Below are 57,671 nucleotides of genomic sequence, written 5' to 3'. Positions count from 1 at the left end.
CGTCAGCTTAATTCGCTCGGTCGCTTTGCCCTTGCTGCCATTAGGTTTATTGTTGCTCTGGCGCAGCGATAACCCGCACCGTTGGCGGCAGATGCTTGGTTTGCTGGCGGCAACCTTGTTAACTATCGCGCCATGGACAATTCGCAATGCCCTGAGTTATGGCGGCTTCATTTTGATCGATACGACTGGTCAGGAAAATCTCTGGCTGGATAACGATCCACGTGGCCGTGATCTGGTCAAAGCTGAATTGTATGGGTTGGGCGATGCGCGGATCGAGCGTAGCCAATTGGCTGCGCAGCAAGGGATTGCGGCAATTACCGAGCATCCTGATTGGTTTTTGGCCAAGTTTGGCCGCGAATTTTGGCATAGCTGGGGCTTGGAGCATAGCGACGATTTGCTGGCGCGGCGCGCGATTTGGCAACCAGCCAGCGAAGTGTGGCTACGCTTGATTTTTGGCGATGGCTGGTGGCTGTTGCTGATTGGCTTGGGTTTCGCTGGTTTGTGGTCGTTGCCCTGCGAGCGCAATCTCAAATTGTTGTTGGTAATTTGGGTTGGCTACACCGTGTTTACGTCGTGTTTATTTCATGTTGAATATCGTTATCGTTTGCCCTTGCTGCCTGTGCTATTGCCCGCAGCGGCGTGGCAAATTCGCCAATTGCGTTGGGCTTGGCCGCAGCCGCGGCAGTGGTTGGCGCTGGCAACGGGTGTAAGCGTGCTGGCCTTGAGTTTGAGCTATGCCAATTATCCGCAAGAGGCTTGGCGCTTAGGCCAAAAACATTGGTATTTGTGGCAGGCCGAACGCTATTTAGCTGATGCCAACGGCTTGCCTGCAACCATGAACCAACAAGCAAGCTCAGGTGTGGCAGTATTCGAGGCCCAATCGTCAGCCAGCAATGCCTTGCGCTTTGACCAAGAATCGGCACTGGCGCGAGTGTTGTTGGCGCGAGTTGCCTTTATCAGCGATCAGCCTGTTACTGGCGAGCAACAATTGCGGGCAGCAATCGCTGCTTTGCCAGCCCATGCCTATGCCCATTTGTTGCTTGGTGATTATTTGCGCCAGCAAGGCAATTTGGCCGCAGCGCGCAGCGAATTGGCCTATGAAACGAGTTCGACCGAAGATTTGCAAGCGTGGTCGCGCCAACGCATGCAGTTTCTGCCCATCACCAACACGCTCGATTTGGGTTCTGGCCTCGATTTGGGCCTAATTGACGATTGGTATGCTGCCGAAGCTGATAGCCGTTGGTTTGGCGCGCAGGCTACAGTGTGGCTGCATGCACCAGCAGATGCCACAATGCTGCGCTTGCGAATTGCCAGCGAACGGCCTGTTAGCCTTGCTGCCCCCACCTTGAATTTGTGGGCAAATAACCAATTAATCGCCGAAATCGCCGTCGATTCAACATGGACGGTGCATGAAATTGCTTTGCCAAATAGTTTGCGCAACATACCATTGGCAATAGAATTGCGTAGCAGTAGCACCTTCGTGCCGCATGATCTTGAGCCGACCAATCCCGATGGGCGCGATTTAGGCCTGCGCGTCGATTGGATTCTGGTGGAATAGGCTTTTGAATTGGTTAAGATTCTGCTATAGTCGCTATCAACGCTTCCTCGTTTTTTGAAATTTGATTTAAGTAACAAATACTAATTTGGCGCTGGATGTGCTTTAAGGGTGCAGGGGATTAAAGCCCTACAAGGGATGGTGGCATGGAGCATTCCCTCACCCCCCAGCCCCCTCTCCCACTGGACGTGGGCGAGGGGGAGTCGACCATGGCTTCCCAGCGATCTGGGTGAAAAAGCCCCTCGCCCGCGCACGGGAGAGGGGTTGGGGTGAGGGGATCTTAACACCTATCCTTGGAAGAGCTCCCGCTCCCACTGAACCGCAGGCGAGGGGGAGCCAACCATGGTTTCCCAGCGATCTGGGTGAAAAAGCCCCTCGCCCGCGCACGGGAGAGGGGATGGGGTGAGGGGATCTTAAAACCGAATCCTTGTAAGGAAGATCGAGGGAACGTATTGATTTAGTAGCTGAGGGCAACATTCCAATGAAGTTGATTGATTTACCCTATAGCTCACGGCGCTTGCCAGCAATTGCGCGGCGCTCAATGGTGGCGACCAGTCAACCACAGGCGGTTTTGGCAGGCTTATCGATGCTTGAACGAGGTGGCAACGCGGTTGATGCAGCGATTGCTGCGGCTGCAATGCTCACCGTTGTCGAACCAACCTCGAACGGGATTGGTAGCGATGCCTTTGCGTTGGTGTGGGATGGTCGGAGCTTGCATGGGCTGAATGGTTCTGGGCGTGCGCCGCAAGCCATCAGCCTTGAAACAATGCTCCAAGCAGGCCATCAAACAATGCCAGCCTATGGTTGGCCCAGCGTTACCGTGCCTGGTGCGCCGCGTGCATGGCGCGATCTGCATCAACGCTTTGGCCGCTTGGATTTTGAAGAAGTCTTGATGCCAGCGATTAGTGCAGCTGAAGATGGGTTTGCGGTTACGCCAATCGTTTCGCACTATTGGAACAGTGCTTTGCGCCGCTACGAAGCCATGACTGACCCCGCGACTAGCGCTTGGCTCAACACCTTTTCGTATCGTGGGCGTGCGCCAAGCACTGGCGATATGTGGCGTTCGCGTCGCCAAGCCCGCACCTTGCGCCGTATCGCCCAAACCGGAGCCGATGATTTTTATCAAGGCGAGTTGGCAGCGCAGATTGTCGAATGGGCGCAGAAAACTGGCGGTTTTATCAGCGCGAACGATTTAGCCCAGCACACCAGCACATGGGTCGAGCCAATCAAAACGAGCTATCGCGGCTACCAAGTGTGGGAGATTCCGCCGAATGGCCAAGGCTTGGCGGCGCTGATGGCCTTGAACATTTTAGAAGGCTTTGATATGAGCCACTCTGCCCGCGACACGATTCAATCGTATCATTTGCAAATCGAGGCCATGAAATTGGCCTTTGCTGATGCCCATCGCTACATTGCCGACCCCGCGCATGTCGAGGTGCCAACCAATGCCTTGCTTTCCAAACGCTACGCAGCTAGCCGCCGCAGCCTGATTGGCGACTACGCGATCGAGCCGCAGCATGGTGAATTACCCCAAGGTGGCACAGTCTATCTGTGTGCAGTTGATGGCGATGGCATGATGGTCAGCTTTATTCAATCCAATTACATGGGTTTTGGCTCCGGCGTGGTTGTGCCCGAAACCGGAATTGCGTTGCAAAATCGCGGGGCAAATTTTTCGCTTGACCCCCAACATCCCAACGTTTTGGCCCCCAATAAACGTCCATTCCACACGATTATTCCCTCGTTTTTGACCCGCGATGGCGAGGCGGTTGGGCCATTTGGCGTGATGGGCGGCGCGATGCAACCCCAAGGCCATGCCCAAATGATTCTTAACCGGGTTGATTGGCAGCTTAATCCGCAAGCCAGCCTTGATGCCCCGCGTTGGCAAGTTGGCGCTGGGCGCAAAGTGTTTCTTGAGTATGGCGTGCCCCAGTTTATTGCTGAAGGCCTGCGCGCAATGGGCCACGAGGTCGAAATTCATGCAGAAGGTGGCATGTTTGGGCGTGGCCAAATTATCTGGCGCTTACCCAATGGCTCATTGATGGGCGGCAGTGATATGCGCGCCGATGGCTGTGCCTTAGGCTTTTAATTGGCATGTTCACCACAAATTAAGCATGAAAAGTCAGGGGAGCTACAACTCCCCTACATCCCGCTCCAGCAGAGGCACCGCAGCAATCTCACCAACTAAAACACCATTTCAATCGCACCTAGAACTAGCCATGGATAGGACTAAATAGCATTGACGTGGGGCTAGGCTGCGTGGCAAGATCGCAGATGACCCTTCCGTTCTCGCCACATATGGTTCTTGCTGAGGAGTATTGGTATGCAATTGCGCTCATTGCGGTCGTTATTGACTGTAGATCGTGCCCGAATTGGCTCATTGTTAAGTGTTTTCTTGGTCGGCTTGATGGCATGGATGCTGCCACAGGCAGGCGCTCAGCCAGCCTTCGCCGCCTCAAATGGCGTGGTGATTAGCCAAGTTTATGGCGGTGGTGGTAACACTGGTGCTACCTATACCCATGATTTTGTAGAACTATTCAATCGGGGTTCAGTGGCAGCTTCGCTGAATGGCTGGTCGATCCAATATACATCAGCGAGTGGTACAGGGAATTTCAGCACTAATGTTATGACACTGCCTAATGTATCAATTCAGCCTGGCGAGTACTTTTTAGTACGATTGGCTAGCGGAGGTGCGGTTGGTGCTGCGCTCCCGACTGCTGATGCTTCAGCAAGCAATATTAATATGTCTGGTACAGCTGGGAAAGTTATTATTGCTAATACTACAGCCGGTTTAGCTTGTAATGGTGGTTCTACACCTTGTGATGCTGCCCAACAAGCACAGATTATCGATTTAATTGGTTTTGGTACCACTGCAAATTACTTTGAGGGGAGCGGGCCAACGCCTGCCCCAAGCGCAACCACCAGCGTTATTCGCACCAATCCATGTGTTGATGCAGATAATAATGCTGGCGAATTTACTGCGGTTGCCCCAAACCCACGCAATAGTGCTAGCCCAACCTTGAGTTGTTCAGTAGCAACCAATACCCCAACCAACACCGCTACCAACACCCCTACTAATACACCAACCAATACACCAACCAACACGCCAACGAATACTGCAACCAATACTGCTACAGCAACTGAACTGCCGACCGCAACCAGTACGCCAGTGCTTGGTGGCGATAACAATATTTTGTGGGATTATCTCTATCACAGTGCAACGAGCGCAAATCCCCAAACCGAGCTTGTGCCCGGCGAAAGCTACAGCTTTGTGCACGGCGTTGCTGGCACAATCAATGAAACCACTGCGGTGACGATTTCTGCATTAACCGATGCGCTCGATGTGCAAAATGCCAGTCTCCGCTATTGGGATGGAGCGAATTCAACCACTATTCCAATGACGCGCAGCAAATCGCTGACTGCAAGTTTTCGCAATCAATCAAGCCATAGCTACGATTTGTGGCAGGCCAGCATTCCCGCCCAAGCAGCTGGCACAACGATTTACTACCGTGTAATGGTACAAGATGGCGGATCAGCAGCCTATTTGAAACAAACAAATGGTCAATATGTGAATCCGCTTGGCCAGCACGTTCGAGGCTTTAACAACGATCCCGATGATTATACTTATACCGTGTTGGCTGCAAACCCAACCGCTACGCCAACGAATACGCCTACAAACACGCCAACCGAAACACCAACTAATACGGTTGTTGTGCCAACCGCAACCGATACGGCTACGCCAAGTCAAACGGCGACCAACGAACCAACCGCCACCGCCACGGTAGCGCCAACGGCGACCGATACGGTGACACCAAGTCCAACCGCCACCGCCACGGTAGCGCCAACGGCGACCGATACGGTGGTGACACCAAGTCCAACCGCAACTAACGAACCAACCGAAACCGCCACGGTAGCACCAACGGCGACCGACGAACCAACCGCAACTGCCACGGTAGCACCAACGGCGACCGATACGGTGACACCAAGCCCAACGGCGACCGACGAACCAACCGCAACCGCCACGGTAGCGCCAACGGCGACCGATACGGTGACACCAAGCCCAACGGCAACCGATGAACCAACGGCGACCCAAACGGCAACCCCAACCATTACGGTGACGGTGACGGTTACGCCTGCTTCGCCAACCGCAACGCAGACCCAAACCGCTACCCCAACCATTACAGTGACGGTGACGGTTACGCCTGCTTCGCCAACTGCAACCAATACGCCAACCAGCACTGCGACCCAAACGCCAACCAATACTCCAACCGCGACCTTGGTTCCAACAGCAACCAATACCGCGATTCCAACACAATACAAAGTCTACTTGCCTTGGACCACCAAATAAGGCTCGGTTAATTAACTGAGGTTCTCAATGCGAGCAAGGGCATACAAATACCCCTTGCTCGCCTGCTTAGCAGCTGGCGAGAGGCACGAATCAAATCCATAGAGCGGGAAGAAGCAAAAACGAGGCGAGAACGGTGTATAATCTGCGGTACACAAATTGAGCGTTGGCTGGTCGCTTACTATTTTTTCGCTTACTATTTGCTATACTTTGGGTTGATGGCTAGCGCTTTATCCACCAAGCTTGATCTCAAAGGCAAGCTTATGCCGTTCGGCTACAAGCTGAATCGTTGACAGCAAATAGGCAAAATCAATCGGTTTTTCAACATAGGCATCGCAACCAACCGCCATGCAGCGTTCACGGTCACCAGCTAAGTTGTAGGCAGTAATGGCAATAACCGGAATCGAGCGGGTTTGCGGTGAGGCTTTGAGTTGAGCGGTCGCACCCCACCCATGCAGTTCGGGCATCGACATATCCATCAAAATTAAATCAGGCTTTAATTGCAAAGCCAGCATCAAGCCTTCAATGCCTGTTTTCGCGGTATTAATCTTAAAACCCCGTCGTTGCAAGCGGGTTGTGAGGATGGTGCGGTTGTCTTGGTCGTCATCGACAATTAAAATGTGCATAGCTTGCTCCTACTATCAATCAAGCGCATTCAAGAAACGCGCTGCCAAGGATTGATACTCTTGATCTTGTTGTATACCATAAAGTCCTAGCTGTAAATAGTTACTTTCGGGTGATATTGCTCACCACAACCGTGGCTTTAATCAGCTGTATAGTTGGTTGGATGAGGCTCAATCTTCTGCGTAGCACAGCTTTTTCGTTTCAGCTTGCAGCATAACCAATACTGGTATAAGGACATTCAACGATGAAATTAGCCTATCAACAGTATGTGCATAAAAGTGTACGTGGCAAAATTAGCCTTGCCTTATTAGGCATTATGCTGATTGTGGTGCTGATTTTGTTGATTCCGCTACGCTATATTGTCAATAGTTCGAGCCTGTTCGCTGAACAACAGGAAATGCAAAACCACCTCGAACGGGTTCGGCGCGCGATTAACGCTGAGCTAACCCAAATCGATGCGCTGGTTTTGTCGATGGCAACGTGGGACGAATCGTATAATTTTATCAATCAACGCACCCCAAGCTATATCGCCGAAAATACCAATGATGATGTTTTTCAGTTGTATAACATTCAAGCAATCCTCTACACCGATCAAAATGGCACGATCGTTTTTGCCAAAACCTATGATCCCCAGCAAGCCAAGCCAGTTGCTGTGCCGTTTGAGTTTTTTGATATTAATAATTTCTATCCGCAATTGCTCCAACATCCCCGCCTTGATCAAGGCAAGACCAGCGTAGTACGAGCTGGCACCAAATTATGGCTTTTAGCTGCCCGCCCAATTATCACCAACGAAGGCCAAGGCCCAGCTCGTGGCACATTAATTTATGGGCGTTTGGTTGATCAACAGGTCGTTGATCGGATTAATTATCAAACGCTCTTACCAGTTCAATTGAACGATTATCGCTTATTAGCGCCCAACCGTCAGCAGCTGGTGAGCGAGCTAGCTAACGATCAGCGCTTGGTTTCGCGGGCCTTCAACGAGAATACGCTCGAAGGCTTTGTGGTCTTTCCTGCGATCGATAATCAGCCATTGTTGGTTGCAACCTTGGCGTTGCCACGCACGATTTACATTCAAGGCCAACGCACCTTTTGGCTGATTGCCAGCGCAGTGGGGATTGCAGGTTGTTTGGGCTTGCTCAGCCTATTTTGGGCATTGCGACGCTTTATTTTCCACCCATTAACCTCAATTGTTGGCGATTTGCGCCAGATCGATCCTAGCCAGCCCAATCAGCAACACATTAATTTTGCCAGCCCCGATGAATTAGGCCTCTTGGCCAAAACTGTTAACCAAGCGCTTGATTCCTTGGCTGTGGCGCAGCGCGAACAATTGGCCGCCGAAGCCAAGCGCAGCACCTTGCAAGCAGAAATGCTCGACAATCAACAAAGCCAATTGCAAACTCAAGCAGCCTTGCTCGAACTGCAAGAGCAAACCTTGGCTGAACAAGCCTTGCCATTAATTCCGGTTTCCCGCGAGGTATTGGCCATGCCGTTAATTGGCCAAATTGATCTGGCGCGGGCCGAGCGTTTGCAAACCACAATTTTGCAAGGCATTGAAACCCATCGCGCGCGGAGCGTTATCCTCGATGTAACTGGCGTTTCGCAGCTTGAGCAACAAGCAGCAATTGCGCTTGGCCAAACGGCTCAGGCAGTGCAATTATTGGGTGCACGCTTGTTGCTAACAGGGGCCAACCCGGCGATTGCCGAAGAAATTGTGGCTGCCAATATCGATTTTGGCCAGATTGCCATCTATCAAACGTTGGCCGCAGGCATGCAAGCAGCATTGCGCTAAATCCCTGCGCATTAATCAAGCTTCTTCGGCCTGCCGCATCCAAATCCCGCTTCTGTCCCACGAACGAGGGGTGAATTTTGCCATGATTTGGGTCAATAACAGGGCTAGGGTGAGGAAATTCGTCCAATGCTTCCCCCAAAATAGCAGCATTCGGTTAAGCTTTTGCCGCTGTTAGCCGAAGTTAGCCAGAATATGCTAAAATGTACAAGCCTGCATAACCCATCTTTCAGCGCGTTGTCGAATGCGGGGGCGTATTGTGTCCCTCGTGCAGGGATTGATCCGCTAGCTCTATCACCCCAAATGGTGGGAACGCATCTTAAAAGTAGGAGTCGATGGCTATGACTGAACTCGTTCGCGCTCAACCGGCATTTAAAGTTGATTTTGTCCCATCACTTGGGTTGGATCTGCTTTCGACAATGGGTCTGATTGGGATTGTTCATGATTTTGAGGGCTTGGATGCTTGGCTGGTTGAAGCTGCTGCGAGTGTGCCCCCACGCTTACGCCACGATATTCAGCTTGCAATGCGCTTGGGCGTTTATCCCTATGTTGTGGTTGAAACGGTGGCTGGTCAACTTTTAGCCCCAGGTGCTGCTGGCCACGACGATTTTAATGGCTTGATCGACGATCTCAAGGCGCTTTCGGCCCAAGAATGTGCAGCAATTGTGCATAAAATTGTGCAACGTACCGCCGCCAATGCTGATGTAGAATTATTGCACACGCCAGCAGAAATTATTGCCGATCAAGAGCAATTAGAAGAATTATTGGCTAAAATGCAGTTTCCGGTTGATACCGAAGAATTGATCGAATTGTTGCAACAGCCAACCGAATGGCGCGATTTATTGGTTTCAACAATTCAGCGCTTCTGGGATCGCATTTATCGCGAGCAATATGAATTACAACAAGCCCGTCGCGAACGTAATGCTCATTATCATCGCACCCATCAATATAGCGTTAACTTTCGCGATTTATTTGCTGGCGTAACTGGGCGGCGCTTGCCAGACCATATTCATGAACGACTTGGCACAATTAGTACCGTGCGTTTTGTTCCATCACAATATATCGGGCCATATTTGTCATTTCTCTTCAATAATTCACTATTAACTGTGTTTTATAATAGCAGTACTACGCCTGCAGAAGGCGACGAGCAAACCGAACGGACTCAAAGCCTCTATCAACCATTAGCGGCCTTGGCCGATAAAACTCGCCTGCAAATTATGACCTTGTTGCATGGGCGTGAATTATATGCCCAAGAAATTGTCAACTTGCTCGATATTCATCAATCGGCGGTTTCGCGCCATTTGAAGCTGATGGAAACATCTGGTGTGCTGAATGTTCGGCGCGATAAAGGCGCAAAATATTATTCAATCAATCGCCAACGGATTGAGGAGATTTCAGCTCGCTTACGTGAATTTGTCTAAGCATTCGCGCCAACGCTCCGTAGTTGCGGGGCGTTTTGCATTTAAAGGAGCGTTTCATGTCAATGCTTGACCAAGTTGATTTATCGCTGCATTTGGGCAAAAAATCCTACGAGCGCCAACTTACCGAATTGCAATTTAAAATGTTGCGCTTGCAACGTGCCGTAACCCAAATTGGCCATCGCATGGTGTTGGTTTTTGAAGGTTGGGATGCGAGTGGCAAAGGCGGTGCAATCAAACGCCTGACCGAAGCGCTCGATCCACGCGGTTTTGTGGTGCATCCAATTGCTGCGCCCACGCCAGAAGAACGCGCCCACAACTATCTTTGGCGCTTCTGGAACCGTATGCCGCGCGATGGCCAGATGGTGTTATTTGATCGCTCATGGTATGGCCGCGTGCTGGTCGAGCGGGTTGAGGGCTTTGCAACGATGCGCGAATGGAGCCAAGCCTATGGCGAAATCAACGATTTCGAACGAATTTTACATAACGATCGAACCTCGATTTTGAAATTTTTCCTGCATATTTCCAGCGAGGAGCAAGAAAAACGTTTTCGTGACCGCGAACAAGATCCGCTTAAAACCTGGAAATTAACCGAGGAAGATTGGCGCAATCGCGAAAAATGGCCAGAATATGCGATTGCCACCGATGAGATGTTGGCGCGCACCTCAAGCGAAAACGCCCCATGGCAGGTCGTCGCCGCCAACGACAAACGCTGGGCACGCATTGCGATTCTCAAAGCGGTGGTCGAAATGCTGGTTGCTGATATGCCGTTCGAGTTTGACGACGATAACGTGTTGGTGCTCGATCGTTCGGGAGCTTACGCCTTGGTTGATGCTGGGAAGCTCGATGCCAAAGCAGTCGAGGCTGTGATTGCCGAAGAAGAAAAAGTGCGTAAATTGCTCAAAAAGCAACGCAAAGCCGACTAATGAACGGATTCGCGCCGAGCTTAAGCCACAATCTTGCCTAAATAGTTGGCTAGCCCGTACAATACAGCCCGACACATCAGATTAAGGAAGTTAACAATGCACAATTTAGCAATTTATGGCTTTGGTGGAGTCGGGCGGGCGGTGCTGGCCCAAGCATTGCCCCATTTTAACCTTGCCTTGGTGGCCGATCGTTCTGGCTATGTAATTGGGCCGTTGAGCAACGAACGTTGGTTAGCGGTCGCCGCAGCCAAAGCCCAAGGCGCAACTTTAGCCAGCTTACCAGAAGGAACCAGCGGCGATTGGCGGGCTGCCTTGCCTGCTGGTTGTTTGGTGGCCGATACCACTGCCGAAGCCAATGCCGCCCAATTGGTCGAATTAGTTGCCAGCGGCCAGCGTTTGGCTTTGGCCAACAAAAAACCATTGTGTGAAGATTTGGCTTTGTTTCAAGCCTTGGTGGCTGAACGGCGCACCCGCTACGAAGCCACGGTTGGCGCAGGCCTGCCGATTGTCGTTACCACCAATTTGCTGCGCGACACTGGCGACCAGGTGCAACGGATCGAAGGTTGTTTGAGCGGCACCTTGGGCTTTTTGCTCTCGTCAATTGAACAAGGCCAAAGCTATTCGAGCTCCGTTCGCGAAGCCAAAGCCTTGGGCTGGACCGAACCAGACCCGCGCGACGACTTGGGCGGGGTTGATGTTGCCCGCAAAGCCCTGATTTTGGGGCGAACCTTGGGCTATCAATGGAACTTGAGCGATATTGCGATTGAGCCACTGTATCCTGCTGAGTTTGCAGATTTAAGCATTGCTGAATTTATGGCCCAACTTGAGCAACTTGATGCTGGCTATGCCCAACGTCAAGCAGATGCCGTTGCTCAAGGCCAAACGTTGCGCTATGTTGCTTCGATTACGCCTGCTGGCGCGCGCGTTGGATTGCAAGCAGTTGCCAACAATAGCCCGCTAGGTTCGCTCAAAGGCCCCGATAATATGGTGGCTTGGACAACCAAGCGCTATCAAGAACGACCGCTCGTGGTGCGCGGGCCTGGCGCAGGGGTCGAGGTAACCGCCTCGGCAGTGCTGTTTGATTTGTTGGCCTTGCGCTAAAAAAAGACCGTGGTCAACGAAGACCACGGCCCAAACCCTCTTTGAGAGCTAAAATCTATTGTCCTGCCATATCCCGCCGTTGAAACAGCAGCAAGCCAATAATAATTGAGCCAAAGATATAGGCTCCCACTACCATAAGGCTGGTTGTTAGCGAAACTTGGGTGCCAAAGAAACCTGTAACCAAATCTAATTGGTCTGTTTTTTCTTCTCCATCAAATAACCAATGCGCTTCAAGATTGCTGATATGTAGATTTGGGAGGATTTTAGCAGCTAATTTGGAAAGACTTGCAGCAACGTTAAAGATGGTATTCCCAACAATCCCAAACACAATCCCCATAATCGTTGAGCGGCTAGCCATGGTTACCAACAGCGTAATTGACGAAAAGACAATCAACTGCAAAAAGATTGGCACCAACGATTTGAAGAGTCCTGATGCTGAAAATTGCTCCATATTGCTAATATCGCCACCAACGATCAAATTAGCGAGCACCCCTAAGAGCGCAGCAAAAATCAGCGAAGTAGCAATCAATAGGGTCATAAACAATAAACAGATTATGACTTTGATAATGATAAAATCGCTGCGCCGTGCGCGCCGTGGCAGTAGCACTTTCCAAGTATCATTGGTATATTCAGCGCCAATGCTGTTGCTCATAAAGACAATTGCTAAAATTGAACCAAGTTGGCTCAGCACAATTAATGGTACTTGTAAGCTTGTAGGAAACAAGGTTAGTTGGCGAATTTGGTCTGCAAATTGGCTATCCATACCTTCGTAGAACGATATGCCTACCATCCCAACAAAAGCAAGCAATAGAATGCCTAAGGTAACGAGAAACAAGCCAATATTGGCTGGGCGTTTATAGGTTTTTGTCCATTCAGCACGAAATAAATTCCACATTATTAGCGACCCCCTACCACAACTTCAGCCAATGGTTGTGGCGCAGCTGCGCCACCAGTTCCCGTAATTTCCAAGAACAACGATTCGAGCGAGCGTTGGCGTACCACCACTTGGAACACATCAACATCTGCTTGCACCAATTTGCGCATTACTTGCGGCACATCTTGCGGCTCGGCGTTGATATTAATCCAGTGTTGGTCAAAGCTGGTAGCTTTTAATTGGGGGATTTCTTGCAAAATGGCCATGGCCTTTTCAAATGGCGCAGCCTCGATTGCATAGCCTGGGCCACCTTCAGCAGCCAGCAAGTCGCGCACCCGACCTTCTTTGATCGTCACGCCTTTTTGAATAATTGCTACATTCGAGCAAACTTGTTCAACTTCAAACAACAAGTGGCTTGAAAGGAAGACCGTGCGGCCTTCTTGGCCCATGCGCAAAATCAAATTGCGCATTTCGACCGTGCCAGCAGGGTCAAGCCCGTTGGTTGGCTCATCGAGAAACACCAGTTTGGGGTCGTTGAGCAGGGTTGCTGCCACGCCAAGCCGTTGTTTCATACCCAACGAATAGGTTTTAACTTTATCTTTTTCGCGGCCACGCAAGCCGACAAATTCAATTAATTCATCGTAGCGGGCTTGGGGTAAATCGTGACCACCGGAGCGGGCCAAGAGGCGCAAATTTTCTAAGCCCGACATAAATGTATAAAATGCTGGTGATTCAACAATTGCCCCAACATACGGTGCAATGTGTTGACGAGCATGTAAAATATCATGGCCAAAAACTGTTGCTTTGCCCGATGTTGGTCGGATAAGCCCCAATAGCATGCGGATGGTGGTGGTTTTGCCCGCACCGTTTGGGCCTAAGAAGCCATAAATCGTGCCTTCTGGAATATGTAAACTTAAATTGTTGACTGCTGGGACATTTTTATAGACTTTCGTCAATCCTTCAGCGGTGATTGCGATTCCACTCATAGAATGCTCCTCTATAGGCTGCGATGCTAATACAACGTTAACATTGAGCTAAATGTTGCATTATATTATTTATTTTGTTCATCATCAAGCGGCACAAGCCGCTCACGTAAGGCCATTATTGCTGCTTGAGTTCGATCTTGCAGATGTAACTTGGATAAAATATTGCTGACGTGGGTTTTAACCGTGCGTTCGCCGATGACTAAATGATCGGCAATTTCAGCATTGCTCATGCCACGCGCAATACAGGTCAACACTTCGCGTTCACGTTCGGTCAGCGTATCCAAGGGCGAGCGCCGCGAGCTAGTGAGTTCAGTCATCAAGCGCGAGGCAACCATCGGGTGCAAGGTTGCTTCACCGCGTCGGGCTGCGCGAATTGCCGCCACCAAGGCATCAGGCCCAACATCTTTAAGCAAATACGAGAGCGCCCCAGCTTTAATCGCCGGAAAAATTCGTTCATCTTCGCTATACGATGTTAGCACAATCACTTGGGTCGATGGCGAGGCTCCGCGCACTTGACGGGTTGCTTCCACGCCGTCGATGCCAGGCATCAGCAAATCCATCAGCACCACGTCGGGCAACACGTTGCTGACAACTTGCACGCCTTCTTCGCCAGAAGCGGCCTCGCCCACAATTTCAATATCTGGCTGGGTATCCAAAAAGGCGCGCAATCCAACCCGTACCACGACATGATCATCAACTAAAACAACCCGAATTTGCTCGTGCATGCTCCGTCCCTTCGTACTATTAACGCGGCTCCACCAGAAGCCCGGTTTGGCTGCGTGGTACAACGATGCGCAGGCTTGTACCTTGGCCCGGAGCGGCGGTTACTTCGACTGTGCCGCCAACTGCATTGGCACGCTCCTGAATGCTAATTAAGCCCAACGAGTGCGAGTTGCGTGGCTGCTGCATATCAAAGCCACGGCCACGATCGCTGACTTCTAAAATGGTGCGCTGGGCCTCGTATTCGAGGTTGACGCTGGCACTATTAACCCCGCTATGCTTGGTAATATTGGCTAACGCTTCTTGACAGATGCGATATAACGTTTGCTCGTGATCTAAGGGAATGCGCCGTTCGCCGTTGATGTTGAGCTGAATTTGCAAGCCTTGACGACGGGCTGCCTCTTCACCAAGTTGACGTAAGGCTGGAACTAATCCTTGATCACCAAGTGCTGCTGGCCGCAAGGCAAAGATCAAGCCTCTGGTTTCGTGCAAGGCGCGTTGGGCCATCTGGCTCAACTGTTCAACTTGACTGCGCGCTTTATCTGGCTGGGCTGGTAGCAGATTACGGGCGGCGGCGGCAAGCATGGTGACGCTAAATAGCTCTTGGCTGACACTATCGTGCAAATCGCGAGCAAGCCGATTGCGCTCCTCGACAATTGCCAATTGGCCTGCTTGCTCAACCAAAGCCGCATTACGATCAGCAAGTTGCCGTAACATTTTGACGTTCGATTCAAGCTCTTGAGCCATGCTATCGAAACGCCGCGCCAATTGGCCAATTTCGTCGCTGGCACTATCGTTGACGCGCACGCTCAAATTGCCTGCGGCCAAGCTATCGGTGGCTTTGGTGAGCTGCACCAAGCGGCGCACAAAATTACGTGCTACAAACCAGCCATACACCATCCCAATAATTGCGTTGGCAATGATTGAAGCAACCGAACTAATCATAAAAATAATAACCATCAACAACGCAACAATCACTTGATTTTGGCTTAGTGGTCGCGAACGAATATACAATGCGCCAATGACTTGGTTAGCTTGGTCGCGAATCGGCGTTGCAGTCACTAAGTACTGTTCATGCGTCCACGTCAGTTGATTAATATCGTCGCTGCCAGCCAGCGCTGCTTGCACAACCCGCCGATCATTGCCAATCACCGTATCGTTCCATGGTTGGCCAGCAGGGCTATAGCTGGGAAACGTGCCGCCAAGCACTGTTCCCTTGGCATCAAGCAGCAGCAAATGGTAACTTTGGCTGAAATCATTGGTTGCCTCAGGCGTAAATGCCTCGGTGGGCATCAAAATAATTTCTTGCGAAAGATCGCTGGGCGTATTATTGACCGTATTGCTAATTGCCAATTCAAGATTATTTTGCAAAAACTGGCCGCGCAACGAACCAAAACGATAGCGTAATATTTGCTGGATTGTGCGCGCATCGCTTGGTTCTTGCAGCACTGCGCTAAATTCGGCGGCATGATTTTGCGCTGCGCTAAGCAGCGTGGGCGCATTCAGCGGTGGCGCAGCCCCCATAACTACGCCAAAAGCTAAGGTGTTAATCAAAAGCGTCAGCGCTACGCTGATCCACACATATGACCATGTGAGTTTCCAGCGTAGCGTGCCAAAGCGTTGGCGCAAGCGGTGGCGCAACGTTAATTTACGATGCTGCTGCTGCACTCGCCGCCTCACGTCGCCATGTCGTTATTGCAAATAACAAACAGCCAAGCTGCAAATCAAACGGCTGTGAGTCATGAAAATTGGCAATCATCGCCCGATTCCAAAAACCTTCGGTTTTAACTTCGCCAACAATCTGATGATTCAAAGAGACCTGATAGGTATTTTTCCAGGCTGATGGCCGCTCAAAGCGTAACGGTTGATTGGCATAATGGCCTTCGAGAATTGGTTTCCAAAACCCAATCCGCGCAACCCGCATTAATTCTTGTCCATTGATTGTGATTGTAATTGGGTAGCCCTTGCCTTTCGGATTCTCAAGGCTATAGACATTAGCGCCAATTTGCCATTGGACAGTGCCGCGCCAGCCCTTAAATTCAACCTCGAAAGGGGCATGATAGGGACTGTGAATTTCAAGTTTTCGCCCAGTCCAAGAACTATATCGAGCTTGAAGCATTGGATTCTCCAATCAGCACACTGCTTAATCACTACTATAAATCAGACATTTGGATTGTACATCCGAATCAGGGGCGAACTGGAGCTGTAAAATCTGCAACGCGCCCTCGTCCTTTAGTACGAGCCTTGGCATGAGCAGGTTGCGCTCCACGAGTTGCCCGCCAGAGCACACGCAATTCACATGGCCAAAGTTTGGGTATAATGCGCAAGAATAACTACACCATGGAGTCGACTAATGGCCTATTATGTTGAAGAGCGCCCTGGTGGGCCAGCGCTTGCACCTCGTCGCCCTACAATTAATGAATTTTTTCTCTCGACCTATCAAGTTGGTCCATATGTGGGCTGCGAATTTGGGTGCGCCTATTGCGATGGCTGGTCGTTCAGTCAGCGGCCATTCAACGAGGTTATCCGCGCCAACGTTGATTTGCCTGACCGCTTTGCCGAGCAATTGAGCACGATTTCGCGCGGCGATCTGGTGGCATTTAGCCTTGGCGATGCCTATCAACCAGCAGAAAAAACCTATCGTCTCACCCGCCAGATGTTGCAGGCTTGCCAAGTTGCCAAACAGCCAGTGCTGATTTTGACCAAAAGTTTGGCCGTGATGGATGATCTGACCCTTTTACAACGCATGAATGAGCAGGGTTTGGCGATTGTGGTGATGAGCATTCCCACCATCGATCCTTTGCTTTCTGAAAAATTAGAGGGCAAAGTGGCCCCACCTTCTGCGCGTTTGGAAGCCCTAAATACGCTCAAACGGGCAGGGATTCCGACGGGCGTGGCAATGTTGCCGGTCATTCCCTATCTGACTGATACTGATCGCCAATTGCCGATGACCTTGAACGCGATTGCCAATGTGCAGCCCGATTTTGTGCTTTGGGAATATTTGTGGCAACCAAACGAACGTCATCGCCAACGCATGACCGACTTGCTTTCGCGCTTGGGCAATTATCCAGCTTCCTATTATCGCGAATTGTATGGCAAGGAGATGCAGCCCAGCCTTGAGTATCGCCGCGAGATGCACCGCGATATTTTGGGGCGTTTTGAAGAGCTAAATTTGAACCCACGTGCGCCATTAGAGCTGTATCGCAACCACTTGGCTCCGAACAATGTCGCAGCCTTGATGCTCAAACACCAAGCCTTTATCGACCAAATCAAGGGCCGTGAATTGTTGGCCAGCCGCCATTCCAATTTGGCCGAAGCGGTGTTTAATGGCAAAGCCGATGAACCGGCGCTCGCGGTTAGCCCGTTGTGGCCAATGCTGCGCGAAGTGCTGAAAATTAGCGATAGTCGCGAACGGCTCGACCAAATTCTCGACAAAGTGCGTAACCCCGATTCCCCTGTTCCTCCCAGTAACGAGTGAACCATGAAGGGGCAATTGGAGTGCATATGGTGAGCAAAAAAACCGCCTGTAGAAGTTGCAAAACTCCTACTCGACAAAGCTACGAACTCAGGTAGGATGTAATTCTCTGAGTTCCCAATGTCTAAATTTGCCCTGACCGCAGGTTTAGGCTGATTCACGCAGGTGTCATGAGTGTTCAAACTCCCACCATCCGATTGCCCGATTCGACTGTCCAAGCGGCCTTCTTGCCAACCGAATTGATCTTAATCGGCCTCGTATGCTGGTTGGGGGTTTGGGTTTGCTGGCGTTGGCTGCGTCGTCGCACTGCGCTACAAATTAGCACCCAATTGAGCTTATGGCACTGGCCGCAAAGTCAACAAACCCTGATCATCGATCAACATTCCACAATTATTTCAATTAGCCCAACGCTGAACCAACAGCTTGGTTACGCCGATTTATCACTCAATGGCACAGCATTCGCCCAACTCCTGCACCCCGATTCGTACCACCATATGCGGCAAGCACTGGCCAATGCAACCAGCCACATGCAATGGCAACCCTTGGGCTATCGCCATGCCGATGGCTCGTGGCAAACTTTAGAATCTTGTTGGCATCAAGTTGGCCGCTATTGGATTATCAGTTGCCGTGAACTTGAAACAGTCGCGCTTGATCGAACGCCACCAACGATTGATTGGTTGACTGGCTTGCCCAATCGCCAAAGCTTGGTTGGCCAGCTGCAACGCCTGATTGCTCAGCGCCAGCTTGATCAACACCAGTTTGCGGTGTTGTTCGTCGAGGTCGATCGATTTAGTGCGGTCAATGATGCCTTGGGCTACGATGTGGGCGATCAGGCGCTGCAAACCATTGCCCAACGCCTACAAGCGACGCTTGGTCCAGCCGATTTGGCGGCACGTTTGGGCGGCGATGAATTTGTCGTGGTGCTTGCTCAGGTGCAGCATTCCCAGCAAGCGTTGGAGCATGCCCACCGCATTCAAGAGCAATTTAGCCAGCCCATGCTGTTGGCCGATAAACCAATTTATACCTCGTTGGGCATTGGGGTAACCCTTGGCGATGGTCAAGCTCAGGCCGAAACCTTGTTGCGCGAAGCAGATACAGCGATGTATCAGGCCAAAACTGCTGGCATTGGCCAAATCTTTTTGTTTGATCGGGCTTTGCATGCGGCGCTGACCGAGCGTTGGCAACTGGAAATTGATTTGCGCGGAGCCTTAGAGCGCCACGAGTTAATTTTGCATTATCAGCCAATTACGGCCTTGCCAACTGGCCAGATGGTTGGCGTTGAGGCGTTGTTGCGTTGGCATCATCCCCAGCGCGGCATGATTTTGCCCAACGAATTTATTCCCTTGGCCGAGGAAAGCGGCTTAATTGTGCCGATTGGCTTTTGGGCGCTCGAAACTGCTTGTCAGCAATTTTTGGCTTGGCAAGCAGATCATTCACGCTCTGGCTTGCAGGTACTTTCGGTCAATCTTTCGGCGCGCCAGTTGGCCAGCCCAGCCCTGATTCAAACGCTTGGCGAGATTATTCAACGCACGGGGATTGCGCCAGCCCAGTTGGAGCTAGAAATTACCGAAAGCATGGTGATTCATGGCTTGGAATCGGCGCGCGCACAATTGGGAGCCATCAAAAATTTAGGCGTAAAGTTAGCGATTGATGATTTTGGCACTGGCTATTCGTCATTGAGCTATTTACACCATTTCCCCTTAGATACGCTCAAAGTTGATCGTTCATTTGTTAATGCTATGAGTGGTGGCAGCCGCAACATTGAAATTGTGCGCGCGATTATCATGCTTTCGCAGCAATTGGCCATGAATGTAATTGCCGAAGGCATCGAAACTATCGAAGAAGCGGCAACTTTGCGCGATTTGGGCTGCGATTATGGCCAAGGCTATCATTTTAGCCGCCCGCTGACCGCGCCAGATATTAGTTCGTGGCTGCATAGCCAACCCCTGAGCCTGTGAAAATTTGCAACACTGATGAAATTGGTTCGTAGAATGTTCGGCTGTAACATGTTGATTAAGCGGGAGCAATGAATGGTAGTTTCAAAACAGACCCAGCTGCTTTTTCTAATTACAGCAGCCATTAGCTGGATCATCAGTTTGATGGCTGCTTTTAGGGCAGAAGATGGTTGGTTTCAAGCAGGTCAATTCTTCTTTTTTGGGATATTTTTTCTAGTGTTAGGCTTCCAAGTCGAGCAAAAATATCCTCGCTACAAAATGCTATCGTGGGCTGTGCTTGCGATAAGTATGATCTTTGCCGTATTACATTTAATGAACTAGCTAAACCAAGGCCCTGCTGAGTTGGCACACTCGGCAGGGCGTTTTTGTATTTCTGAATCGCTAGAATTTTACATGCCAAACAAACGATTGCCCGGCAAGCGCACAATCCCAACCACGATCAACACTAAGACTGCAATCGTGCCGAGCGCCATCAAGCGATAGCGGGCCGCTGGAATTTCACCGCGTTTGACTTTGGTATTAACCACATGGGCCAATCCCAAGGCCAGCACCATCACTGTTGGGTGCTCAAAGCGCACAGTCGCAGGATTGAGTTGGCTCCACGATTTGTTGACAACATACAAGGCTAAGCCAAGCAGCAACTGAATATCAATCGCAATCGTGGTGAAGAGCATAATTTTGCGCGCGGTGTCGTTCCATGATTGTTTGGTTAGCCAACCCCACAAACCATAGCCAACGGCAACCAAAATCGCTAACATAACAATCCAACGCCAACCAGAGTGAGCGTTTAGCAGAAAACTGGACATGAGTCGGTGATCCTCCAAAACACAAGAAATTCGAAAGCACTGTGCTGAATGCTATCATAGCATAGCCTAGCTGCGTCAAGCATTCAATCGTTGCCATTTGTGAACAACAAAAAACCGCCCTTGGTGCGAAGCACCAAGGGCGGCTGAGTGGTAAGCAATTAGATTTTGTTGTTGCGAATCAACCACACGCCTGCAACGACCAAGCCAACTGGAATCAGCACTGGAGCGATGTCGACCAAGATGCTGCTCAGGAACAAAGCACCACCGATGACCAAGGCGCTCTTGAGCCACAAGTTGCGGCGAGCTTTGATCACATCTGGGCTAACCGTGGCAACTGGCGTTGAAAGGTTGCTGACCGGAATGCTTTGACCAACTGGTTGACCGGTTACTGGGTCGAAGCGATATGGTTCAGCTTTGATTGCTTGGCCAGTCATTGGGTCGAAACGAGCATTGACGCTTGGTTGAACGCCGACGCTTTGCGCAACTTGATAGTTGACTGGTTGTTGGACAACTTGGCCTGATTGCGCCAAGTAGCTCACTGCGCCGCGAGGCATAATGAACCACAACAATGGGTAGAGCAAAATGCTAATCCCAGTCCAAACTAAGAAGACGAAGGTCAGGCGAACCCAGATTGAATCGATGGCTAAGTATTCTGCAATCCCACCACAAACGCCAGCAAAACGGCGGTCGGTAGCGCTGCGGGTCAAACGGTTTGAAACTTGCGTAGTCATTGGTGTAGCTCCTTCAAAAGCACTTGATTGATTATCTGGTAGCTAGGACGCTGGGCTATTTTGAATTGTTGCAGCGAGATTCCAACCAGTTTCATCATTCTTGCAGTGAAGCTGATGCTGTGGTATAATCCCGCCTGTTGGCGACATAGCCAAGTGGTAAGGCAGTGGTCTGCAAAACCGCGATCCATGGGTTCGAATCCCATTGTCGCCTCCAAATGATCAAACGCTGGTTGAATACATCAACCAGCGTTTGGTGTTTTAGCTGCTTTAAATAGTTCGGTTTGAGGGCGAAGCGCCGCTATAATACAAGCAATCAGATAGCCTTGTAGGATAGGAGCACCGCTATGCTAGCAACGACGATTCGAACGATCAGCGCTGAAGCGATTAATTTGCCCTTGACCGAGCCTTTTGCCATTGCCAGCGGCAGCCAAGCAGTTGCTGCCAATGTGTTAATCAAAATCGAATTAGCCGATGGCACGCTGGGCTTAGGCGAGGCAGCTCCTTTTCCGGCGGTCAGCGGCGAAACCCAAGCCAGCACTATTGTTGCCGTGCAGGCCTTGCAACAAAGCTTGCTTGGCGCAGATGTGCGGGCATGGCGTAAGTTGGCGTTGTTGCTCAATCAGCTCGATCACGAGGCGGCTGCTGCCCGTTGTGGCCTCGAAATGGCCATGCTTGATGCTTTAACCCGCCATTACAATGTTCCGCTGCACATCTTTTTTGGGGGTATGGGCCAGCAGCTCGAAACTGATATGACGATTACCGCTGGCGATGAAGCTCATGCCGCAGTTTCGGCCAAAGCGATTGTTGCTCGTGGCATTAATGTGATTAAAGTTAAAACTGCTGGCGAGAATGTTGACTATGATCTGGCGCGAGTGCGGGCAATTCATCAGGCTGCGCCGCGGGCACCATTAATTGTTGATGGCAATTGTGGCTATGATGTTCAACGGGCCTTAGCTTTTTGCGCTGCCTGCCAAGCAGAGGCGATTCCGCTGACGCTTTTTGAGCAACCACTGCCGCGTGAGGATTGGGCTGGTATGGCCCAACTTAGCGCTCAAGCGGGCATTGCAATTGCCGCCGACGAATCGGCGCGCTCGGCAAGCGATGTGCTGCGGATTGCCCGCGAAGGCACTGCCAACGTAATTAACATTAAATTGATGAAGGCTGGCGTGGCTGAAGCCTTGAACATGATTGCGATTGCTGAGGCAGCAGGCTTAGGCTTGATGATTGGTGGTATGGTCGAAAGCATTTTGGCCATGAGCTTCTCGGCCAACCTAGCTGCTGGCAATGGTAATTTCCACTTTGTCGATTTGGATACGCCGCTGTTTATTGCTGAACACCCTTTTGTTGGTGGCTTTGAACAGACTGGCGGGCGCTTAACCTTACCCAATACCGCTGGCCATGGCGTGAATTTGGCCTAAATCAAACCCCCACAACCACCCAATGCTCAGCATTTGCCCATTTTTGGGCTAGCTTTTTACAATTAGTTGCACTAGACTTGCTGTAACGAAACCAAGTGAATGGCGTAGATAAATTGCTCATTCTAATGGGCTGAAATGCTATTTTTGCTTAACAAAACCATAACATTGTAGCATTCTTGATCTTTGGATAGAACGGAGTTGTTATGCGTAAGGCATGGGTGGTTGCCGTAGGCTTTTTTATAATTTGTGCATTCGTCGTTGGGGCTGTCAGCAACGGGTGGCTGGATTCATCAGCGCCGTTGGCAATTTTACCAACCAGAATGCCGAGCACGCCCGACCCAAGTCAGGCAATTAAGCTCCAAGTGGTCTATAGCAGTGAAAAAGATATTTGGCTCAAGCAAACGGTTAATACATGGCTCGCGACCAAGCCCACGGTTGATGGCAAGCCAATTCAGGTCGAATTGATTGCGCGTGGTTCGCAAGAAATTGTGAGCCAATTGCAGGCTGGGAGTTTGCGCCCAACCGCAATTAGCCCAGCAAGTAGCCTGCAAATTACCCAAATTAATGCAGCCCAAATTGATGGCAAAACGAATTTGGCTGCTGATACCCAACCGTTGCTGATTTCGCCGCTGGTGCTGGTGGCCTACGAAGGCTCGCCTGCATCAAAGCTAGTTAAATCGCAAGATGCCCAATTTTGGCAAGCACTGCATGATGGTGTATTGCTGCCCCAGCGCAGCCAGAAAATTCTCTTGGGCCAAACCAGCCCAACAACCTCGAATAGCGGGTTTCAAGCCTGGGTTTTGATGGCCTATGCCTATCATAATAAAGCCAACGGCTTAACCGCTGCGGATATTAGCGATCCCAAATTTGTTGAATGGCTACAAGGCTACGCCAAAAATGTCGAACAATTTGCCGAAAGCACTGGCTCGTTGATGCTCAAAATGGTTCAAGTTGGCCCAAGCACCTATGGCGCAGCCGTGGTGTATGAGAGCACCGCCTTGGAATATTTGCCCAAGGCTCAGGGTCGCTTTGGCAAATTGATGTTGCTGTATCCACCCCAAAATTTATATAGCGACCATCCCTTGGCCATTTTGGATGCCTCGTGGAGCAGCGTCGATCAACGCGAAGCCGCTGGCTTGCTCCGTGAATTTCTTTTGGAAAAAGACCAACAAACCATGGCTGTGCAGCAAGGCTTTCGCCCAGTCGACCCGGATGTCGCAATTGATACAGCCGATTCGCCATTTGTAAAATACCAAAGTGCTGGCGTGCAACTGAGCATTGCCAATCTTGCAGCTGAGCCAGATGCGGCCACGATCAAGGCGGTGCTCGATTTGTGGAATTCGATCGAACCAAGTGTTAAACGTTAATCAGCGAATCAATTTTTCTAGAGATTGGACGTAGCCTTATGAATTCACGGCATCCTTTACGTGTTGCGGCCACCAAGCCCCTGCCCTTAGTTGTCTTGGCAGTTGGGATTGTCATGTCGCTGACGATTTATCCTTGGTTGATTGTGGTTGCAATTATTGCCTATGGCTTGATGCTCTGGGCTTTGGCCAGCGACCCCAATATTTTGCAGCAAAAGCCCGAATCGCCAAAATTGGCCAAAATTACCAGCCGTACCTTTCAATCGCATTTAGATACGATTGACCACACCCGCCGCGAGATTACGCGCTCGACCAATGTAACTGCTGGGCCGTTGCAACGTCTGTTGCAGCCAATTGCCGAGCAGGCCAACGAACTGTATCAACAGGCCCATGGCTTAGCTGATAAAGGCCAACTGATCGAGCAATATTTGTATACCTCGCCACCGCATGGCCTGCAACCGCAAATCGATAATCTTGATCAGCGGATTGCGATGACCAAAGACAGCTATACGGTTGATCAATTGAAGGAAACCCGCGCCGCCTTGATTGATCGGCAGCAAAATGCCCAAGCCTTGGCAACCTACTATGATCGGATTACGGCACAATTGCAAAATATTGCTGCCAATCTTGATAATGTATTGGCTGAAACCGTGCGTTTGCGCGCATCCGAGGCTTCGAGCGCTACCCAAACCTCGCAAGAAGTTGCCGAGCGGTTGAGTAATTTGAACGCCGATATGGATGCGTTTCAGCATGTTTTGGAAGGCGCAATGTCGCAAAGTGGCGTTGCCTAAACGTTTACCTGGGAGAATTGTATGGTTATAGGGATTTATCTGGTGCTTTGGCTGGCGATTGCGCTTGGCATTTGGCTGGCGAAGCGCAACAAAAGCTCAATCGAACGCATGAAACATTTGTTGGGCATTGTCGTGATTGAGCCGATTGTAACGATCATCATGCTGCTGGCGGTTTATCCAGTGCTGCTACGATGGGCCTGGAACAATAACCTCATTAGCGTTGAGCAGTATCAGTTGGTGAACACCAATGCTGCATTGCAAAATCTGCTGCCCATTGTGTCAGTTGTGATTGGCTTGCTTCCATTTTTATTGCTGTTTGATGAGCAAGCAGTTGTGCGCAAGGTTGCTTGGCAAGCAGGTTTGATGGTGCTTGGGCGTTGGCTCTACCTGCTTATGGTGCGAATTCTGGTGGCGAAAGATTTTAATCCATGGCTCGATATGTTGTTAATTGTCAGCTATTTGGTTTTGCTGGCGATAACCATCTATATTGGCAATGCCTTATTAGTTGGGCGTTTAGACCGATTAATCAAGCCAGTGCCGGTTGAAACCGAGCCATTATTTCAAGGCCAACCAATTGTCTATGCCGACCCAAGTCAGCAACCAATGATCTATATTGATGCGCCCAAGGATCAGGAGCGCTGATGGTGTTATACTAGCAAGCATTCGAGAATATCGACTCAACGACGCTGCGGTATACTAGCTGCACGTCGTTGTTGCGTTTTAGAGGATACTTCATGTCGCCCAACTATCGTTTATTAGCGCTTGATCTTGATGGAACTTTGCTTGATGCAAGCTTAGAGCCAAGCGCCGCCACCAAAGCAGCGATTGCCGATGCTCAAGCTGCTGGCGTGCATGTCACTATTGCAACTGGTCGGATGATTCGCACTGCTCAGCCATTTGCTGATATGCTCAACATCACCACGCCATTAATTACCTACCAAGGTGCGCACGTGCAAACTGCCGATGGCACCGTGCTTTACGATAATCCTTTGCCGCCAGATTTGGCTGCCGAAGTGGTTGAATTGGCCTTAGCTGAGGGCTTGTATATTCAGGCCTATATTGACGATCAATTGTGGATTGTCGAGCGCAGCCCAGAGGTTGAAGAATATTTGAGCTTTTCGCTGGTGGATATTCCGGTTAATGTTGTGCCAAACTTGGTTGAAATTGTGCAGCAAAAGCCCGTTACCAAGCTGGTTTGGATTACCAACCCAACTGAATTAGAGCGCACGATGCAAGAATGGGGCGCACGTTGGCAAGGCCGCTTGGAGATTTTTCGTTCGCACGACCATTTTGGCGAGGCTTCGGCGATTGGCAGCTCCAAAGGTGTTGGCTTAGCAGTTTTGGCCGAACATCTTGGCATCGCGCAAGCAGAAGTTGCCGCCATTGGCGACCGCGAGAACGATGCTTCGATGTTGGCTTGGGCGGGCTTTGGCATGGCGATGGGCAATGCTGATCGTTTTGCCTTAGCTGCGGCGAATCATACGCTGCCAACCTTGGCCGAAGATGGCGCTGCCTATGGCATTCGGCGCTTTGTTTTGGGCGAAGAATAAGCGAGGGGCCAGCAGTCAGGGATTAGGTTAGGGATGCGATGGAAGGGTAGAAAATAAACATATCTAGGGGATGTGGCTATAGGCTTTTGGCTATGGGTTACGATTTTTATTCTTTTAAAAATATCTTCACTAGCCCATAGCTATAATGGTACATCACGTTAACCAATGTCTGATCCCCTCACCCCAACCCCTCTCCCGTGCGCGGGCGAGGGGCTTTAACACGCTCGTTCTGCGCAATGTGTCGGGGAAAACGCATGTGCTCCCCTCGCCCGCGTGCGGTGGGAGAGGGGCTGGGGGTGAGGGCATGTTCCTCATTGCCAATCCAATGAACTATTAGCTGCTAGCTTAGCGCCCAAAGCTATGGATCTCTAGTGCTCTGGGTAAATCTGTCCTTCTCATCCTTCATCCTTCATCCTTTGCTCTCAGCCTAATTGCCTAGGAATTTCCGCCTGATGGCTGATGTCGGGCGATGCTAGAGCGTTTATAGTGAGCCTATCACCGAAATTAGTAGATCGAATAGGAAAGGAACGAGCACCATGCGACGGCTACTCACCAATCCACAACCAAAACGCCAGCCTATCACACATTACTCGCCGATAGCCCACAATTGTGGCTCATTGCGTAATGTAGATTTAGGCTACGGTTTTGCAGGCGAGATGAGTTTGACGAAGGATGGATGGCGACCGCTAGTGTGACGCGTACTGACACACGCTAATGCTAAGGTCGTCACAGCAGTGGCGACTATTTTGTTTTAGCGAGAGGTTTGCTCATGACGCTCGAAGATCCCACCCGCATTGATATTGTTGCGGGTTCGCTCGACCCCGCCCGCCCTGGGTTGGATTTATGGGTCGTAGACACTGGTTCAATCAGTGATGACAGCCTTCGCTATCGCTTGCTGATTGCCAAAGTGTTGATCTACGCAAATTATATTGCCAGCCCCATGTTTACGGTGCAACATCCCAAAATTAAGCGTGCTGATGTGTTGGTTCGGGTCGTGTGCTTAACGCCCCCAACCAAACTTATGCGCGATGTAACTGGAATTGTTTCGTGGTTTGACCAAAGCTTGCGTGTGCCTGTGGTGGTGGAAGATGCCGCCAAGGTTGCCAAGCACTTGGATACCTGCCACGGCGAAGTGCGCAGCTATGTGCGTAAAGTGTTGGAATTGGCGCAAATTGAGACAGCGCCCGAGCCAACAACCTCATGGCGCTTGCCATGGCGCGGCAAAGCCAAAAAAACCGCTTGAGGGAGAGAACGAGCGGAGCAGGAATTGACTTTAGTGCAAGGAATCGCTAGCCAATGTTTGATCACAAAATCAATGGCGTAGCGCTTGTGGGAGAGAATCAACGAGCTGGCGAGGTGTGGTATTTTCACTCTAGTTTGCTTCCTCGCCAGCTTGTGGGAGACAAGTGAGAGTTTGCTGAGGTGCTTGTGGGACATACTTCGCTCATTCCGAAGTTCCACGCCTCTTCCTCAGCAGCCTTACGCTCAGCATACCGTTTGAAGGAGTCGTATGCAGCTACCAGAGGGACCGTGCAATGTTAACTTGGCGAATGCGGGCTTTAATCAGCCGCTTCTTAGAACCATTGTAACCATAAGTTAGTCTCAATTGAGATGATCCACGAAGGCTGGAACCGCGAAGAACGCGAAGATCGCGTAGAACAGGCTCTGGGCTTTTGGCTACTGGAATAATGTGCGGGTTGGCGTATGGGTGGAGGGTTTGCACAAATACCCGATCCCCAGCCCCTGAACCCCGATCCCTCAGCTCTTGGCTATGGGCTGCTGGAACAATTTGTGGGTTGGAGCATGGGCAGTGGGATTGTCCAAATACCCGATCCCCAGCCCCTGAACCCCGATCCCTCAGCTCTTGGCTATTGGCTAGCGGAACAATTTGTGGGTTGGCGTATGGGTGGTGGGTTTGTCCAAATGACTGATCCCCAGCCCCTGACAACTGATCCCTAACACGCTTGGGGTTTGATTTCATCCCTCATCCTTAAATTTGGAGCCTATAGCTCAGTTGGTAGAGCAAAGACTTCTACGTCCACTTCCTCGTTCGCGAGGTGATAGTAGGAATTGCTTCGGGCGCAGGTTCGAGTCCTGCTAGGCTCCCCTATTGTGGCCCCATGGCCAAGTCGAATTTGATGTGATGTAGTTGCCCAAACCAAGTCACAGCGTTTGATTCGCAAGCGTGATTCGGCTTTGGCCATGGTTTTTTCCGAGAGAAGTGGTGTTTCCTTCCTTATAATCTGGAGGTGGTCATGAACGTTGTTCGCCGCCTGTTTGCACACGCCCCTGCCGATGCTAACGGGCTTAATTACCATGGCTTGCCAACCTATCAACGCAGTTTGGCTGAACATTATGTGCAAATGTTGTTGACCAATACACTTGGCTCGACGTTTTATGCCTCTAAAGGTACCAATTATGCCTTGACGCTGGATTTGCACCAAGCAATGTTAGCCCAGAACCCTCTTTTTGCTGCGCAAGCCTTGGTCTATGCCCGCGAACAAGGAACCATGCGCCTTCAGCCAATTATTGGGTTGGTCGTTTTATCAACTGTCGATTTGGGCTTGTTTCGCCAAATTTTTAACCGAATTATTCTTACACCTGGCGATTTGCAGGATTTTGTGCAAATTGTGCGTTCGCACCAGATTCGGCCTGGCATGGGTCGCGCGATCAAGCAAACCATCAATGCTTGGTTGCTTAATCTGAGCGAATATCACGCGATTAAATATGGTGGCACGAACGCTGGCAGCATGACCTTGCGCGATGTGCTGCGGCTCACGCGCCCACAACCGGTCGATGATCGCACCAGTGCCTTATTCAGCTATCTGATTGATCGCGAACGCTGGCGCGAAACTTGGGCCGAGCAAGCGCCCACGCTCTTGCCACAAATCGCTGTGCTGGAGCAACTGAAGCGCACGACTGAACCGAACGAACAGCGAGCCTTGGTTGAAAGTGGGCGCTTGCCCTACGAAATTGTGACTGGTGCCATTAAGCCAGATCGCGAGTTGTGGCGAGTGTTGATGGAGCAAATGCCCTACTTTGCCTTGCTGCGCCATTTGGTAGCTTTGCAACGCGCTGGCGTGTTTCACGATCAAGCAATGATTGACTATGTGGTTGGCCGTTTGAGCGACCTTGAAGCCTTGCGGCGGGCCAAGATTTTGCCTTTTCGGCTGCATGCTGCTTGGATGGCCTTCCTACCAATGAACGAGCAAGAAGGCCTGATTCGCCAAACCCTTGCGCAGATGCTCGAAATGGCCTTTGAGAATATGCCCGCAATTCCTGGCCGCGTGGTAATTGCACCGGATATTTCTGGCTCGATGCGCGGCACGCTCAATCCCAAATCACACGTTCGCTATGTCGATATTGCTGGGATTTTCGCAGGCTCGCTCTATCGCAGTAATCCTACGGCGCAACTGCTGCCATTTGATACGACTATTCGGCAGCTGGATTTTTCGCGTCACACCAAACTGATGCACATTATCCAGCAAATTGGCACAAAATTTGGTGGTGGTACGGCGGTTTCGGCCCCAATTTCCTATTTGTATGCCCGCCGCGAGGTGGTTGATGTGGTCATTGCAATTACCGACAACGAGGAATGGGCAAGCGATAGCTGGGGTGGTACAAGTTTCGTAAAGGTTTGGCGCAAGTATCTGGCCGAGGTCAACCCCAACGCCCAAGCATTTTTGATCACGATTGCGCCGTATCCGCACGCAGTTGCGCCGCCCGATGAGCCAAATGTAAGCTTCATTTTTGGTTGGGCCGAGCATGTGCCCGCCTATATTGCCCAAAGCTTGCTCGGTTATGCCGACCAGCTGAGCGCAATTGAGCAAATCACGCTTTGAGTTGATACAGGTACTATTGAAAGATAGTACCTGTATTGTTGTAACCTAGGACTATCGTTGGCGTACCGTATCACGAGCACAACGCCCTGTTGTGTTGAGTGAAAGGGACTAATCGGCTATGTTAAAGCGAATGCGTGTTGCTCTCGTGGCATTATTGGTGATGGTGACGAGTTTATCAGCAGCAGCTGCTGAACGCGTTGATAGCTTACCAGCAGTTAAAGCCCAAACAAGTGGTCGCAGTGAATTATTGATGCAAATCAATAGCGAGCCATTGATGGTAGCCAAGGTCGAGCAAGAAAACCCCAATCGGGCCTATATGGTCATTCGCCCAGTTGGTTTCTTATCGGATATCGACTTGGTTGAAATGGTGCTCTACGATGGAACGCTCTACAGCCGCACTGGGGTTGAAACCCAATGGTATATTGAAGCAACTGGTTTGCCCGAAGCTGCGCCAATTGAAGATTTGCCCGAAACACCAACCGGCGATGTGCCAGTAACCCATATGGGTGCAATGCCAATTGCTGGTGCACCAACCGAGCAATATCAAATTTGGCTTAATAGCGATGCTGCTGGCACAAGCTACCTCAAATTTGATTTGTGGGTTGGGGTTGAAGCCAACTATCTGCATCAAATGCAATTAGGCATGTATAGCAACGACCCTGATTTTGGTAGTTTGTCGCTCGAAGTTGTGCAACGCTCATACGATTTTGATAGCAGCATCAAGGTCTATGCACCAGCCAATGCAATTGAGCGCCAAGTCGATTATGGCTTGGTTGGCGTATCGTATGCAACGCCAGAAGCCAATTTGTTGCTTGCACCATTTACCACCAACGCTGCCCGCACATGGCTTGCCGACAATCGCTAATCTCGATTAATTAGCCGCAATCCCCGTGGAGATTTCTACGGGGATTGTTGTGTAATTACGAAGGCCTGAGACCACGCAGGTTTTTTGCCACGAATTCCACGAATTGCACGCATGATTATTTTGGCCATAGATTTGTTAGATTTATTTCCCAATAGCCTCGTTTTAGCCACAGATGTTTAGGATTATGGTTTCAATAAACCAACGCCCATAGCCTATAGCGGTATTGGTACATTGGATTAACAACAAGCAGCATGCCCTCACCCCCCAGCCCCCTCTCCCACTGGACGCGGGCGAGGGGGAGCAGCGCGGTTTCACCACGATTTCGGCGAAAACCACCAAACCAAAAAGCCCCTCGCCCGCGCACGGGAGAGGGGTTGGGGTGAAGGGATCAGGTTGTAGTTAACATGATGAACCACTACAAATAGCCTATAGCCTCTCCATCCCTCGCGACTGACACCCGATCCCCAACCCCAATAATCCTAGCGATGCTAGTGCGTTTAAGCCAAATTTTCGTGTATGATTAACCAATGCAACGGCTCATCAATCGGGCTATGCACGACAACTCACCATGCAATGACGCATGGCCGCTATCATTGTTGATGGCTTTAGCAGAAACCAATTGGTGTGTATATGCAGACAGAACATTCCGATCTCCTTCCACGGTATACCACTGCGCTCATTGGGCGTGATGCTGAAACTGCTGAAATTGGGACATTTCTGACCCAAGGACAGCGCTTAATTAGTTTAGTTGGCGCAAGTGGCGCAGGCAAAACGCGCTTGGCCGTCGATTGTGCTCGATTCTATGCAGACCACTTTGCTGGCGGTAGTTTTTTTGTTTCATTGGTGCCGATTCGGGCTGCTGGCTTGGTATTGGCCACAATTGCCGAAAGCCTAGGCATTGCGCCAACCACCGATCAGCCATTAATCGCGACGATTGCTCACTATTTTTCGCCCCAACCAAGCCTCTTAATTCTCGATAATATCGATCATGTGATTGAATCTGCTTCTGATGTGCAAGCTTTGGTGGCAGCTGTGCCCCAATTAACTGTTTTGGTAACGAGCCAAGTCGCTTTGAATGTGGCTGCTGAAACGATCTATCGCGTGCCATTATTGAGTGTTCCGGCGGCAGATGCCCATTTGAGCGCTAGCGAAATTATGCAATATGGTGCGGTGCAATTATTTAGCGAACGCTTGCGCCGCTTGCAACCAATGCTCAAATTTGACCAAACCCAAGCCCAAGCAATTGCCGAAATGTGTCGTTTGGTGCAAGGCTTGCCCTTGGCAGTCGAATTGGTTGCCAGCCATAGCCGCAGCTTGCCGCCTTCGGATTTAGTGCGGATGGTGCGCCATCATTTGCGCTTAGGCGCTGCCATGATTGATAAAAATAGCACCATGCAACGCAAAGAAATTTTGTGGCCAGTGCTTGATTGGTGCTATCGGCTGCTTTCACCGACGCTGCAAATTTTGTTTATTCGCTTGGGGATTTTTCGCGGCAGCTGGACGCTGGAATCGGCTGAGGCAATTTGCGCTGGGATTCCCGATGTGCCAATCAATGTGGTCGAAGGCTTGCAAACCTTAGTCGATAAATCGTTGGTGCAGCTCGAAACCTTGCCCAATGGCGAGCAGCGTTATCTGATGCTCGATGCTGTGCACTCGTATGCTGAAGGGCGTTTGCAACGGCGGCGTGAAGCGAACCATTTGCAACGCTTGTACAGCTCCTATTTTACTCACTTGGCCGAAAGCGCCGAGAAACCATTGCTCGGAGCCGAACAACCGCTCTGGATGGCGCGCTTGCAAAGCGATATTTACAACTTGCGTTCGGTGCTCGATTGGGCCGTTGAGCAGCATCCAGCTACAGCCTTGCGGATCGCTGGCTCGCTATGGTTATTTTGGTTTACCAAAGGCTATGCCCAAGAAGCTCGCAATTGGATTGGCCAAGCCTGGCTGCGTGAGCACGAAGTCGAGCCAGCGGTGCGCGCCAAAGCAGCGATTGCAGCAGGTATTTGCGCCCAATATTTCGCCGATCACGCTGATGCTACGCTGTGGTATGAGCGCGGCCAAGCCTTGTTTAAGCAAGTTGGCGATAGCTTTGGCGAAATTCGCGCCTTGCACAACCTAGCATCATTAGCCTATCAACAACGCTCCTATCAAAAAGCAGTTGAACTTGGCGAGGATGTTGTGGCGCATTGGCGGACGATTAGCGATAGTTCGGGCGAGGCAGCAGCGCTCGGCAATTTGGCAAGTGCCTACATTGGTTTGGGCCGTTTTGATGATGCTGAACGTTGCTATCAAGAAAGTTTGCAGATTAACCGCACAATTGGCCATCAAGTTGGCATTATTCTCTGCCAGAGTTCGCGCGGCATTTTGGCTTGTGCGATTGATAATTTGGCCTTGGCCGAACAAGTACTTGATGAATCTCTGAATTTGGCTTTGCAAAACGATGCCCGCAACTTGATTCCTGGGGTGCAAGGCTCGTTGGCACGAGTTTGGTATAAATATGGCCAACAGCAACGTGCTTTTCAGCTGTTGCGGCCTGTCTTTGACCTTCAGGCCCAAATTCAAAACTTGGCGCAATCGGGCGATGAAATGTTAACCCTAGCAGCGATTTTGGCCGAGCAGTATCCCAACTTGGCCAACCAAGCCTTGGCTTTTGCTGAACAGATGCAAGACCCATACAATCAGGAGTATCAGCCTGATCCTGCCTCGTTGCGTGAGTTTGAACGCATTGCCGAGCGGGTTGGCAGGTTTGCTGGTGAACCAACCCCGCAAGCGCATTTGCCGACAATTAGTGAATTTCTTGATCTGGTTGACCAAACTGTCGATCCACGGGTGTTGGGCTAGGGCTTCACCAAGAGGATTATTGATGGTTCTCTTACTGCAGATTTTGCTTGCAAGTGTGGGTTTTTAATACTTGGTCTGATGTAGAACAAGCCCCTCGCCCACTAGATGCGGGCGAAGGAAAGCCTTTGGTATTTACCACAACTATACAAGAACCATGGAGTTAAAGCCCCTCGCCCGCGCACGGGAGAGGGGTTGGGGTGAGGGGATCTTAACGCCTATCTTTGAATGGCCCAGTTGCCATTCAGCGGCAGCTGGGCTTCTCTATGGTGCTGGTTTAAATAACTTCGATTATGTGTTGCTCAATAATCTCGCCAATACGCCAAAGTGAATCGCCTGCTTGGGCAAATTGCTGTTCGAGCGCAACCGCATGCTCAGCAGCAACCGCAATCAATAATCCCCCAGAGGTCTGTGGATCGTATAACAAGGCTTGATGCGCTGGATCAACCGCTTCGGCGTAATTAACTTGAATCTGTTGCTCGACATAAGCGCGATTGGTGTGTAAACCACCGGGCATGATGCCTGCTTGGGCGTAGCGATAGGCTCCTTGCAGCAGAGGCAATGCTTGGCTGTTGATGCGTAGCCCAACCTTGCTATTGCGCGCCAACTCCAAGCCATGACCAAGCAAGCCAAAGCCAGTAATATCGGTGGCACTGCGAATGCTGCCGAGCGCTGCGATATGTTCTGCTGCCCTTCGATTTAGTTTAATCATGCTCTCGATGGCCAGTTCAAGATCTGCTGGATCGCCAACTTGGCGCTTGCTGGCGGTGCTGATTACGCCTGTGCCAAGCGCTTTGCTCAAATAGAGTTGGTCGCCTGCTTGAGCTTGGGCTTTGCGGGTAATCAGCGCCGGATCGACCAAGCCAGTTACACACAGGCCATACTTTGGTTCATTATCAATAATGGTGTGGCCGCCAGCCAGCACTGCGCCAGCTTCGGCAACTTTATCTGCGCCGCCTTGCATAATCGCCTGAATAATGGTTGGCGGTAGATCGCGTGGAAAGCCAGCAATTGCCAAAGCCAAAATTGGCTTGCCGCCCATTGCATAGACATCGCTCAGCGCATTGGCAGCAGCAATCGCCCCAAAACTATAGGGATCGTCAACAATCGGCGGAAAGAAATCCACCGTTTGGACTAAAGCTTGCTGCGGATTCAGTTGATAAACCGCCGCATCATCGCTGACATCGAGGCCAACCAACAGCTGTGGACTGGTTGGTAAGCGCAAGCTACTAATTAAATTGCTGAGAGCACCTGCCCCCATTTTGGCCGCTCAGCCAGCGCAAGAAGCCAGCTCGGTCAGCCGAATCTGTTCACGATCTGCCATAGCAATATCCGCCAAATCCTATAGAGTAACAACTGAGGCATGCCGAATCATTAATATTATACACATATTAAGAATCGCGTATAATAGGCCATCTCCAAAGGCGGCCCCTATTTTCTCCGATGGTCCTACAGTGAGGTTCTGGCATGCACACACACAATGGACGTTGGTCGCGTTCGTTAGCGGTTGGTTTTGCAGTGGTGGCGGCGTTTGTGTTAGCGCCAATTGCTTCGATTTCGGCGCATAGCAACCATGATCATAAGATCTATGTTGCGCCGTTTGGCAGAGATGAAGGTGATTGTTCGAAGATTTGGCAGCCCTGTTTAACCATCGAATATGCGATTAATCGCGGGACTGGTAAGGGCGATGAGATTCGGGTTGCTGCTGGCGATTATCAATTTGATGCGCGCTCGGTTGGTTTATTGCTGAGTCGCCAAATTCCGGTGCGCGGTGGCTATAGCGCCCGCGATAATTTTAGTCAGCAAGATACCAATTCCAACCCAACCTATGTGGCAGGGATTCCAACGCGCTACCGTGAAAAGTTGGCAGCGATTGGTTTTGCGCGGGTTGAAGATCGCGATGGGCTTAGTTCAGCAGCGCTTGATCGGATTCAAATTCCAACCGAGTTGGAGACCCCAAGTGCTGCCCAACCATGTGTCAATGGCATGGCTGGCAATTTTGAATGCCGTGGCATCGACTTCTTGGGCAGTGTTCCGCTCTCAAGCTTTCGGGTTAATAATGTTGGGGCGACCGATGGCAGCAATTTGTGGGGCCACGTCGATCTCAACACCAATCGCGAATATGCGGTTATTGGGGTCAACAATGGCACAGGCGTAGTTGACGTAACTGATCCAACCAATCCAGTTGTGATTGGCACCGTGCCAGGCAATAACTCACAATGGCGCGAAGTGAAGGTTTATCAATATTTCAACACAACCCAAAATCGTTGGAATGCCTATGCCTACCTTTCGACCGAAAATCGCAGCCAAGGCTTGCAGATCGTTGATCTGAACCACTTGAGCGATCCCAATCCTTCGGTGAGTTTGGCGGCAACCTATACCGCTGATTTTGGCTCATCGCACACCGTCTACATCAAAAACGTCGATTACAGCACCAATGTGGCCTTGCCCGGCAAAACTGCTGCGCTCTACATGAACGGCGTGGGCAAAAACGGCAGCCGCTTGAGTTCGGGCGTGTTTCGTGCGTTTGATATTAGCAATCCACTTACGCCGCAAATTATTGATAGTGGCGTGCCAGATACGAATGTGAGCTACACCCACGACGATACCAGCATGATTATTACTGATTCGCGAACCTCGGCATGTGCGCCTGGCCACCAAGCCTCGTGCGAAATCATGTTCGATTTCAGCGAATCGTCGGTCGAAATTTGGGATATTACCGATTCGGCCAATCCATTCCACATTAGCTCACGGCCTTATTCGGGCAGTGGCTACACCCACTCTGGCTGGTATAGCGACGATAAAATGTATCTTTTCATCCAAGATGAATTGGATGAACAAAATCAAGGTCACAACACCCGCGTGCGCACGATGGATATTCACGACTTGGATAACCCAACCATCAGCGCAGTTTGGGATGGCCCAACCAAAGCAATCGACCACAACGGCTATACCATCGACAATGACTACTATATGTCGAATTACTTGCGTGGTTTGACGATTTTGGATGTTACCAACCCCAATAGCATCCAAGAAGCCGCCTTCATCGATACCTATCCTGGTAGCAATTCTGCTAACTTTGATGGCGCTTGGGGCGTTTATCCCTACTTGCCAAGCGGTACGTTGCTGATTAGCGATATTTCACGCGGCTTGATTATGGTGCGCAAATCGGCACCACCAGCCCAAGCAGTTGCTGGCTTGGCAGTGAGCAACGATGGCCCAACGGTTGTTGGCCAAACTACCAATTTCGATGCAACGATTACTGCTGGCACGAATGTCAGTTATGTTTGGAATTTTGGTGATGGTTCAACGGCTGTGACAACCACAACCACCAGCTTGAGCCATCGCTATGCGAATGTTGGCAACTATACGGTTACCGTAACCGCCAGCAACACCACCAACTCGCTTTCGGCAAGCACAACCGTCGTGGTTGAAGCGCCAGCCCAAGTGCAGTGGTCGGTCTGGGTTCCTTACGCAATTCGCGCTGAATAACGTTATGCCTTTGGAGATCACAAAAGCGGGGCATGCGCCCCGCTTTTGTTGTTTAAGATTTAGAGTGCTGTGCGTGGTTGCTGTTTGTGCCAAACCCGCTTGCCAAGTGCTGAAAGCGCAATTTCAACCGCAACCGTTGCCGTGCGATTGCGATCGTCAAGGATCGGATTGACCTCAACAATGTCCAGCCCAATCATGCGGCCTGATTCGGCGATTAACTCCGCTGCTAAGTGGGCTTCGCGGTAGGTTAAGCCGCCAGGGACTGGTGTGCCAACGCCTGGCGCAACCGCCGGATCAAGCACATCAAGGTCGAAGCTCACATAGAAGCCATCGCGGCCTTGATTGGCAACGCTGATGGCCCGCACCATGGTTTCATACATGCCATAGCGATCAATATATTCGGTGGCAAACACCTGCACCCCAGCCTCGGTTAAGAGTTGGCGTTCCTCAGGGTCGAGATCGCGCACCGCGACTAAGGCCACGTGATGCGGATTGATCATCGAATTGGCTAGACGCTGGCCGCTCAAGTGGATTAAGCGTTCGTCGCCATAGCCACACAGCGCTGCCAACGGCATGCCATGAATATTGCCCGATGGCGAGGTGCTGGGAATATTAAAATCACCATGGGCATCGATCCAGAGCACCCCAATATCGCGATTGTGGGCAGCGCCGCTGACCGAGCCTAAGCCAATGCTATGGTCGCCGCCGAGCACAACCGGCACATGGCCTTGGCTACACGATTGGTCAACTTCGTTGGCTAATTGCACTAAGGTATCGCGAATTGGCTCGAAATAGCGCAGGGTAAGGTCGCCCACGGGGAGCGTTTCGGCAATACTGGTCGTCAGGTTGCCTCGATCAATGACGGTATGACCAAGCTCCTCTAATTGTGGACGTAAGCCTGCATAACGAATTGCGCTTGGTCCCATGTCCACGCCACGCCGCCCTTGACCCAAATCGAGCGGGACACCGATAAGATCGATTAGCACAAGAACCTCCTAGTGAATGTCACTTTCATGCAGCATCGAATGAAAGTCTGTTGCTATTCTAGCGCATGGCGTGGGCTTTCGGCTAAATTGCCCACAAAATTGGCCAGCACAGGCTTAATTCTTAAAAAACCGTGCGCACAAAAAACCAACCATATGCTGTAATAGAGTTACTTGATATGCAGATGCTGTGATAATAATCGGCTTGAACAGCGCTTGAGTGTGTGGATGTGCTGTAATGGGCCGAAAAGGTTAAATAGATTTAACTTTTATCACCCATGCTTCACCCATAAGGTGGAGTGTGGCTCCTCACAGAAATAGCGCCTGAGTATAGGCCATAATTCCCACGACAAGCATGCTGCTATGCGCTATAGTTCACAAACAGAGGACGAGTTATGAGCGTTATGCCATCTGGTGTATGGCTTCAATTGTTAAGATGTCACCACATTCCCGTACAACGTGACCTGTCGCTTGACATGCCTCGCTGATCTCGGCACGATCATAGGCGTAGCACCAGCAAGAATTTGGCATAGCAGGTTGATCTGCGCTCGCTCATGTTCTCGAAAGGATTTGTGATGATCAAACGACAGTTTCATGCCCGTGTGGTTGTGATGATAGTGCTCTTCAGTCTGTTGACTGGGGGGTGGTTGCTGCAACCAGCGACTCATGATGCCGCCGCTCAAACGCGCTCGACGATTCAATATAGTTATAATGCTGAGCGCCAACATGTACATTCTGGCAGCATTAGTTTTTTTCGCCAAACAATTTTCAATTCCAGCTCTGCATTAACTGGTGCTTCGCTCTTCGATAGCCCAACCGGCATGGTGTTTGGCCCCGATGGGCGCTTGTATGTCAGCCAATTTAATGGACGGATTTTTGCAATTACGCTCAATCCAACCACCCATCAAGCAACTGCTGTTCAAGTTATCGAAACAATTTACAATTATCCCAATACCAATGAAGATGGCTCGCCTGCAACCGGCGTGAATGGCCGTCAACTGATTGGGGTTTTGTTCGATCCAGCATCAACACCAGCGAACATGATTTTGTATGTTTCGCATAGCGACCCACGCTATGGCTACAACAGCGATACAACCTCGCAGAAAATCAACACCCGCTCGGGCACGATTAGCAAATTGGTTAGCACCAATAATTTTGCTACGTCAACCGACATCATCAAAGGCTTGCCTCGTTCACGCGAAAACCACAGCACCAACAGCATTGTTTGGGGCCCAGACGGCTGGATGTATATTTCGTCGTCGAGCAACACCAACAATGGTGCGCCAAGCGCTCACTTCAGCAATTTGGCCGAATATTATCTTTCGGCGGCAATTTTGCGGGCGAATGTACGCAGCGCAGGATTTCCAAGCGCTGGCATTGATGTTAAAAACGTCAATAGTGCCTCGGCCTTAACGCCATTTGCTGGCCAGTTTGAAATTTATGCAACTGGCTATCGCAATGTCTATGATTTTATTTGGCTGAACAATAAATTTTATGCCAATGTCAACGGCGGTAACGATGGCTATGGCGATACGCCAAGCGCAGCTCAATGCCCTGGTGGCGTTGAAATCAACCCCCGTTATTTGCCCGATACGCTCAAAATCGTGACCCAAGGCTCGTATGGCGGGCATCCTAACCCAGCCCGTGGCGAATGTGTGCTCAACAATGGCAATGCCCAAGGTTTGCCAACGCCGCCAAACTACAATCCGCCAGCCTTGACCTACGATTTCCGCCCATCAACCAACGGCATCACGGCCTACATTAGCAATGCATTTGGTGGCGCGTTGCAAGGCAATTTGATTGTGGCAACCTATGGCCAAAATCAAGATGTTAGCCGCGTGCAGCTCGATGCAACTGGCAAACCAACCAGCATTCAGACCTTGGCCAAGTTCAATCAACCGCTCGATGTGGTAACCGATGCCAAGGGCGTAATTTACGTAGCCGAATTTGGCAGCGATGCAATTACCATCCTTGAGCCAGAAGATTTGCCCAATTGTCCGCCACCGCCGCCCTATTCGAGCGCGGTCGATAGCGATAACGACGGCTACTCCGATTTTGATGAAGATCAAAATGGCACCAACCTGTGTAGCCGTGCCAGCGTGCCCAACGATTTCGATGGCGATATGATCTCCGATTTGACCGATCCTGATGATGACAACGATGGAATTCTCGATGTCAACGACCAGTTGTATTTTGATGCTGCTAACGGCACGAATACCAAATTGCCAGTTGAATTCAATTGGAATCCTGGCGATGCGCCATTGGGCAAAGTTGCCAATACTGGCTTTACTGGGGTGCAAATTACCAACGGCGTAACCCGCACCGCCGAAGCCAAGATTGCGGTTGGCGCTGCTGGTGGCTTTACCAATATCATCACCACCGAAGGCACCAATGCTGGCGCGATCAACACCCAAGCTAATGCCTTGCAACTTGGCTTTGATCCCCATCGCAACTTCCGTGTCGAAACCCGAATTACTGAAATGTTCCTTGGGCGCACGCCTGAGGGCAATCAAGCGGCGGGCCTGTTCTTTGGCCCCAACCAAGATAACTACGTGAAGTTGGTGGCGACAGCCAATTTGAATGGCGATGGCACAAGTGGCGACACTGGTTTGCAATTTGCCATGGAAGTTGCAGGAAACCTGCAAATCAATCCAACCAACAATAACCCAAGCATGGTTTTGCCTGGTGCAAGCAATATTGACCTGCGCTTAGACGGAAATCCAGCTGCGCAGACCATGACGGCCTACTATAAAACCACAGGCAACACATGGATAGCAATTGGCACAATCAACGTTCCATTGTGGTTCTTCAATACAGGAACCCCAACTGGAATTTTGGCAACCAATCATGGCACACCAAACACGATCTCATTTATTTTCGATTTCTTCCGTTTGAGTTATCGCGATATTGTAGCGCGAATCAACAGCGGCGATCGTGATTGGACGACCAACGACGGCGCACTGTGGAGTCCTGATACGAATGCCAGCCGTCCATATTCAACTGGCGGCGGCACGTATGTCTTGATTCCCGGGGTTTCGTGCCCGCAAATTTACAATGTGACTCGCGACTTTGATCGGTTGTACTGTTCCGAGCGCAATACAGGCGGTTCGCCGGTGCAATACACGATTCCGGTCAGCAGCACTGGGACATATGCGGTGCGCTTGCACTTTGCTGAACTCTATTGGGGAACCAATGGGCGGCCAGGGTCAAACCAGCGTAAATTCAATGTGCAAATTGAAGGCACAACCGTGTTGACCAATTTCGATATTTTCAGCGAAACTGGTGCGACGTTCCGACCAATTACCAAAACCTTCAGCACCAATATTAGCGATGGCGCGGTGAATATTAGCTTACCAAGTGGCCAGCCGGGCAATGTTGATCAAGGCAAAATTTCGGCGATTGAGGTTTGGGGGCCAATTCTGAACATTGCTAATGTTACGCCAACGGTCACACCATCGCCGACGGCAACCAATACCCCATCGCCGACCGTGACCAACACGCCAACCAATACGCCAACCGTGACGGCCAGCAACACGCCAACCAATACCAATACGCCGTCGCCAACAGCGACTGGCACGCTGACACCAACCAATACGCCGACCGTGACGCTTACGCCAAGCAATACGCCGACCAACACGCCAACCCAAACGGAAACGCCAAGCGTAACCGTGACCGTTGACCAACCGACGTATCGCATTTGGCTGCCATACACGCTCAAAAACTAAGCACGATGGCGTGGAGTCGTCACTGGTTGATGGCTCCACGCTCGACTAAACCGATCGTTGCTGCGTCATGACGTGAATTCCTTAAAAATGTTTTTAAAAACATTAAAATAGTACCAAAAAGCATTAAAATTCATGCAAATTTTGGCCAAGCAAACCAAAATACGCACTGTAAAGATTGACAAAATTAGTACCATTGTATATAACAATACCGTACTTTTAGTTAATCTCAACTGATATACTGATCGATAACGATGGCCCGTAGCAAACGCACTTTTTTTGATCGATCGTGATTGATTCGGTTTTTTGCGCGTTAAACGCTTAAAACCACAACTCGCTACGGGTCACAAGCTGTTCCAGGAGGGGTCATGACCATGAAGCGGTCTATCGTTCGTTGGTTGCATGGGGTGCTCGCAGCATTCTTGTTTAGCAACCTTTGGCTTGTGGGCGCACCGCCAACTCAGGTGGCGGCGGCGGTTCCGGCGCAACAGCGCCAACCACTCACGCCAGTTCAAGCTAAAGCCCTACTAGAGGCTCCACGGGTAACCGACACCTTGCCACTCAATGGCTCGACCTCGGTCAACCGTGATATTTTCATCGCAGCAAACGTCTATATTCCTAATGGTGGGCTTGACCCCCAAACCTTGACAGCAGCGTCTGTCAAATTGATTCGGGTGGTCGATAGTTTTGAAATTGCAGCGCGACTGACCACATCAGCAGCGGGCGATGTGATTATTCTCAATCCCAACGAATATCTTGATCCATTTACCCAATATCGTTTTCGGGTTAATGTTGGGGTAGCAAGCCAGAGTTTGCTGCGCGATATTGCTGGCGAACCGTTTGAAGCCTATGAATCAGTCTTTACGACTGGGAGTGCTGGTGGCCCTTCGGCAACTGGCAATATTCGCTTTAACAAGGTTGCGACCGGCATTACCATGCCAAACGATGAAGGCTATACCTCATTGGCAATCGGCCCTGATGGCAAGCTCTACGCTGCCACCGTCAAAGGCCAAATTGTGCGTTACACGATTAACGCCGATGGTAGCTTAAATACCGCCAATAGTTTGGCCATTCAAACGGTACGCACCTACACCGGCACAACCCAAGATCGCATGATCATTGGTTTGGTGTTTGACCCTGCTGCAACTGCAGCCAACCCAATTTTGTGGATCACCCATAGCCCCTATGCGTTGAGTGGCGGCCCCGATTGGAGCGGCAAGCTGACGCGTTTGAGCGGCGCAAATCTCACCACAGCTCAGGATTATTTGATTGGCATGCCACGTTCATCACGTGACCACCTTTCGAATAGCTTGGTGTTTGGCCCCGACGGCGCATTGTATATGACCGTTGGTAGCAACAGCGCCATGGGTTTTGTTGATAATGGCTGGAACTTGCGGCCAGAGCACAAATTGGGCGCAGCAGTCTTGCGGATCAATCAAACTGGGCTGGGCACGTTACCATTAAATGTGCAAACTGAAGATGGTGGCACCTACGACCCATTTGCCGCTAATGCTCCAGTGACGATTTATGCCTCTGGTGTGCGTAACGCCTATGACCTGATTTGGCACTCGAATGGCCAATTGTATACCGCAACCAATGGCTCGGCTGCTGGCGGCAACACCCCAGCTTCGCCTGGTAATTTGTCGAATTATGGCCCTTGTCAAAATCGGCTTGATGCGGCAACCAATGGTGCGTATGTTGGGCCTGATGTACCAAAATTATCATCAAGCTCAAGCACGCGCATTCCCGACCAATCGGATTTTCTCTTCCGCGTTACACCCGGCGGCTACTATGGCCACCCCAATCCCCAACGCTGTGAATGGGTGATGAACGGCGGTAACCCAAGCTCAGCTGTTGATCCCGCCGAAGTTGCGCCAGGTGGCAGCAATGTTGGCTACCCAGTTGGGACCCAGCCAGACCGCAATTATCGCGGCTTCTCGTGGGATTTTGGTTTGCACAAATCGCCAAACGGCACGATTGAATACAAATCAAACACCTTCAATGGCGCACTTAAAAACAAATTGATTGTGACCCGTTATAGCGGGAGCAAAGATTTGGTTGTGCTGACGCTTGGTGCAAACAAAGAAATCATTAGCGAGCAAGGTGGCTTGCCTGGGATGAAAGACTTCTCAGGGCCGCTTGATGTGATTGAAAATACTGCCAACGGCAACTTATATGTTTCCGACTACTTGGCAGAAAAAATTTACCTGCTGACTCCTGATATTCAGCCAGAACCACGGATCGATATCAAGCCAGCTCGCCGCGTGTTCAACTTAGCACGGCCTACGAGTGGCTCGATCGATTCGCTGACCCAAACCTTTGTGATTAGCAATACTGGTCAAGCCAATTTGAACGTGACCGGCGTGCAATTGATTGGGCCTGAAGCTAGCTCATTTGTGATTACCAATGTGCCCAGCTTCCCACGCACCTTGGCTCCAAGCGCGACGCTTAGCTTGAATGTGGTGATGCGCGCCAATACCACAACCAGCTTAGGCACCAAAGGCGCAATTATCCAAATCCAAAGCAACGACCCAATCAATCCTAAGATCGACGGGGCTTTGCGGGGCTTGGTCTACGCCAATGGTACAGAGCCATCGTTGCAATGGATTATCGATACCTATGAATTCCCGATGAGCGTTGGCGATGATGACCCAGCGACCACCACAATTCATAGCACGAATGGCACATCGTTGCTGCTCGGCCAAGAAGTCTATACAGATTTCTTTACTCGTGCCACAACTTCGCCAATTACCTTGGAACCATTGGCAGCCTTTGGCCCAACTGGCCCTGCTGGAACTGCAACAACTTTGGGGTGGTATCCAGTTAAGAATGCTGGGGTCAATCGCACCAGTATCTTCTCGGTGCCCAATACCAGCGCTCAGCGCCTAAACCCAGCAGTTACTGGCAATTTGACCTTTGAACCAGGCTACGAGTTCTTTGATTTCTATACCCAATGGCCAGGTGTTGCGAACCGTGTGGTCTATGGCCAAGATAGCCTAAACACGTTTGATGCGGCGAACCCTCACCATATGCGGGTTTACCCACTCAAAACCACCAACGATTCGACCGTGCCCAATACCTATGTGGTGGTGTTTGAAGAAGCAACGACGGGCTTAGAATATCAAGATTTGGTCTTTATTGTGCGCAACGTGCGGCCAGTTCGCTTGCCAAGCTTGAGCACACCAATTCAAGTCAACTTCCAAAGTGCCTCGACCGCTGTGCCTGCTGGCTACATGCGCGATTGGGGTCAAGCCTTTGGCAATCGCAATGAAAAAGATCAAGGCGATGGCTCGTTGTACTACGGCTGGGTCAATCCAGATACGATCACCCCAATTGCGCTTGATCCTAATGGTCGGTATCGCTTTGTGCCAAACATTGATAAACGCTACGATTCGTTTATGCACATGCGGGCCAACGATATTTCGTTTGGCTTCGGTGGGGTCAAAGCACCTGGCTCGTGGGAAATGGCGCTGCCAAACGGTATTTACTCAGTCACCGTGGCAGTGGGCGATCCTCAAGTGCAACAAATGCCAGAGACTGATCGCCATACGCTCAATGTCGAAGGAGTCAATGTCTTTACCAACTTCACCTCGGTAGGGGCAAGTGGTGCGCCAACGCGCCACGCAACCCAAACGATGGTGGCAACAGTTAATGATAATCGCTTAACGATCGATGCTAATGGTGGGTTCAATACAAAGATTAACTTTGTGATTATTACTCCATACGTGGAGCCACCAACTGCTACCCCAACCGAAACGCCAACCAACACGCCAACGTCGACCAATACACCGACGGTAACGAACACACCAACCAACACGGCAACTTCGACTGCAACCAACACGGCTACGCCATCGAATACGCCAACTAATACAACGACTGCTGTGCCAACAACACCTGGCACAACTCAGCCAACCAATACCTTTACGCCAAGCCCAACCGTGGGCAGTCCAACGATTACGGTAACGCCTGGCACACCAAGCGCAACCGTTACCCCAACGATTACGGTAACGCCAGGTACGCCAACGGTCACCGTTACGCCAACCGTCACTGTGCCACCAGCCACCAACCGGGTCTTTATTCCGCTGGTGATTCTGGGCGGGCCACGAATTGGCTCTGGTGGCGTAACCTTGGGCCTCAAAGGCATGTATCGGCCTTCAATTGAAGGTGCGGTCAGCACCCGTCAATTGAATGACCAAAACTTTACTTCGGCAGTCGAAAGTGCTGTACGCCAACTCAAAACGTTGATGACGGCCCAAGTGATGGCGGCTGCATGTTTCGGCGCAGGCAAGCTTGAGATCGAAAACGTTGAATCACATAACGTTCCTTACAACGATTGGCTGATGTTCAGCAAGATTCAAAATCCAGCTGCTCGTAGCGGCACACGCAACTACTTCCGCAATACGGGAGTTGTGCGAGTGCGCAACACTGGCACTGGCCCGTTGATTCTCAGCAGCATGACGATCACTGGGGTCTGGACGTTGAGCGGCACCTTGAGCCTGCCAACGATTCTTCAGCCAAATACTTTCCGCGATATTCGCTTGGATTTCACGCCACCAGTTGATCCACGGAGTGATCCACCAGGTATTGCCTATTCGGGTGAGATGCTGTTGCGCACCAACGATGCAACCGAACCAAACAAGGTTATTCAATTGCGTGGTTGGTGGCAAAAGCAGAACGAAGGCGACGACGAGCCAAATATCCAACAAATTATGGATTTCTTTGGCTACGACGTGAAGATTGTCTATCCTGGCCAGTCATGGAATGGTGATGGGGGCGCATTGACCCAAATTGGTGAGGAAGTTATCTCACCGTATTGGACGCGCTTCGATGCGAGCAAACCGGTGCGGGTTGTGCAGTTGGCTGGTTTGCACCAGTGCTGTACGACCAGCACCGCCAGCGATATTGCATGGGCTGCTAAAGGCAGCACCACCCTGCAAGAATCCAGTACCCACCATCCATCGGATGGCCAAACCTATATGCCACGCTTGTACGATGGCAGCGATGTGTTTGATATTAATCTGAACCCAACCGGGATCTTCCAATTTATCATTTCACAAACTGCTTGGGGTGATCCTCAGTACAATAATCCTGTTGGCAAGCACTATTTGCGGGCTTGGCCATTGCGCGATCACAACGGGGTCTTGGTTCCCAATAGCTATGTGCTGTCGATGGACTTCAACGGCATCAACTACGACTACAACGATAACGTCTATATCGTCAACAATATTCGGCCAGAGTTTGTTGAGGTTGATGATTCAACCGTTGGCGCAATGCCCGGCACGCCAAACCTGAATTTGGAATTCAATCAAAATTATCCCAATACCTTGGTTGATAACACCAATGTTGGTACAGGTTTCCCAATTACCCAGCGTAACAAGAGCGATAACAAGTTGATCAACGTTGGTGTTTCATATGACCCAACCTTGTTGACCATGAACACCGCTGGAGCAGGCACGCTGAGCTTGGTTTCGCCTGCTGGCACGCAGGATGGCACGACCAATACCCAAGTTAACGCCTTGCAACTGCCATTCAATGCCCAAGCCTCGCGCTTTGTAATTAGCACGCGCATCGAAGGCAGCGTGGCGGGCTTCACCAGTGCCAATCGCCAAGCAGGCATCTTCTGGGGTATGGAGCAAGATAATTATCTTAAATTGATGATTAGCTCAGCCAGCACCCAACCAGTAATTGTCTTTAGCAACGAAACCAATGGCACAAGCGCAACCGTGGCAACCAGCCCTGCGATTGCTAGCCCAGCCAATGTTGTGGCAACTGAATTGCGCTTGAGCGGCGATCCCAAAACAGGGGTGGCAACCGCAGCTTATCGACTGATCACGGCAGCCAATCCAAACCCAAGCTTTACGACGCTTGGCCAAGTAACGCTGACTGGTGGCCGCTATCAACGCTTCTTTGATCGCAAGGTCAATGCAGGCATTGTAACTACCCACAAAACCAACACGACCTTTACGACCGTCTTTGATAAGTTTGCGATCAGCCTTGACGAACCAACCGCCGCGCGGCCAGTTGTGGCCCGGGTTGATGTTGGCAGCGCCAACAGCTTTACCGATAGCGCTGGCAATGTATGGCAAGCTGATACTGGTTTGTTCGAGCCAAGCAACGCGGTTGCTGAAGGCACTGGAACGCCAGCCATCGAAAATACTGTCGATGACACGCTGTATCAAACGTATCGTGGCAATGTGGGCAACCCAACCCGCACCATTACCTACAACTTAACTGTGCCAGCAACCGTGCAAAGCGTTGATGTACGCTTGCACTTCGCTGAACTCTACTGGGGTGCACCTGGTGGTGGCGCTGCTGGCCCAGGCAAGCGGGTGTTTGATGTGCGCGCCGAAGGCGAGACGATTCTCGATAACTTCGATATTACTGCCTCGGTTGGCGCTGCTCGCACCGCATTAATTGTGCCAATCAACGGTATTCCCGTTGTTGATGGTCAGTTGCAATTGGCTTTTGATGCAGAAATGGACTTTGCTTCAATCTCTGCAATCGAAGTTTTTGCAAGCACGGTCAACGGCAATGTGCCACCAACCGCCAACGCTGGTGCTGATCAACAAGTTGCTTTAGGTGCGACCGTCAATTTGGCAGGCACAAGCAGCGACTTCGAAGCCACAACTGTAACTGGCGCATGGACGCAGCTTGAAGGCCCAGCCGTCACGCTGACGGGCACTGGCAACAACCGCAGCTTCACTGCTCCAGCCAGCGCTACAACCTTGGTCTTCCGCTTTACCGCAACCGACGCAGGCGGCGCAAGCAGCAGCGATACGGTCACCATCTTGGTTGGCAATAAACCAATCGAGCAAGTGGTGGCGGTATCAAACGGCCCATCATCACCAAACGATGCAATTACCTTCCAAGCGGTGGTGGCTTGTGGCAGCAACGTCAACTTTGCCTGGAACTTCGGCGATGGGACACCTGTCGTCAACGAAAGCACTGGCAAGGTTCGCCATGCCTTCGCAACCAAGGGCAACTACACGGTAACGGTCACGGCCAGCAATGGCTCAAGCAGCGTTTCAACCTCGTTGCAAGTGCAGGTCTTGCCATTGCTTACCCGCTTCAATGCAGGTGGTTTCAGCAGCCTAACCACTCCCGATGGCGTGCGCTGGGCGGCTGATAGCTTCTCGCAAAACGGCAGCACTTCGAACCCAGGCAACTTGGGCGATGTGGCCAACACCGATAACGATGCCTTGTATTACGACGATCGCTTTGCCTCGGGCGCTGCAACTGCCACCTTGGATTATGCGATTCCAGTGCCAGTCAGCGGCCAATATACCGTGCGCTTGCATTTCGCCGAAATCTTCTTTGGCGTAACCAGCGGGGTTGCTGGCGGTACGGGCAAGCGGGTCTTCGATGTCAACATTGAAGGCAACCGCGTGCTCAACGATTATGACCCAACGCTTGCGGTTGGCGCAAAAGCTGCCGATACCCGCTTGTTTACGGTCAACGTCACTGATGGAGTCTTGAATCTGCAATTTGCTCCAGAAGCAAGCCGCCCAACCGTGAGCGCAATCGAGGTGTTTGGGGCGCAAAACTTGACCTTTGCCACCCCAACTGCCTTGCCATCGCCAACCAACACGCCAATTGGCACCTTTACGCCAACGCCCCAAGGTACCTTCTTCTTGAAGGTCAACTTCCAGCCCAACGATTCTGGCCCAGTGCCTAACGGCTACGTCAAGGATTATGGCCAAGGCTATGGTTTGCGCCAAGATCCTGGCCAAGGTTCAGGCTTGAGCTATGGTTGGATCGACAGCGCTGGCCAGCCCAAGAGCTTGATTAGCGATCCACGGCGGCGTAACGTCAACAGCGATACACGCTTGGATACCTTGATGCACATGCAGTTGACTACTGGCGGCGGCAAGTGGGAAGCAGCAGTTCCAAACGGGGTTTATGATGTAAGCGTGGCTGTGGGCGATGCTCAAGCTGGTGGTACTGCAATGTCGCACAATGTAACCATTGAAGGCGTTGTGGCAATCAATCAGTTTGTGCCACCAGCTAATGCCGCCAATGGCTCGGCTAGTTTGCATCAAACCAACACGGTGCGCGTGACGGTCAGTGATGGTAAGTTGACGGTTGATCCGGTTGGTGGCACCAACACCAAGATCAACTACTTGGACATCAATTGGTTTGGCGCTTTGGCAACCAACACGCCAACCAATACACCAACCGATGTGCCAACCAATACGCCAACCAACACAGCGACGGCAACGGCAACTGATACGCCAACCAATACGGCGACGGCGACAATTACCGAAACGCCAACCAACACGCCAACCAATACCGAAACGCCAACCCCAAGCAATACGCCAACCAACACGGCGACCTTGGAGCCTGGCATTACGCCAACCAATACCCATACGCCAACGATTACTTCAACGCCAACTGAAACAGCAACCCCAACGGCAACTGTTTCGGTTACGCCAACCGCAACGACTGGCACGGGAACCTATGTGGTCTTCTTGCCATACACTGCTAAGGGCAACTAAGCGCTGAAGGCTTGCATCCGGTGGAGCTACCCGCTCCGCCGGATGCTTTTTTGTTTAATCGGCGAGGGCAAAAAGCTGTTGTGGTGGAAAATGGAGATCAACGGTTTGGCCAATTTCACGTGGCGTTTGGCCTGCTTCACGCACTGTAATCACTTGTTCGGCTGCTTGCAAACGATATTCCCAGCGCTCGCCAAGGTAGCGCCGCTCAAGAATCTGGGCTGCAATGCTGGGCTGGCTTGCAGGATTATTAATTTGAATATGCTCAGGCCGAATTGCTAAACTAACGGTATTCGGGGCAAAGTTGCCATTAAATTGACCAAGCTGGCTGTTAAACGTCGTGCCTTGCAATTGCCCCGCAATGATTGCGCCAACCCCCACAAACTGGGCCGCCGCCCGATTTGGTGGCCGCTCAAACAGTTCAATCGATGGTAAATCGGCGACCAAACTGCCATTGATTAACAACGCTGTGCGTTCGGCCAAGGCCAAAGCTTCGCTCAAATCGTGAGTCACGATAATTGTCGTCATCTGTAATTCACGATGCAGCCGCGCAATCACGCCTTGCAAACTAACCCGAATTTCTGGGTCAAGGCTGCTCAACGGCTCGTCGAGCAACAAAACCTTGGGTTGCACTGCCAAGGCGCGGGCCAAGGCGACACGCTGTTGCTGGCCGCCAGAAAGTTGCTGCGGCTTGCGTTGCTGCATGCCGCTCAATTCAACCAAATCTAATAATTCGGCCACTTTTTGGTCAATCAATTTTTTGGCTACTTTGCGCGCCTTGAGGCCAAAACCAATATTTTCGGCTACCGAGAGAAACGGAAATAAATAGGGCTGCTGAAAGAGCAACACAATCTCGCGTTGATGGGCTGCAACTGGGTTAAGCAAACGCTTAGCCAAGCGAATCTCGCCAGCATCGGGCGCTTCAATCCCCGCTAAGATCTTTAAAATTGTCGATTTGCCCGAGCCAGATGGCCCAAGCAAGGCCAAAAATTCGCCTTGCTTGAGCTTTAAATTGATATTTTGGAGAATGGTCTGCTTTGCATACGATTTAGTTAATTGATCAAGTTGCAAATAGCTCATGGTCGGGGCGTTGCTCCTGTTGCTGGCGAACCCAAATAGCGCGCTACCAAACCTAGCAAGAGTAATAACGGTGTGATAAAGATCAGGCTCAGACTGGCGATCAGGCTCTGGTTGCCGCCGCTGGCCGCCGAGAATAACAGCATTGGCAAGGTGATAATCTTACCGCCGCCAATTAATAAACTCAGCACATATTGGCTCCACGAAATTAAAAATGCCAATACGCCAGCAACCACCAAACTTGGCAAGAGCATTGGGACGCTTACCCGCCAAAAAACAAACCACGGGCTTGCACCCAAAACCGCTGCTTGATGTTCGTAGTTGCGATCATAGCGCGCAAAACTGCTACCCAAGGTCAGCACCACATACGGCAAAACCGGAATCAAGTGCACCAACATCACGCCTAACAATGTGCCAGCCAAGCCCAGCCGCAAAAAAACAATGTTCAAACCGATGCCTGTGGCGACGCTCGGCACAACCGTTGGCAGAAAAAACAGGCCATAGATCAAGCCCCGCCCGCGAAACGTTTGTAGTTCGAGCACCCGTGCTGCGGGATAGCCAAACATCAGTGCGAGCATGCTCACGCCAGTTGCGATGATTAAGCTTTGGCCAAACGCCCGCCGCAACTGCGGATCGGCCAATTGGCGCAAAAACAGCGCACTATCCCAGCGTTCAGGCCAGAGCGCCGGAAAGAACCAGCCTTGGGCAAAGGCATAGACCAAAAAAATTGCAATTGGCACAAGCAAAATCAGCGCCAAAACCCAAACAATGATGCGATAGCTCATGGCTGATGCTCCGCCCTGCGCCAGCGCCATGCCAGCCCAATCACCGCTAGAATGATCAAGCTCATCAGCAGGCTTACGGCCATGCCTTCGGCCCGCGCTTGCAGATCGGGGTTGAGAAAAAGCTCCAAGGCCATGGTTGCCAACATTTCGGGGTAGCGCACGCCAACCAAGGCTGGCACTTCGTAGGCTCCAAAAATAAAGCTAAATACCAATAAGCTGCCGCCGATTAAGCTGGGAGCCAATAGCGGCCAAAGCACTAAACGCACTCGTTGCCAGCGATTGGCTCCCAAGCTTTGGGCGACCAAAAGATAGTCGCGGCCTTGCTGATGTAAGCTTGCCAAACCCAGCAACAGCAAAAATGGCACTTCCTTGGTGATATAGGCCAGAATAATTCCGCTGCCCCAGCGATCGCGCACCAGCACCGGAAAATCGCTAGGCTGATCGAGCCAACCAAGCGCAAAGCCGAGTCGCGCAAAAATACCGCTTTGACTCAGCACCAACAGCAAGGCCATGGCCCAAACGCTATGCGGAATTGCCAAGTGCAAATTGCTGATGGTACTCAAACCGCGATACTGCTGTTGGCGTTCGGCGATGCTACTCAGCAAGCCCAAACAAATCAGCGCCGAGCCAAGCGTTGCTGCAAGGCTAACCCAAAGCGAAAACAACAAAGCCTGCCACCATTGGCTACCCAATTGCTCGCCTGCCAACACATTGCGATAGGCGGCCAAACTAAGCTGGCGTTGGCCTAAAAATGGCAGCCAGCCAAGGCTTTGCGCAATGCCATAGCCAAGGCTGCCTCCAAATAAGCCAATAATAATGATGCTTGCTGGCGCTAAACCCAACCAGCGCCGTAATTTAGCCATGCTGCTTACTTGCGCAACACATTCGCATCCCAACCTTGCTCGATTAAGCTTTGGTATTCAGCGGCAATATCGCTGCGCAACGATTTGGCTAAATCGCTGGCTGGAGTTGCCGCATCGCCAAGCTGTTGGGCCGCATTGGTCAGTTTGGCTGCCAGCGCGGGATCGCTGACTTTGGTTGGATCGATGCCATAGCCCAAGCCAAAGCCGTTTTCTGGCAAAATTTGGGCCGCTTGCAATTCAGGGTCGAGAATCAAATTGGCGAGCACCAAGGCCGCAGCGGGATTTGGCGCGGTGCTGGGGATTGCTACATAGTTGAAATCGCCGATCATATTATCATCAAAGACAAACGCTCGCGCACTGGCTGGCACCAAATTCTCTTTGATCAACGAGCCAGCTCCGGCGATCGCTTGGGTAATTGAAAAATCGACTTCGCCATTGGCAAACAAGCTGTGCAATTCGTTTTCGGTTTTGGGGTAGGTGCTGCCTTCGCGCCACAAACAAGCTTCAAGTTGATTGAAATAGTCCCACAATTTGGGCGACCATTGATCCCATAATTGCTGATTGAACTTGCCAAGCCATTGTTCAGCGCCGCCACTGACCTCGAACAATGCTTGTTTGACGAAGCGTGTGCCTTGGAATGCGCCAGGCCCTGGTGCGATGTAGCTTACTTTGCCCGGATTGGCGCAGGCATAATCTTTCAGCGCTGCATACGAACGGGGCAGCTCGCTGGCTTGGAGTTTGGCTGAATCGTAAATAAATTGAAATTGCGCCGATGACCATGGGCTTTCGAGGCTTTCGACTGGTTCGCCAAAATCGAGGTTGACCGCCGGATTGGCCCAGTTGACATAGTTGCTGTTGGGCAAGCTCTGGCCCCAATTAGCGCGCAGCAAATTAGCTTGCTTCAACGAGGCAAAGTTCTCGCCGTTGATCCAAATCAAATCGACAGCGCCAGTCGTTTTGCCCGCTTCTTTTTCGCTGAGCAACTGATTGACCACATCGACGGTATCGGCCATTGGCACGCGATTGAGTGTAATGTTGTAGCGTTCTTTGAGTGCTTTGCCATAAAATTCATCAACAAAGCGATTGATGCTATCCGAGCCACCCCAAATATACCAATTGACCGTTTGGCCGTTGGCTGCTTGCTCGATGCTAGCCCAATTGTTGAGATCAAGGCTGGTGCTGCTTGGCGCGCTGGTTGGCGTAGCCGCATTGCTACCACAACTGGCGATGATTAAGCTCAACAAGCCAAGCATCACTGCCAAATTCCAGATTCGTTTTCGTGTGTGCATAACGCTGTTGTACCCTCTGCTAGGCTGCTTCTTTGGCGGCTTCACGGCGCTTAAGCCAGCGTGAAACCCCAATACTAATAATAAAAATAATGATTGAGCCAGCAAAGGCCCATGGATTGAACGAAAACTCGGCCTTGGTAAAATCGCCCTCGAATGATGCACCGAGCAACACAAAGGTGAGCGTACCAGGAAACGAGCCAAGAATCGTAGCAATCAGAAATTGTTTCCAATTGATGCGCAAAATGCCCGCCAGATAATTAACTAAATCATAGGGCAAGAAAATTAAACGCATCAACATAATGGTTTCAAAGCTATTGCGGCGTAAACGCTCGATATAGCCATTAATCAGCCCTGTTTGGTTTTGATTTTGCTCAGGCTGGCCGAAAAAACGCCCAATTGTATAGGCCACCATGGCTGAGCCGTTGGCCCCAATCACGGTGTAAATCAAGCCCCACACACTGCCAAAAACACTGCCACCAGCCAAGGTCAAAAACGTGGCCGGAAAGAAAATTAACGGGCGCAGCAGATAGATACCAATATAAATCAGCATGCCCAATTCGCTTTTGAGCAGCTCAATCACTTGGCCAACAGCGGCGGCAGGCGAAAGCTGGTTGCGCCATGAATACCAAAAATAGCCGCCAATGAGCAGCAACCAAAACCCTGCGGCGAGCAATTTTTGCCAATGGCGTTGCCAAAACGATCTGGTTGGTGGGCTAGTGGTCATGGCGTGGTTCCTCGCGAAGATAACGGCTGGCCCAAATAAGGCGCTGGCCAATCGTAATGCTGACCAACGCTGTCATTCCATGAAACAGCAGGCTCAAATGGCTGGGTAGCACAATAAATAGACTGAATAGCAATACCGTTTCCGTGCCCTCGATTAAGCCGCTGGGCATGGCGATGCTCGTCATGGCTGCTTGCGCTTTGGCTCCTTGTTGGCGTTTTTCTAAAATAGCCGCCAAATAGGCCCAAGAAATTGCATTGACATAAAAGCTAGCAATGAGGCCAAGCGCCGCCAAGCCATTGCCAAGCGTCGGCTGGCCTGCTACCAAGCCAATTGGCAGCAACGCATAGATCAGCACATCGAGCAAAATATCGATATAGCCACCAAGATCGCTTTGTTGATTGCTGAGTCGTGCAACTGTGCCATCAAGCCCATCGAGCACCCGATTGAGCACCCAACAACCAAGGCTGGCCCAATACAGCTGTTGCCAAGCACAAACTGCTGCTGCAAGACCAACGCCAAAGGCAACGAGCGTAATGCTGGTTGGATGGATATGGCGCAAGCGTTGGGCTAACGGAGCTAATAAACGCTCTTTGGGCTGGCGTAAAAATTGATCAACCATCGCCGCTAGCTCCTTGTGACTATCGAAGCTATCGTAGCTTAACCATCGCGGCTCAATTCTTAACAGTTTATGACCGTATTGAGGAATAAACCCTGTTCCACACTTGGAACAGGGTTGAGAGGAATGAGCAATTAATGTTGATGCTCTGATTGCCAATTTTCGCGTACGGCGACCACTTGTTCTTGGTTGGCGCGCACATCGCTGGTGCGATCGCTCAAGCTGGCGAGCCACGCTTGGCCTTCAGGCGATGTGTACCATTGCACTGTTTCCAAGAAGCCTTGTTCGAATGAATAGCGTGGTTGCCAGCCCAATTCGCGCTTGATTTTGCTCAAATCCATGGCATAACGGCGGTCGTGGCCAGGCCGATCGGCAACAAATTCAACGCTATTTTCAACGGTCAATGAGCGATCAAGAAATTCGCTCATAATGTCGAGCATGGTTTCGACCAAGTGGAAGTTGGAAAGCTCAGCTTCGCCGCCAATGCCGTAGGTTTCACCAATCCGACCTTTTTTAATCACCAAAGCAATCGCTTCGCAGTGATCTTGCACATGCAGCCAATCGCGGATGTTGCGGCCTGGAATGCCATCGGCATCGGTGTAGAGCTTCACTTTTTGGTTCGCCAACAACAAGGCAATCGAGCGCGGAATTAGCTTTTCTGGAGTTTGGAACGGCCCATAGTTGTTGGTGCAGTTGGTGATGGTAATTGGGTAGTTGTAGGTGTGAGCAAAGGCACGCACCACATGATCCGAGGCCGCTTTGCTGACTGCATATGGGCTGCTGGGATTATAGGGATAGGTTTCGTGGAATTTTTGTGGGTCGTCGAAGGCTAAATCGCCAAAGACTTCATCGGTTGAAACATGGTGGAAGTGGCCAACCCCAGCCTCGCGTGAAGCCCGAATCAAACTAGCAGTGCCTTCAATATTCGAGCGATAGAATTGGCGCTCCAATTCAAACGCGCCCAACGAGCGATCGACGTGGGTCTCGGCGGCAAAGTGAACCACCAAATTAACTCCGGCCAACACCTTGAGCATCGTTTGGTAATCGCAAATATCAGCCTGCACAAATTGGCAATGGGGGCGTTCGTGGTAGCCCGCCAAATTGCTCAGATGGCCAGCATAGGTCAAGGCATCAATTACCACAACCTCATCAGCAGGGTTGGTATCCATCCAGTAGCGCACGAAGTTGGAGCCAATAAAGCCAGCCCCGCCTGTTACTGCAATTCGCATAAAAACCTTGGAACCTTTCTATCGTTGGAATGCCTGAATTGTCGTCAATAATCGCTGCATTGTGGATGATTGATTGCCAGTTGTCAACTAACGAGGGGCCAGAGAATAAGGATGAATGATGAGGGATGAATCCAAATCAAAAATCAGAAGTCAAAAATCAAAGGGTAGGTTTTAAGATCCCCTCACCCCAACCCCTCTCCCGTGGCGCGGGCGAGGGGCTTTAATCGTGTGGTTTGTCCGCAATGCGTGATAAAAACGTTTGCTCCCCCTCGCCCGCGTCCAGTGGGAGAGGGGGCTGGGGGGTGAGGGAATATGGTTGCTAATCCAATGTGCCAGTACAAATAGCCAACAGCCCATAGCCTATCGCCATTCTTCGTGCAATTCGTGGCTCAACATATGGCCTACCGCTCCCCAGCCCCCACACCCCGATCC

General features: G+C 51.0%; 39 protein-coding genes and 2 tRNA genes (1 of these 41 running past the window's edge). 24 read left to right on the top strand and 17 right to left on the bottom strand.

Annotated features, from left to right (window positions below; translation table 11 throughout):
- The 3 genes from C5S61_RS10180 to C5S61_RS27085 all read left to right on the top strand — a co-directional run.
- Positions 1-1,558, top strand: partial view of an ArnT family glycosyltransferase gene (locus C5S61_RS10180; RefSeq protein ID WP_164689335.1) — the 3' portion only. It extends 515 nt beyond the left edge of the window; 1,558 of the gene's 2,073 nt are visible here — the last part of the coding sequence; its start codon lies off the left edge, out of view; it ends in the stop codon at positions 1,556-1,558.
- A gap of 478 nt (positions 1,559-2,036) precedes the next feature.
- The gene (locus tag C5S61_RS10175; RefSeq protein ID WP_110514948.1) at positions 2,037-3,641 is read left to right on the top strand and encodes a gamma-glutamyltransferase family protein; all 1,605 of its coding nucleotides are present in this window, start codon (positions 2,037-2,039) and stop codon (positions 3,639-3,641) included.
- 234 nt (positions 3,642-3,875) lie between these two features.
- Positions 3,876-5,900, top strand: a complete 2,025-nt coding sequence (locus C5S61_RS27085; RefSeq protein ID WP_205701382.1) for a lamin tail domain-containing protein — start codon at positions 3,876-3,878, stop codon at positions 5,898-5,900.
- 227 nt (positions 5,901-6,127) lie between these two features.
- On the opposite strand, the gene C5S61_RS10165 is transcribed toward C5S61_RS27085, so the two are convergent.
- A complete protein-coding gene (locus tag C5S61_RS10165) occupies positions 6,128-6,523 on the bottom strand; it encodes a response regulator (protein WP_110514947.1) in 396 nt (131 codons plus the stop codon).
- 242 nt (positions 6,524-6,765) lie between these two features.
- On the opposite strand from C5S61_RS10165, the gene C5S61_RS10160 reads away from it, so the two are divergent.
- The 4 genes from C5S61_RS10160 (at position 6,766) to C5S61_RS10145 (ending at position 11,752) form a co-directional block, all read left to right on the top strand.
- A complete protein-coding gene (locus C5S61_RS10160; RefSeq protein ID WP_110514946.1) occupies positions 6,766-8,310 on the top strand; it encodes a CHASE4 domain-containing protein in 1,545 nt (514 codons plus the stop codon).
- A gap of 338 nt (positions 8,311-8,648) precedes the next feature.
- Entirely contained in the window at positions 8,649-9,728 is a 1,080-nt protein-coding gene (locus C5S61_RS10155) for an ArsR/SmtB family transcription factor (protein ID WP_164689334.1), read from the top strand.
- A 56-nt stretch (positions 9,729-9,784) separates the two neighbouring features.
- Entirely contained in the window at positions 9,785-10,651 is an 867-nt protein-coding gene (locus tag C5S61_RS10150; protein ID WP_110514944.1) for a polyphosphate kinase 2 family protein, read from the top strand.
- 96 nt (positions 10,652-10,747) lie between these two features.
- Entirely contained in the window at positions 10,748-11,752 is a 1,005-nt protein-coding gene (locus tag C5S61_RS10145; RefSeq protein WP_110514943.1) for a homoserine dehydrogenase family protein, read from the top strand.
- A gap of 55 nt (positions 11,753-11,807) precedes the next feature.
- On the opposite strand, the gene C5S61_RS10140 is transcribed toward C5S61_RS10145, so the two are convergent.
- The 5 genes from C5S61_RS10140 to C5S61_RS10120 all read right to left on the bottom strand — a co-directional run bounded on the left by C5S61_RS10140 (position 11,808) and on the right by C5S61_RS10120 (position 16,451).
- Positions 11,808-12,647, bottom strand: coding sequence for a DUF2705 family protein (locus C5S61_RS10140; protein WP_110514942.1), 840 nt, complete (start codon positions 12,645-12,647; stop codon positions 11,808-11,810).
- A gap of 2 nt (positions 12,648-12,649) precedes the next feature.
- Complete coding sequence (locus tag C5S61_RS10135) at positions 12,650-13,612, bottom strand: ABC transporter ATP-binding protein (RefSeq protein WP_110514941.1); 963 nt, start codon at positions 13,610-13,612, stop codon at positions 12,650-12,652.
- Positions 13,613-13,677: 65 nt separating this feature from the next.
- Positions 13,678-14,337 carry a response regulator gene (locus tag C5S61_RS10130; protein ID WP_110514940.1) on the bottom strand — a complete coding sequence of 220 codons (660 nt, stop codon included), beginning with the start codon at positions 14,335-14,337 and terminating at the stop codon, positions 13,678-13,680.
- Between the two features lie 19 nt (positions 14,338-14,356).
- Positions 14,357-16,000 (bottom strand): HAMP domain-containing sensor histidine kinase, encoded by a 1,644-nt coding sequence (locus C5S61_RS10125; protein WP_110514939.1) that lies wholly within the window; start codon positions 15,998-16,000, stop codon positions 14,357-14,359.
- Positions 15,981-16,451, bottom strand: coding sequence for a hypothetical protein (locus C5S61_RS10120; RefSeq protein WP_110514938.1), 471 nt, complete (start codon positions 16,449-16,451; stop codon positions 15,981-15,983). The genes C5S61_RS10125 and C5S61_RS10120 overlap by 20 nt, the downstream gene beginning before the upstream one ends.
- Positions 16,452-16,685: 234 nt before the next feature.
- Between C5S61_RS10120 and C5S61_RS10115 the strand changes: the two genes are divergently transcribed.
- The 3 genes from C5S61_RS10115 (at position 16,686) to C5S61_RS10105 (ending at position 20,083) form a co-directional block, all read left to right on the top strand.
- Complete coding sequence (locus C5S61_RS10115) at positions 16,686-17,810, top strand: SPL family radical SAM protein (RefSeq protein WP_110514937.1); 1,125 nt, start codon at positions 16,686-16,688, stop codon at positions 17,808-17,810.
- 167 nt (positions 17,811-17,977) lie between these two features.
- On the top strand, positions 17,978-19,765 hold the full coding sequence (locus C5S61_RS10110; RefSeq protein ID WP_110514936.1) for a putative bifunctional diguanylate cyclase/phosphodiesterase: 1,788 nt from the start codon (positions 17,978-17,980) through the stop codon (positions 19,763-19,765).
- 72 nt (positions 19,766-19,837) lie between these two features.
- Positions 19,838-20,083 (top strand): hypothetical protein, encoded by a 246-nt coding sequence (locus tag C5S61_RS10105; RefSeq protein ID WP_110514935.1) that lies wholly within the window; start codon positions 19,838-19,840, stop codon positions 20,081-20,083.
- A 68-nt stretch (positions 20,084-20,151) separates the two neighbouring features.
- On the opposite strand, the gene C5S61_RS10100 is transcribed toward C5S61_RS10105, so the two are convergent.
- Both C5S61_RS10100 and C5S61_RS10095 read right to left on the bottom strand, forming a co-directional pair.
- Positions 20,152-20,568, bottom strand: coding sequence for a hypothetical protein (locus C5S61_RS10100; protein WP_110514934.1), 417 nt, complete (start codon positions 20,566-20,568; stop codon positions 20,152-20,154).
- Positions 20,569-20,726: 158 nt separating this feature from the next.
- On the bottom strand, positions 20,727-21,299 hold the full coding sequence (locus C5S61_RS10095; protein WP_110514933.1) for a PspC domain-containing protein: 573 nt from the start codon (positions 21,297-21,299) through the stop codon (positions 20,727-20,729).
- A 139-nt stretch (positions 21,300-21,438) separates the two neighbouring features.
- On the opposite strand from C5S61_RS10095, the gene C5S61_RS10090 reads away from it, so the two are divergent.
- The 11 genes from C5S61_RS10090 to C5S61_RS10040 all read left to right on the top strand — a co-directional run bounded on the left by C5S61_RS10090 (position 21,439) and on the right by C5S61_RS10040 (position 33,970).
- Positions 21,439-21,513 (top strand) — tRNA-Cys (locus C5S61_RS10090).
- 130 nt (positions 21,514-21,643) lie between these two features.
- Positions 21,644-22,717 carry a dipeptide epimerase gene (locus tag C5S61_RS10085; RefSeq protein WP_110514932.1) on the top strand — a complete coding sequence of 358 codons (1,074 nt, stop codon included), beginning with the start codon at positions 21,644-21,646 and terminating at the stop codon, positions 22,715-22,717.
- A 203-nt stretch (positions 22,718-22,920) separates the two neighbouring features.
- On the top strand, positions 22,921-24,084 hold the full coding sequence (locus C5S61_RS10080) for a substrate-binding domain-containing protein (protein ID WP_110514931.1): 1,164 nt from the start codon (positions 22,921-22,923) through the stop codon (positions 24,082-24,084).
- A gap of 38 nt (positions 24,085-24,122) precedes the next feature.
- The gene (locus C5S61_RS10075) at positions 24,123-24,872 is read left to right on the top strand and encodes a VirB3 family type IV secretion system protein (RefSeq protein WP_110514930.1); all 750 of its coding nucleotides are present in this window, start codon (positions 24,123-24,125) and stop codon (positions 24,870-24,872) included.
- Between the two features lie 21 nt (positions 24,873-24,893).
- Positions 24,894-25,514 (top strand): hypothetical protein, encoded by a 621-nt coding sequence (locus C5S61_RS10070; RefSeq protein ID WP_110514929.1) that lies wholly within the window; start codon positions 24,894-24,896, stop codon positions 25,512-25,514.
- Between the two features lie 92 nt (positions 25,515-25,606).
- Positions 25,607-26,422, top strand: a complete 816-nt coding sequence (locus C5S61_RS10065) for a Cof-type HAD-IIB family hydrolase (protein ID WP_110514928.1) — start codon at positions 25,607-25,609, stop codon at positions 26,420-26,422.
- Between the two features lie 769 nt (positions 26,423-27,191).
- Positions 27,192-27,665, top strand: coding sequence for a hypothetical protein (locus C5S61_RS10060; RefSeq protein WP_110514927.1), 474 nt, complete (start codon positions 27,192-27,194; stop codon positions 27,663-27,665).
- Between the two features lie 756 nt (positions 27,666-28,421).
- Positions 28,422-28,528, top strand: a tRNA-OTHER gene (locus tag C5S61_RS26825).
- 149 nt (positions 28,529-28,677) lie between these two features.
- Complete coding sequence (locus C5S61_RS10050) at positions 28,678-30,264, top strand: TROVE domain-containing protein (RefSeq protein ID WP_110514925.1); 1,587 nt, start codon at positions 28,678-28,680, stop codon at positions 30,262-30,264.
- A gap of 130 nt (positions 30,265-30,394) precedes the next feature.
- Positions 30,395-31,129: a hypothetical protein gene (locus tag C5S61_RS10045; RefSeq protein ID WP_124033418.1), complete on the top strand. Its 735-nt coding sequence runs from the start codon at positions 30,395-30,397 to the stop codon at positions 31,127-31,129.
- Positions 31,130-31,759: 630 nt separating this feature from the next.
- On the top strand, positions 31,760-33,970 hold the full coding sequence (locus C5S61_RS10040) for an ATP-binding protein (protein WP_110514923.1): 2,211 nt from the start codon (positions 31,760-31,762) through the stop codon (positions 33,968-33,970).
- 274 nt (positions 33,971-34,244) lie between these two features.
- Here the strand turns inward: C5S61_RS10040 and selD are convergent, their stop codons facing one another.
- On the bottom strand, positions 34,245-35,291 hold the full coding sequence (selD, locus tag C5S61_RS10035; protein WP_110514922.1) for a selenide, water dikinase SelD: 1,047 nt from the start codon (positions 35,289-35,291) through the stop codon (positions 34,245-34,247).
- 143 nt (positions 35,292-35,434) lie between these two features.
- Here selD and C5S61_RS10030 point away from each other — a divergent pair, with 143 nt between their 5' ends.
- Complete coding sequence (locus C5S61_RS10030; RefSeq protein WP_110514921.1) at positions 35,435-37,459, top strand: choice-of-anchor B family protein; 2,025 nt, start codon at positions 35,435-35,437, stop codon at positions 37,457-37,459.
- A gap of 59 nt (positions 37,460-37,518) precedes the next feature.
- Here the strand turns inward: C5S61_RS10030 and rocF are convergent, their stop codons facing one another.
- The gene (gene rocF, locus C5S61_RS10025) at positions 37,519-38,445 is read right to left on the bottom strand and encodes an arginase (protein WP_110514920.1); all 927 of its coding nucleotides are present in this window, start codon (positions 38,443-38,445) and stop codon (positions 37,519-37,521) included.
- Positions 38,446-39,017: 572 nt separating this feature from the next.
- Here rocF and C5S61_RS10020 point away from each other — a divergent pair.
- Both C5S61_RS10020 and C5S61_RS10015 read left to right on the top strand, forming a co-directional pair.
- Positions 39,018-42,167: a malectin domain-containing carbohydrate-binding protein gene (locus C5S61_RS10020; RefSeq protein WP_164689332.1), complete on the top strand. Its 3,150-nt coding sequence runs from the start codon at positions 39,018-39,020 to the stop codon at positions 42,165-42,167.
- Positions 42,168-42,532: 365 nt separating this feature from the next.
- The gene (locus tag C5S61_RS10015; RefSeq protein WP_110514918.1) at positions 42,533-50,659 is read left to right on the top strand and encodes a malectin domain-containing carbohydrate-binding protein; all 8,127 of its coding nucleotides are present in this window, start codon (positions 42,533-42,535) and stop codon (positions 50,657-50,659) included.
- A gap of 54 nt (positions 50,660-50,713) precedes the next feature.
- Here C5S61_RS10015 and C5S61_RS10010 read toward each other — a convergent pair whose 3' ends face one another.
- The 7 genes from C5S61_RS10010 to rfbB form a co-directional block, all read right to left on the bottom strand.
- Positions 50,714-51,736, bottom strand: a complete 1,023-nt coding sequence (locus tag C5S61_RS10010) for an ABC transporter ATP-binding protein (RefSeq protein WP_110514917.1) — start codon at positions 51,734-51,736, stop codon at positions 50,714-50,716.
- Positions 51,733-52,518, bottom strand: a complete 786-nt coding sequence (locus C5S61_RS10005) for an ABC transporter permease (protein ID WP_164689330.1) — start codon at positions 52,516-52,518, stop codon at positions 51,733-51,735. Before C5S61_RS10005 ends, C5S61_RS10010 begins: the two co-directional genes overlap by 4 nt.
- The gene (locus C5S61_RS10000) at positions 52,515-53,381 is read right to left on the bottom strand and encodes an ABC transporter permease (protein ID WP_110514915.1); all 867 of its coding nucleotides are present in this window, start codon (positions 53,379-53,381) and stop codon (positions 52,515-52,517) included. The genes C5S61_RS10005 and C5S61_RS10000 overlap by 4 nt, the downstream gene beginning before the upstream one ends.
- 5 nt (positions 53,382-53,386) lie before the next feature.
- Positions 53,387-54,670 (bottom strand): ABC transporter substrate-binding protein, encoded by a 1,284-nt coding sequence (locus C5S61_RS09995; RefSeq protein ID WP_110514914.1) that lies wholly within the window; start codon positions 54,668-54,670, stop codon positions 53,387-53,389.
- A 19-nt stretch (positions 54,671-54,689) separates the two neighbouring features.
- Entirely contained in the window at positions 54,690-55,394 is a 705-nt protein-coding gene (locus tag C5S61_RS09990) for a TVP38/TMEM64 family protein (RefSeq protein ID WP_110514913.1), read from the bottom strand.
- Positions 55,384-56,013 (bottom strand): CDP-alcohol phosphatidyltransferase family protein, encoded by a 630-nt coding sequence (locus C5S61_RS09985; protein WP_110514912.1) that lies wholly within the window; start codon positions 56,011-56,013, stop codon positions 55,384-55,386. Before C5S61_RS09985 ends, C5S61_RS09990 begins: the two co-directional genes overlap by 11 nt.
- Positions 56,014-56,144: 131 nt before the next feature.
- A complete protein-coding gene (rfbB, locus tag C5S61_RS09980; protein WP_110514911.1) occupies positions 56,145-57,239 on the bottom strand; it encodes a dTDP-glucose 4,6-dehydratase in 1,095 nt (364 codons plus the stop codon).
- Positions 57,240-57,671: the final 432 nt, after the last annotated feature.

Source organism: Herpetosiphon llansteffanensis, from assembly GCF_003205875.1.
Taxonomy (GTDB): domain Bacteria; phylum Chloroflexota; class Chloroflexia; order Chloroflexales; family Herpetosiphonaceae; genus Herpetosiphon; species Herpetosiphon llansteffanensis.
This window is presented reverse-complemented; position numbering and strand designations above follow the sequence as displayed.

Coding starts and splice junctions, on each gene's coding strand:
- C5S61_RS10015 (WP_110514918.1), top strand. CDS start 42,533: ATGACCATGAAGCGGTCTATCGTTCGTTGGTTGCATGGGGTGCTCGCA.
- C5S61_RS10120 (WP_110514938.1), bottom strand. CDS start 16,451: ATGCTTCAAGCTCGATATAGTTCTTGGACTGGGCGAAAACTTGAAATT.
- C5S61_RS10110 (WP_110514936.1), top strand. CDS start 17,978: ATGAGTGTTCAAACTCCCACCATCCGATTGCCCGATTCGACTGTCCAA.
- C5S61_RS10010 (WP_110514917.1), bottom strand. CDS start 51,736: ATGAGCTATTTGCAACTTGATCAATTAACTAAATCGTATGCAAAGCAG.
- C5S61_RS10045 (WP_124033418.1), top strand. CDS start 30,395: ATGCGTGTTGCTCTCGTGGCATTATTGGTGATGGTGACGAGTTTATCA.
- C5S61_RS10135 (WP_110514941.1), bottom strand. CDS start 13,612: ATGAGTGGAATCGCAATCACCGCTGAAGGATTGACGAAAGTCTATAAA.
- rfbB (WP_110514911.1), bottom strand. CDS start 57,239: ATGCGAATTGCAGTAACAGGCGGGGCTGGCTTTATTGGCTCCAACTTC.
- C5S61_RS10150 (WP_110514944.1), top strand. CDS start 9,785: ATGTCAATGCTTGACCAAGTTGATTTATCGCTGCATTTGGGCAAAAAA.
- C5S61_RS10095 (WP_110514933.1), bottom strand. CDS start 21,299: ATGACTACGCAAGTTTCAAACCGTTTGACCCGCAGCGCTACCGACCGC.
- C5S61_RS10085 (WP_110514932.1), top strand. CDS start 21,644: ATGCTAGCAACGACGATTCGAACGATCAGCGCTGAAGCGATTAATTTG.
- C5S61_RS10030 (WP_110514921.1), top strand. CDS start 35,435: ATGCACACACACAATGGACGTTGGTCGCGTTCGTTAGCGGTTGGTTTT.
- C5S61_RS10140 (WP_110514942.1), bottom strand. CDS start 12,647: ATGTGGAATTTATTTCGTGCTGAATGGACAAAAACCTATAAACGCCCA.
- C5S61_RS10155 (WP_164689334.1), top strand. CDS start 8,649: ATGACTGAACTCGTTCGCGCTCAACCGGCATTTAAAGTTGATTTTGTC.
- C5S61_RS10070 (WP_110514929.1), top strand. CDS start 24,894: ATGGTTATAGGGATTTATCTGGTGCTTTGGCTGGCGATTGCGCTTGGC.
- C5S61_RS10075 (WP_110514930.1), top strand. CDS start 24,123: ATGAATTCACGGCATCCTTTACGTGTTGCGGCCACCAAGCCCCTGCCC.
- C5S61_RS27085 (WP_205701382.1), top strand. CDS start 3,876: ATGCAATTGCGCTCATTGCGGTCGTTATTGACTGTAGATCGTGCCCGA.
- C5S61_RS10115 (WP_110514937.1), top strand. CDS start 16,686: ATGGCCTATTATGTTGAAGAGCGCCCTGGTGGGCCAGCGCTTGCACCT.
- C5S61_RS10040 (WP_110514923.1), top strand. CDS start 31,760: ATGCAGACAGAACATTCCGATCTCCTTCCACGGTATACCACTGCGCTC.
- C5S61_RS09985 (WP_110514912.1), bottom strand. CDS start 56,013: ATGGTTGATCAATTTTTACGCCAGCCCAAAGAGCGTTTATTAGCTCCG.
- C5S61_RS09990 (WP_110514913.1), bottom strand. CDS start 55,394: ATGACCACTAGCCCACCAACCAGATCGTTTTGGCAACGCCATTGGCAA.
- C5S61_RS10005 (WP_164689330.1), bottom strand. CDS start 52,518: ATGAGCTATCGCATCATTGTTTGGGTTTTGGCGCTGATTTTGCTTGTG.
- C5S61_RS10130 (WP_110514940.1), bottom strand. CDS start 14,337: ATGCACGAGCAAATTCGGGTTGTTTTAGTTGATGATCATGTCGTGGTA.
- C5S61_RS10080 (WP_110514931.1), top strand. CDS start 22,921: ATGCGTAAGGCATGGGTGGTTGCCGTAGGCTTTTTTATAATTTGTGCA.
- C5S61_RS09995 (WP_110514914.1), bottom strand. CDS start 54,670: ATGCACACACGAAAACGAATCTGGAATTTGGCAGTGATGCTTGGCTTG.
- C5S61_RS10060 (WP_110514927.1), top strand. CDS start 27,192: ATGACGCTCGAAGATCCCACCCGCATTGATATTGTTGCGGGTTCGCTC.
- C5S61_RS10105 (WP_110514935.1), top strand. CDS start 19,838: ATGGTAGTTTCAAAACAGACCCAGCTGCTTTTTCTAATTACAGCAGCC.
- C5S61_RS10145 (WP_110514943.1), top strand. CDS start 10,748: ATGCACAATTTAGCAATTTATGGCTTTGGTGGAGTCGGGCGGGCGGTG.
- C5S61_RS10165 (WP_110514947.1), bottom strand. CDS start 6,523: ATGCACATTTTAATTGTCGATGACGACCAAGACAACCGCACCATCCTC.
- C5S61_RS10100 (WP_110514934.1), bottom strand. CDS start 20,568: ATGTCCAGTTTTCTGCTAAACGCTCACTCTGGTTGGCGTTGGATTGTT.
- C5S61_RS10160 (WP_110514946.1), top strand. CDS start 6,766: ATGAAATTAGCCTATCAACAGTATGTGCATAAAAGTGTACGTGGCAAA.
- C5S61_RS10050 (WP_110514925.1), top strand. CDS start 28,678: ATGAACGTTGTTCGCCGCCTGTTTGCACACGCCCCTGCCGATGCTAAC.
- C5S61_RS10065 (WP_110514928.1), top strand. CDS start 25,607: ATGTCGCCCAACTATCGTTTATTAGCGCTTGATCTTGATGGAACTTTG.
- C5S61_RS10000 (WP_110514915.1), bottom strand. CDS start 53,381: ATGGCTAAATTACGGCGCTGGTTGGGTTTAGCGCCAGCAAGCATCATT.
- C5S61_RS10175 (WP_110514948.1), top strand. CDS start 2,037: ATGAAGTTGATTGATTTACCCTATAGCTCACGGCGCTTGCCAGCAATT.
- C5S61_RS10020 (WP_164689332.1), top strand. CDS start 39,018: ATGATCAAACGACAGTTTCATGCCCGTGTGGTTGTGATGATAGTGCTC.